This window comes from Sinorhizobium fredii, assembly GCF_002944405.1.
GTDB classification, from domain to species: domain Bacteria; phylum Pseudomonadota; class Alphaproteobacteria; order Rhizobiales; family Rhizobiaceae; genus Sinorhizobium; species Sinorhizobium fredii_C.
The window spans coordinates 2,724,145-2,781,515 of record NZ_CP024307.1 but is presented as its reverse complement, the minus strand read 5'-3'; the positions used below and the strand labels follow the sequence as shown (position 1 = coordinate 2,781,515).

Genomic DNA, 57,371 nt, shown 5'->3' with positions numbered 1-57,371 from the left:
AATGGCAATCCCGTGGGCAATGAAAAGGCCGCCGTCCGGCCAGGCGATGCCGTTGGCGTCGGCGTATTTGCGGGCGATGTTGACCGGCCAGCCGTAGTTATTGGCGATCGCCACAGCGCCGAGCACGAGGGCGCAGCCGACCGCCGACAGGAAATACTCGGCCCAGATCGGGCGACGCGGAAATCCGAAGCGTTTGCGCTGCCTGCGCGAGTGGATGATGCTGGCGACGATCGCGACGCAGGCGATGAGGCCGACGATCCAGCTCGCCGTCGCGCCGATCGAGCCCTCGGTGCCGCCGCCCATCAGGCGGAAGGTGGAATCCATCGGCGCCACGGTGCGGCCGCTCGTCACGAACCAGGTGGCGCCGCGCCAGACGAGCAGCCCGCCGAGCGTGACGATGAAGGACGGCACGTTGAGGAAGGCGATGATCACGCCGTGCAGCGCGCCGATCGCGGCGCCCAGCAACAGGCCGGCGAAGAGGGTGATGATCCACGTGGCCGGATGGTTGAAGCCGAGGAGCTGCGGCAAGAGCTCCGCCTGCAGCACGCCCATGATCATGCCGACGAAGCCGAGAATCGAGCCGACCGAGAGATCGATGTTGCGCGTGACGATGACCAGCACCATGCCGGTCGCCATGACGGCGATCGAGGCTGTCTGCACCGACAGGTTCCAGAGGTTGCGCGACGTCAGGAACAGGCCGCCGGACAGAAAATGGAAGCCGATCCAGATGATCAGCATCGCGCCGACCATGCCGAGCAGGCGCGTATCGATTTCGGTGGCGCGGAAGAAGCGCTTCACCGGGCTTTCCTCCGCGCTGCGGGTGCGGTTGAAATGTGCGGTATGTGTCGTATCGGCCATGGCCGCCGTCCCCCACTTGTTTTCATGCATTTGCCGGTCGTTTGCGCGGCGTGCCGCTATCATAGCACCGTGCGGCCAGACCATTCCGACCTCATGCAAACGCCGCAACGGGTTCCGTTGCGGCGTTTTGAGGTCACTTCAAACGTCCGTCCGTCACTTGCAGGCGGCGACGGAGTCGGCAGCCACGCCCTGGCAGGCGGCATCCTTGGAGATCCAGCCGGCGTCGATGACGACGTTCAGATTGTCCTTGGTAATCGCCATCGGTGCCAGGAAGACGGACTTCATGGCGACGCCCTTCGGTCCGCCGTTGAAGGTCTGAACGCCTTCGATCTCGTCCATCGTTTTGCCGCCGGCGAGTGCTGCGGCGATTTCTGCCGCCTTCTTGCCGAGCTCACGGGCGTCCTTCCAGACGGAGACGGTCTGCGTGCCGAGCGCCACGCGGTTGAGCGCCGCATGGTCGCCGTCCTGGCCCGAGACCGGAACCGAGCCGGCAAGGCCCTGGGCCGAAAGCGCTGCGATCGCGCCACCGGCGGTGCCGTCGTTGGAGGCGACGACCGCATCGACCTTGTTGTCGTTGGCGGTCAGGAACTGCTCCATGTTCTTCTGCGCATTTTCCGGCTTCCAGCCGTCCGTATAGGCTTCGCCGACATTCTTGACCTTGCCGGCGTCGACGGCTTCCTTCAGCACTTCCATCTGGCCGGCGAAGAGGAAGTCGGCGTTCGGATCGGAGGAGGAGCCCTTGATGAAGACGAAATTGCCTTCCGGCTTCGCCTTGAACACTTCGCGGGCCTGCATGCGGCCGACTTCCTTGTTGTCGAAGGTGATGTAGAAGGCCGCCGGGTTCTCGATCAGGCGGTCGTAGCCGACGACCGGAATGCCTTCCGCGGTGGCCTTTTCGATTGCCGGGGCAATGGCATCGGAGTCCTGCGCAAGCACGATCAGCGCGTTGGCGCCCTGGGCGATCAGCGATTCGATGTCGGTGAGCTGCTTGGCGGCAGAGGACTGCGCGTCAGCGGAAATATATTTGTCGCCGGAGGCTTCGAGCGCTGCCTTGATGGCCGCCTCGTCGGTTTTCCAGCGCTCTTCCTGGAAGTTCGACCAGGAAACGCCGACGACGAGGTCCTTGGCGACCGCTGCGGAATGCATGGACGCGATGATGGCAGCCCCTGCCATCAGCTTCAAAATGGATTTCATTCTATCCTCCCAAGTGGCAGCGCCGCGCGCACGAACCTCCCGCACGCATCCCCGACGAGCCGTGAACTGCTGTCGCAAAGAGCGCTGCCACAGGTGCAAGGCTTTTTTCTCGACAGTCGAGAAAATAAATGTCAGAGTTTTAGAAGGCTGTCAACAAGGCCCGTAACGTCTTGTTTCGCCAGTCAACAGGTGCTTTGAGAGGGCATGTGATCGCGCAATCCGCCAAGCCCAGGGACGTGCAATGCTGACCAAAACGAGCACCGAAGTCGTGCGTCAGCAAAACACTGCGCTCGTCCTTTCTGCGCTTCGGCGCAAGGGCGCGCTGTCCCATACGGAGATTGCCGAGCAGACCGGCCTTGCCTCGGCGACGATCTCCGTCATCACCGCCGAACTGGAACGGTCGGGGACGATCGCCAAGACCGAGCAGCATGTTCAAGGGGGCAGGGGGCGGCCGCGCGTTCTCTTTGCGCAGCGGCGGGACTGCGGCTACGTGATCGTCGTGCGGATCTCCTCCGACATCGTTCAATATTCGCTGGCCGACTATGGCGGCGTGCTCCTCGATCGCTTCGAGGAGGCGCGAAGCCATGACGCCGGCGACGCGGTGGCTTTCGGCCAGGTTTTCCTGGCGGCGCTCGAGCGTCTGCTGCAGCGCTCGCGCATTGAGAAAGAGCGGGTGCTTGCCGTTTCGATCAGCAGCAAGGGGCTGGTGGCGGGCGACGGGGCGCGGCTCCTCTGGTCGCCGGTCTTCGGCCGCCAAGAACTCGATTTTTCGAAACTGCTCGGGCCCGATTGGCGGGCCCGGATCATGCTCAGCAACGAGACACTGCTCGTCGCCCAGGCGCTGGCGGCCAAGGCGGAAGAGAAGGGCGACGCCTTCAAGGGGCTGGCGGCCGTCTCGCTCGGCCACAGCATCGGTCTCGGTCTTGCCCGAAGGGGGCGGTCGGGCGAACTCGACGTTTCCGCGCCGAATTTCGGGCACATGCTGCACGCCTCCTCCGCCGGCCTCTGCCGCTGCGGCTCCCATGGCTGCATCGAGGCCGTTGCCGGCTTCTACGGCATTCTGCGCGCCGCCTTCGAGGTGCCGTCCGACACGATTCCCGCGAAATTCGTGCCGCTTGCCGAAATGGACAAGATCGCCACCGGTGCGCGTCAGGGCCAGCGCATGCCCGGCTATGCCTTCCGCCAGGCCGGCATCGCGCTCGGCAACGGCATTTCGCGCATGCTGAGCCTCTACGAGCCGATGCCGATCTACGTCACGGGGCAGGGGACGCGCTATTTCGATCTGCTGCAAAAGGGGGTTGAGGAGGGGCTTGCGCAATCCTTGCAGGTTCGCCTCGATGGCCTGCCGGAGATCACCGTCGTCGGCGACGAGCAGCGGCTCGTCTTCGACGGCCATCTCGGTCGGGCGCTAGGCGCCGTCGACAGCGACATCACGGCCGCCGGGCATTCCTAGGTATTTCAGGCACAGACATTCCAGAGGCGAATTATCATACTAGTACAATTTACGGTTATTTAGCGTCTGCCTGCCAAGCTGTTTCCGGGACGGGAGACGGCCATGTTCTCAGTAATTGCATGCATAAGCGATCGTCACGACTGGCGCCTGGTTGCGGTGGCGGCGATCGTCTGTCTGGCCGGCAGCGCGGCGACGATGCTGCTCTTGCAGCGCGCCGAGCGCAGCGAGGGCCTCCAGCGGCACCTCTGGACCGCAGCCTGCGCCTGTGCCTGCGGCGTCGGGGTCTGGTCGACGCATTTCATCGCTATGCTCGCCTATGATGGTGGCGTGCCTATTGCCTACGACGCCTGGGGTACGTTGTTTTCGGCGCTGGTCGCGGTGGTCGCCTCCGGGCTCGCCTTTGCGACCGCCCTTCTCGGCACGTCCCGCTACGCCTTCCCCGGCGCCGGCATTTTCCTCGGCCTCGGCATCGCCGCCATGCATGTAACGGGCATGCGCGCCGTCGAGACGCAGGCGCGCATCGAATTCGATCCGCAAATGGGTTTCGCCGCCGTCCTCTTCGGGCCGCTGATCGCCGTCTTTGCGCTCCATGCCTTTCAGGCTCTCGGCGGCGTGCGCAAGCTGGTCGTTCCGACGCTGCTGCTCGTGCTGGCGATATGCGTCCTGCACTTCACCTCGATGAGCGGCGTCACCCTGGTGCCCGATCCGAGCGCGGCGGCAGCGGACGCCTTCGATCCCGTCTGGCTCGCCGGCGGTGTCGTCGTGGCTTCGACGACGCTGATCCTCACGGCGCTGGGCGCGCTGTTCATCGATCGGCATTTGACCGACCTGCGCGGCCTCGCCAACGCCTCGCTCGAAGGGATGGTGATCGTCTGCAACGGCAGGATCATCGATGCGAACGAGCGGTTTGTCGGCCTCTGCGGCGCAAAGGTGGCCGATCTCATCGGCAGAAGACCTGAAGAGCTCTTCGCGCCACCTCAGGGGCGCGAAGCGCGCGAGCGCCAGATCGATGACGCTCCCGCGGAGGTCGAACTCCTCCGTGCCGACGGGCGGCTTGTGCCGGTCGAGCACCTCTGCCGGACGATCGAATACCGCGGCCGGCAATCCGACGTGATCTTCGTGCGCGACCTCAGCGCCCGAAAGGAGGCCGAGCGGACCATCGAGCATCTCGCCCACCATGACGCGCTGACGGATCTTTCCAACCGCAGTTCCTTCGAGAGGCGGATGAACCAGGCTCTGGCGGTCGCCGCCGCGAGAAACGAACAGCTCGCGATCTTCTGTCTCGACCTCGACCGGTTCAAGGCCGTCAACGACATATTCGGCCATGGCGAAGGCGATCGGATCCTGCGCAAGGTTGCCGATATCCTGCGTGCCGCTGCGGGCGAGGCCGATTCGATCGCCCGGCTCGGCGGCGACGAATTCGCCATCCTGCAGACCGGCGCCGCGCAGCCGGAAGCGGCGCGGCAATTGTCGGACCGCATCCTCAGGCTCTTCGCCGAGGAGATGGATACCCACCGCGATCCGATGGCCGTCGGCGTCAGCATGGGCGTGGCGATCTACCCCGGCGACGGCGACACGGCAGAGCGGCTCTGCAACAATGCCGATACGGCGCTCTACCGGGCCAAGCAGACGGGCAAGGGCATCGCCTGCTTCTTCGATGCGGAAATGGACGAGGCGGTGCGCTCGCGCCGTCAGATGGAGAGCGACCTCCGGCACGCGATCCTCAGGCATCAGCTGTTCCTCGAATACCAGCCGCTCGTCGATGTCCGTGACGATCGGGTGGTCGGATACGAGGCGCTGCTGCGCTGGAGACATCCGGAGCGCGGGCTCGTCGGGCCGAATGTCTTCATCCCGATCGCCGAGGAAAGCGGTTCGATCATCCAGATCGGCGAATGGGTGCTGGAACAGGCCTGCGCCGAAGCGGTCCGCTGGACGGAGCCGCTGCCGGTCTCCGTCAACATCTCGCCGGTCCAGTTCCTCGTGCCGAGCCTTTTCGACCAGATCGCCGGCATCCTGCGACGCACAGGCCTCGAGCCGCGGCGGCTGGAACTGGAACTCACCGAGGCGGCGCTGCTGCACAACCGGGAAGACGTGCTGGCGGCACTCGTGCGGCTTCGGCTGCTCGGCGTGCGGATCGTCATGGACGATTTCGGTACGGGACATTCGTCGCTCGCCAACCTGCAGACCTTCCCCTTCGACAAGCTGAAGATCGATTGCAGCTTCACGGCGGCGCTCGACAAGGACCCGGCCGCCCATGCGATCATCCGGGCGATCATCGCGCTCGGCCATAGTCTCGACCTGCCGGTCGTGACCGAGGGCGTCGAAACCGAGCGGCAGAAGCAGATCATCGTCGAGGAGGGGTGCCGGCAGGTTCAGGGGTTCCTCACCGGCCGGCCGGGACGTGCGCCGAGTGCCAGAGCGAATGTGTCATCGGACGCTCCGGTGCTCCGGTCGGTCGAGGCGTAGTCTGCCTGTTGCAGTCAAATGGGTTTCGACGGAGACTTTCTTTTCGCCCTCATTCCTGTGCTTGTCACAGGAATCCAGCAACGCCGCGTCTGCGGCGCGGAGGAGTCTTACAGCCAAGGACTTGGGCGGACTGGATTCCAGTGACAAGCACAGGAATGAGGGTGTGGAGGTGAAGCCATGCCGTACCGCAACCGAGGGGCGGCAGACGCTGTCGTGTAGTGCGCCGTCTGACACGGCGTCGCCAAAAAACAAAGGCCAGGAACGCCCGGCCTTTGTCCCTTCAGATTGCCTGAGCTTCAGGCGACGCTGATCTGGCGCTTTTCGGCGACAGAGCGGACGGCCGCATCGGCAAGGGCGAGGGCGGCAAGCCCGTCCTTGCCGGACGGGGTGATTTCCGCGCCTTTCTCGATCGCGGCGATGAAGCTTTCGATCTCGTTCGCATAGGCTTCGGTGTAGCGCGTCATGAAGAAATCGTGCAGCGGCGGGCGCGTATAGCCCTCGCCGGTGGCGATCTCGATCGAGACCGGTCGCTGGTTCTCGGCCGAAACGGCGCCCTTCGAGCCGTGCACCTCGATGCGCTGGTCGTAGCCATAGGTGGCGCGGCGCGAGTTGGAGATGACCGCCTGCTTGCCGGATGCCGTCTGCAGAATGACGGAGACGCTGTCATAGTCGCCCGCTTCGCCGATCGCCCTGTCGACGAGCACGGCGGCGGTCGCCGTCACCGAAACTGGCTCCTCGCCGAGCAGGAAGCGCGCCATGTCGAAATCATGGATGGTCATGTCGCGGAAGATGCCGCCCGAGCGCTTAATGTAATCGACGGGCGGGGCGCCCGGATCGCGCGAGGTGATCGTCACCATTTCGACGTCGCCGATAGTGCCGGCGTCGATCGCCTTGCGCACGGCCATGAAATGCGGGTCGAAGCGGCGGTTGAAGCCGACCATCAGCTTCGCCCCGGTTTCGGAGACCACCTCGAGGCAGGTCTTGACGCGATCGACGTCGAGGTCGACCGGCTTCTCGCAGAAGATCGCCTTTCCGGCCCGGGCGAAGCGCTCGATCAGGTCGGCATGGGTGTCGGTCGGCGTGCAGATGACGACGGCATCGATGTCGGAAGCGGCCTCGATCGCCTCGATGGTGCGAACGTCGCAGCCATAGGCCCCGGCGATTGCCTCCGCCGCTGCCGGAAAGGCATCGGCAACCGCGACAAGGACGGCATCGGGATTGCCGCTGACGGCTTTCGCGTGAACCTTGCCGATCCGTCCGGCGCCCAGAAGACCAAATCTCAATGTCATCTTCGTCTCTCTCAAATTCCGGTTCCAGACCGGGTGGGTGCGCAATGATATTGACGCTCATCGCACAGAGGCGTTGCGGGCGCGATGGCGTCCGCGGGATTAGATCGATGAGAGGGGTAGCGGTCGTTCCTCCCACGCCGTCACGTCCGATCCAGCATCCTGCCTCGTGGCACACGGATCAAATCGGAATGAAACGGCCAACGCTTTCATTTTCAGAATGTTTATTCCATTCGCGGCACTGGCGTCAAGCGGAGACGACGCCTGTCGATCCCGCCGTTCGTCTTCACGGCGCCCTTTTCCAACACCGACAATTGCCAAACAATTTGTCCTTTAGTCGGTATCGATCCGGAGAATTTTGCGATAGACGGAGAGGCAAGGCGCTGAGTGTCGTCAGAGGCAATGTCATGATCAAATTCATCGATCCGGATCATCCGTTCTACCGGCCCCTGTGGATCCGCCTGCTTATCGTTGCCCTCTGTGCGGTGTGGACGGCTGTCGAGTTCTATGGCGGCCAGATGATGTGGGCGACGATCTTCCTCGTCGTGACCGCCTATGCCGGAGCGGCGCTGCTGATCTTCTACAAGCCGAAGCAGGCCGAGGAAAAAGGAACCGGCGGGGGTGAGGAGCCGAAGTAGCGGCTAGCTCACTGCTCGAGCCGTCGCGACGCTTCGTCGATCAACATGTTGGCAAGCTTCATGCGGATGGTGGCGTTCGCCCGGAACTCCGGCGGCAGCCGGTCTGGATGGTTCATGGCGGCAAATCGGCGGCGCTTGGCGGCGAGCGTCAGCCCGGTCTCCCCTTCGCCGAGATCAAGTTCGGCCGCCACATCGGCGAGGCTCGTGCGCCGCAGGTGGTCGGGCATCACCGGCGGTTCTTCGCTGCGTTCGGCCGGCGCGAGGTCCATGTAGGCCCTCTCGACGGCGGCGAACGGGGCGGTCGTCCGCGCCGGCGTCTCGACGACGAATGCCGGCGAACGGCCGAACGGCGATTGCGGGCGTTCGCGCGCCGTGTCTTCCCCGTCCGCCTCCGTGTCGTCCGGTAGCGCCTGCTCGGCCTTCAGGCGCTCGAGTACCGATTGAAACACCGACATGCCGAACATGGCGACTCCCGTGATCTGCCGCGCGCGAGGAGCGCGTGCGAGCCGAACGATCTTGCCGGTCGAGAATTATGCGGGGCTTATCACGTGCGGCTCTGCTTGAGGATCAGGTCGTAGAGCAGTTTCGCGCTCGGGGGGAGCGCCCGGCCCTCGGCGGTGATCAGCCCATAGGGCTTGATGCGGATCGGGAACTCAGTCGACAGGATCCGGATTTCGCCGGCCTGGGTGCCGTTGCCGGCGACGAGCTTCGCCACGTCGAGCGCGACCGGGGCGATGGCGTTGGTGTTGCGGACGATCGACAGGGTGAGGATGATCGAGGATGTGTTGATGACGGTCGAAGGCAGGCGCACGCCGGCCGAGATGAAACTGTCCTCGACGGCGCGGCGCAACAGCGTCCCCGGCGGCTGAAACACCCAGTCATAACCCGGCAGGTCGTCGGCGCCGGCGGAGGCGTGGTCGAGCAGCGGGTGGCCCTGGCGGACAATCAGACAGACCTCCTCGAAGCCGATTTCGACCAGGTTGAAGAGCCGGGGATTGAGGTCGTCCGGGATACGGCCGACGACGAAGTCGTGGCGTGCCGCAAGCAGCTCGCGCGTCAACACGTTGCTGTTGTCGATCTGTACATTGATCTCGATGCCGGGATAGGCCGTCGACACCTGGCGGATTGCAGGCACGGCGAGGTTGAGGGCGGGGCCGGTGACGGAGCCGAGCGACACCGAGCCGCCGCTCCCCGTCTTCAATTCGGTGATTTCGCGCGCGGCTTCGCGCAATTCGAGAAAGATCGTCCGTGCCCGCCGCGCGAGCGCTTCGCCGTAGCGGGTCAATTCGACTCCGCGGGCCACCCGCGCACAGATCGGGGCCTTCACGATCGCCTCGATTTCGGCGAGCATGCGCGAGGCGGCCGGCTGGGAGACGCCGAGCGATTCGGCCGCGGCGCTGATGCGGCGATGGTCGTCGATCGCCAGGACCAGCCGCAGGTGGTTGATCTTCAGTCCCGACCGGAAAAGGCCGGTGTCGAAGGACTCGCCGGCCGGGGTCGCGACGCTCGGCTTGCTGTCGAGGGTCATTGTTCGGCCCCGCTATTCAAGAGATTCATAAATCACACTCTTTAAGAGTCGTATATCAATTTTGATATGTATGCAAAGCGATATTGTATTTGACAGTTATGGCAATTGATTCCAGTTTCCACCCATGTGCGCCAGCGCATGCGGGAGTATGCTAAGACAGGGAGGACCTTCCTTTATCTTGAAACGCCGCCGGGGACGATCTCTCCGGGCAGGCGAATCGCTGCGCATATGACGGGGGCTCCGGCCGCCGGCTTCAACACTCAGGGAGAGATCTGATGAAACTGATTACTTCGCTTCTCGCCGCCGCGGCGATATCCGTCGCAGCCTTCGCTGCGCCGGTATTTGCCCAGGACAAGGGCACGGTCGGCATTTCCATGCCGACGAAGACGTCGACCCGCTGGATTTCCGACGGCGAAACCATGGAGAAGCTATTCAAGGAAGCCGGCTACACGCCGGACCTGCAGTTCGCCGACGACGACATTCCGAACCAGCTCGCGCAGATCGAGAACATGGTGACGAAGGGCGCGAAGGTTCTCGTCATCGCCGCCATCGACGGCACGACGCTCTCCGACATCCTGCAGAAGGCAGCAGACGCCGGCGTCAAGGTCATCGCCTACGACCGGCTGATTCGCGACTCCGGCAACGTCGACTACTACGCCACCTTCGATAACTTCCAGGTCGGCGTGCTGCAGGCCACCTCGCTCGTCCAGGGCCTGAAGCTCGATGAAGCCAAGGAGCCGAAGAACGTCGAACTGTTCGGCGGTTCGCCGGACGACAACAACGCCTTCTTCTTCTATGACGGCGCGATGTCGGTTCTGCAGCCGCTGATCGACAGCGGCAAGATCGTCGTGAAGTCCGGCCAGATGGGCATGGACCAGGTCGGTACGTTGCGTTGGGACGGTGCTGTTGCCCAGTCGCGCATGGAAAACCTGCTCTCGTCCACTTACACCGATGCCAAGGTCGATGGCGTTCTGTCGCCCTATGACGGCCTGTCCATCGGTATCATCTCGGCCCTGAAGGGCGTTGGCTACGGCTCCGGCGACATGCCGATGCCGATCGTCACCGGCCAGGACGCGGAACTGCCGTCGGTCAAGTCGATCCTTGCCGGCGAACAGTACTCCACGGTCTTCAAGGACACCCGCGAACTCGCCAAGGTGACCGTCGGCATGGTCAATGCGATCATGGATGGCAAGGAGCCGGAAGTGAACGACACCAAGACCTATGAAAACGGCGTCAAGGTCGTTCCGTCCTACCTGCTGAAGCCGGTTTCGGTCGACAAGACCAACGCCAAGGACGTTCTCGTCGGCTCCGGCTACTACACGGAAGACCAGATCAACAACTGATCTTGCTCGAGGGGTCTGCGGCTGACCGCGGACCCTTTCGCCTGATGCGACGTGCATCCTTGCAGACGCATAATAGTCGCTGTGATAATTTGAACTGCTCATGGGGACCCCGGATTCTAACCGATCCGGGGGCCGTGCAGCGGGTGGAAGCCAGCAGTCTCTCGCAGATTGCCGCTGGAATGGCTGAATATGGACAATATCATTCTTGAAATGCGGGGCATCACGAAGACGTTCCCTGGCGTCAAGGCGCTGGACAATGTCTCGTTCAAGGTCCGCGAGGGCGAGATTCATGCCCTGGTCGGCGAAAACGGTGCCGGCAAGTCGACCCTGATGAAGGTGCTGAGCGGCGTCTATCCCGCCGGCACATATGAGGGCGAGATCCATTATGACGGCGAGGAGCGCCGCTTCAGCACGATCGCCGACAGCGAAGAACTCGGCATCATCATCATCCATCAGGAGCTGGCGCTCGTTCCGCTGCTGTCGATCGCCGAGAATATCTTCCTCGGCAACGAGATCGCCAACAAGGGCGTCATCCATTGGCCGCAGACCTTCTCCCGGACGCAGGAACTGCTCAAGAAGGTCGGCCTCACAGAATCGCCGGCGACGCTGATCACCGATATCGGCGTCGGAAAGCAGCAGCTGGTGGAGATCGCCAAGGCGCTCTCCAAGAAGGTCCGGCTGCTGATCCTCGACGAACCGACCGCATCCCTCAACGAAACCGATTCCGACGCGCTTCTGAAGCTGCTCATGGAGTTTCGCAACCAGGGCATGACGTCGATCATCATCTCGCACAAGCTGAACGAGATCAAAAAGGTCGCCGATCAGATCACCATCCTGCGCGACGGCGGTACGGTGGAGACGCTCGACTGTCACAAGGAAGACATCAGCGAGGACCGGATCATCAAGGGGATGGTCGGGCGGGCGATGGAAGACCGCTATCCGCCGCGCGAACCGAAGATCGGCGACACGCTGCTCGAGGTGAAGAACTGGAACGTTTACCACCAGCACCACCGCGACCGGCAGTTCCTGCACGATGTCAGCTTCAAGGTGCGCGCCGGCGAGGTCGTCGGCATCGCCGGCCTGATGGGCGCCGGCCGCACCGAGACGGCGATGAGCATCTTCGGCAAGTCCTGGGGCCACAAGATCACCGGCGAGGTGACGATGCGCGGCCAGCCGGTGGATGTCAGCACGATTCCGCGGGCGATCAAGGCGGGCCTTGCCTATGTAACCGAGGACCGCAAGCAGCTGGGGCTCGTGTTGATCAACAACATCAAGGAGAACACCACGCTTGCCAATCTGAGCGCGGTGGCCGCCAACGGCATCATCGACGAGCGCCAGGAGAGGAAAGTCGCCTCCGACTACCGCTCGAAGCTCCGGATCCGTTCGCACTCGATCTACCAGGAGGCGGTGAACCTTTCGGGCGGCAACCAGCAGAAAGTCGTGCTGTCCAAGTGGCTGTTCACCAACCCCGAAGTCCTCATACTCGACGAGCCGACCCGCGGTATCGACATCGGCGCGAAATATGAGATCTACACCATCATCAACCAGCTCGCAGCCGAGGGCAAAGGCATCCTGATGATCTCGTCGGAAATGCCGGAACTGCTCGGAACCTGCGATCGCATCTATGTCATGAACGAGGGCCGCATCGTGGCGGAGCTTTCCAAGGAGGAAGCAAGTCAGGAATCCATCATGCGCGCCATCATGCGTTCAGGGGAGAAACACTAATGGTCGCCGATACGAGCACCCACACCACCAAACCGTCGATCGGGGACTACCTCAGGAACAACATCCGCGAATACGGCCTTCTGGTCGCGCTCGTGATCATCATGCTGTTCTTCCAGTTCGTCACCAGCGGCGTCCTCTTCAAGCCGGTCAACATCACCAACCTGGTGCTGCAGAACTCCTTCATCGTCATCATGGCGCTGGGCATGCTGCTGATCATCGTGGCGGGTCACATCGACCTGTCGGTCGGCTCGATCGTCGCCTTCGTCGGGGCGATTTCGGCGATCATGCTGGTCAAATGGGGTCTGCCGGCCATCGTCGTCGTTCCCGCCTGTCTCGTCGTCGGCGGCATCATGGGGGCGGCCCAGGGCTACTGGGTGGCCTACCAGAAGATCCCGTCCTTCATCGTCACGCTCGCCGGCATGCTGGTTTTCCGCGGCATGACCTATGTCGTGCTCGGCGGACGTCCGATCGGTCCGTTCCCGAAGGACTTCCAGATCCTTTCGACCGGCTTCGTTCCTGATTTTCTCTACTTCCTCAACCCGAGCCCGGAGATCGTCAAGAACATGGTGGCCCTCGTGGCGGTGCTGGCTCTCGTCGGCTACGCGATCTATGCCGGCCTGCGCAACCGCCGGATCAACGAGCAGCACGGCACCGAAAACGAGCCCTTCGTGTTCTTCGCCGTTCAGATGGCGGTCATCGGTGTCGTGGCCCTGTTCATCGGCTTCCAGCTTTCGACCTATCGCGGCCTGCCGAACGTCCTCATCGTCATGGGCGTGCTGATCGCCGCCTATACCTTCATCACGACGCGCTCGACGATCGGCCGCCGGGTCTATGCCATGGGCGGCAACGAGAAGGCCACCAAGCTCTCCGGCATCAACACCGAGCGGCTGACCTTCTATGCCTTCGTCAACATGGGCGTGCTGGCGGCGCTTGCCGGCATGATCATCACGGCACGGCTGAATTCGGCGACCCCGAAGGCCGGCGTCGGCTTCGAGCTCGACGTCATCGCGGCCTGCTTCATCGGCGGCGCCTCGGCCTCGGGCGGCGTCGGCAAGATCACCGGCGCGGTGATCGGCGCTTTCATCATGGGCGTGATGAACAACGGCATGTCGATTATGGGTATCGGCATCGACTACCAGCAGCTGATCAAGGGCCTCGTGCTGCTCGCAGCCGTATTCTTCGACGTCTACAACAAGAACAAGGGCAAGGGCTGATCGGGGATCCGGGCAGCTCTCACTGACCACATCATGAACGGGCGGCCGATCATGGCCGTCATAGCTGGGTGGCGCGAGCCACTCTCGAGGCGGAGCATTGCCGTTCGCATTGACAGCAATGCCCGAAGCCAACTCGATCAGGAAGGATAGAGACGTGCTGATTTCCCAAGTCAGGAAGCAAGACGGATCGATTGCAGTCGCAGTGCGGGAGCCGGGCGAAACGGCACGCCTCGTCAAGGACGCGGAAAGCGTCTACGCATTGGCGATGAAGGCGGCGAATGGCGGCAAGAGCCTCCAGGCGGTTATCGATGCCAAGGGCCTCGGAGAGACGATCGACCTCGAGGCGGCCTATGCCGAGGGTCGGATGCTGCCGCCGATCACCCATCCCGATCCGGCGCACCTGCATCTGACCGGCACCGGGCTGACGCATCTCGGCTCCGCCGCGACGCGCGATGCGATGCATAAGAAAACCACCGAGGCGGCCGAAGAGACGCTCACCGACTCGATGAAGATGTTCCGCATGGGGCTCGAAGGCGGCAAGCCGAGGGCTGGCGAAAAGGGCGTGCAGCCGGAGTGGTTCTACAAGGGCAACGGCACCGCCGCGGTCGCCCCCGGCCAGCCGCTCACCTCCCCCTCCTTTGCCGAGGACGGCGGCGAAGAGCCGGAAATGGCCGGCATCTATGTCATCTCCGACAAGGGCATGCCCTATCGTCTCGGTTTCGCGGTCGCCAACGAGTTCTCCGACCATAAGACCGAACGGGTCAATTACCTGTGGCTGGCGCATTCGAAGCTCAGGCAGGCAAGCTTCGGCCCGGAAATCCGCATCGGTGCGGCGCCGGACGACATCCGCGGCACGTCGCGTATCCTGCGCGGCGGCAAGGTCCTGTGGGAAAAGCCGTTCCTCTCGGGCGAAACCAACATGTCGCACAGCTTCGCCAATCTTGAATATCACCACTTCAAATACGGTCTCTTCCGCGAGCCGGGCGATGTGCATGTGCACATGTTCGGGACCGCGACGCTTTCCTTCGGTGACGGCATACGCACCGAGCCAGGAGACGTCTTCGAGATCGAGGCCAAGGACTTTGGCCTTGCGCTGCGTAATCCGCTGGCGATCGCCGAAGAAGAAGACATCGCCATACATCAGCTCTGATATATCTGCTAAAGCAGTGTCGGGCCGCGACGGGCGGCCCCTTGCGACAAGAAGACAAGGAGGCTGAAGCCCATGACACTTCACCAGAATCTCATTGCCGGCGAATGGGTCGGCAGCGACGGCGTCGCCAATGTCAATCCCTCGAACACCAACGACGTCATCGGCGAATATGCCCGTGCCACCGCCGACGATGCTTCAGCCGCGATCGCCGCGGCCAAGGCGGCGTTTCCGGCCTGGTCGCGCTCCGGCATCCTCGAGCGCCACGCTATCTTGAGAAAGACCGCTGACGAAATCCTCGCCCGCAAGGACGAACTTGGCCGGCTGCTGTCGCGCGAGGAAGGCAAGACGCTCGCCGAAGGCATTGGCGAGACGGTGCGGGCCGGTCAGATCTTCGACTTCTTCGCCGGCGAAGCCTTACGTCTCGCCGGCGAGACGCTGCCCTCGGTGCGTCCGAACATCGGCGTCGAAATCACCCGCGAGGCAGTCGGCGTCGTCGGCATCATCACGCCGTGGAACTTCCCGATCGCCATTCCGGCCTGGAAGATCGCCCCGGCACTTTGCTACGGCAACACCATCGTCTTCAAGCCAGCCGAACTCGTCCCGGGCTGCGCTCACGCGATCGTCGACATCCTGCATCGCGCCGGCCTGCCGAAGGGCGTGCTGAACCTCGTCATGGGCAAGGGCTCGGTCGTCGGACAGGCGATGCTCGAAAGCCCGGATGTCCAGGCGATCACCTTCACCGGATCCGTGGGCACCGGCAAGCGCGTCGCCATGGCCTCGGTCGAGCACAATCGCAAGTTCCAGCTGGAGATGGGCGGCAAGAACCCGTTTGTCGTCCTCGACGACGCCGATCTTCCGGTCGCCGTCGAGGCGGCGGTCAACTCCGCCTTCTTCTCGACCGGCCAGCGCTGCACCGCCTCGTCGCGGATCATCGTCACCGAGGGCATCCACGACAAGTTCGTCGCGGCAATGGGTGAGCGCATGCAGGGCCTCGTCGTCGACGACGCGCTGAAGGCCGGCACCCATATCGGCCCGGTCGTCGACCAGAGCCAGCTGAACCAGGACACCGACTATATCGCCATCGGCAGACAAGAAGGCGCGAAGCTCGCCTTCGGCGGCGAGGTCATTTCGCGCGACACGCCCGGCTTCTATCTGCAGCCGGCGCTATTCACCGAGGCGACGAATGCGATGCGGATCTCGCGTGAAGAAATCTTCGGGCCGGTCGCCGCGGTCATCCGCGTCAAGGATTACGACGAGGCGCTCGCCGTCGCCAACGACACGCCGTTCGGGCTCTCCTCCGGGATTGCCACGACCAGCCTCAAGCATGCGACGCATTTCAAGCGCAATGCCGAGGCCGGCATGGTGATGGTCAACCTGCCGACCGCCGGCGTCGATTTCCACGTGCCGTTCGGCGGCCGCAAGGGCTCCTCCTATGGCCCGCGCGAACAGGGCAAATACGCCGCCGAATTCTACACAACCGTCAAGACAGCCTACACGCTGGCTTAAGCCCAAGAGCGGGATGAGGAGGCAAGTGCCATCCTCATCCCGCTGCAAAGCCATCGTTCTCCAGCCCGCACCCATGGGCCCGAAGGAAGGAAGAAATGAAGAAGAAAGCTGAGTGGCCGCGCAAGCTGCGTTCGCAGGACTGGTTCGGCGGTACGGGCAAGAATGCCATCATGCACCGCTCCTGGATGAAGAACCAGGGGCTGCCTGCCGACACCTTCGACGGCCGGCCGATCATCGGCATCTGCAACACCTGGTCGGAACTCACGCCCTGCAACGCGCATCTGCGCGACCTTGCGGAGCGGGTGAAGCGCGGTGTCTACGAGGCCGGCGGCTTTCCGGTGGAATTCCCGGTCTTCTCGACTGGCGAAAGCACGCTTCGCCCGACGGCGATGATGTTCCGCAACCTCGCGGCAATGGACGTCGAAGAGGCGATCCGCGGCAATCCGGTCGATGGCGTCGTGCTGCTCGGCGGCTGCGACAAGACGACCCCCAGCCTGCTGATGGGCGCGGCTAGCGTCGATATTCCGGCGATCGTCGTCTCCGGCGGCCCGATGCTGAACGGCAAGTGGCGCGGCAAGGACGTTGGTTCCGGCACGGCGATCTGGCAGTTCTCGGAAATGGTCAAATCCGGCGAAATGAGCCTCGAAGAATTCATGGATGCCGAGCAGGGCATGGCTCGTTCTGCGGGAAGCTGTATGACCATGGGCACGGCCTCGACGATGGCGTCGATGGCCGAAGCGCTCGGCATGACGCTCTCCGGCAATGCCGCGATCCCGGCCGTCGACGCCCGCCGCCGGGTGATTTCGCAGCTCACCGGCCGCCGCATCGTCGAGATGGTCAAGGAAGACCTGAGGCCCTCCGACATCCTCACCAAGCAAGCCTTCGAGAACGCCATCCGCGTCAACGGCGCGGTCGGCGGCTCTACCAATGCGGTGCTGCATCTGCTGGCGCTTGCCGGCCGCATCGGCGTCGATCTTTCGCTCGACGACTGGGACAGGCTCGGTCGCGACGTGCCGACCATCGTCAACCTGCAGCCCTCCGGCAAGTACCTGATGGAAGAGTTCTATTATGCCGGCGGCCTGCCGGTGGTCATCAAGGCGGTCGCCGAGATGGGGCTGCTCCACAACGACGCCATCACTGTCAGCGGCGACACGATCTGGAACGACGTCAAGGGCGTAACGAACTACAACGAAGACGTGATCCTGCCCCGGGAAAAGGCACTGACGAAATCCGGCGGCATTGCGGTGCTGCGCGGCAATCTGGCGCCCCGCGGCGCCGTCCTGAAGCCCTCGGCCGCCTCGCCGCATCTGATGCAGCACAAGGGCCGCGCTGTCGTCTTCGAAAGCATCGAGGACTACCACGCCCGCATCAACCGCGAGGACCTCGACATCGACGAGACCTGCGTCATGGTGCTGAAATATTGCGGTCCGAAGGGCTACCCCGGCATGGCCGAGGTCGGCAATATGGGCCTGCCGCCCAAGGTCCTGAAGAAGGGCATCACCGACATGATCCGCATTTCCGATGCGCGCATGTCGGGCACGGCCTACGGCACCGTCATTCTCCACACGGCACCGGAAGCGGCCGAGGGCGGGCCGCTGGCGCTCGTTCAGAACGGCGACCTGATCGAGGTCGACATCCCGAACCGCACGATGCACCTGCATGTCTCCGACGAGGAGCTCGCCCGCCGCCGTGCGGCCTGGGTGTCGCCGGTCAAGCCGCTCACCGGCGGCTATGGCGGCCTCTATATCAAGACCGTCATGCAGGCCGATAGCGGTGCCGATCTCGACTTCCTCGTCGGGCCGCGCGGCGATCGCATCCCGATGGACCGCGACAGCCACTGACGGGGCTGAACAGCGACCACCGTTTCGGCTTCGGGTGCCGTAGTTGCCCCTCACCCGAACCCTCTCCCCGCCTGCGGGGAGAGGGTTCGTAGGGGCCGTTGTCGCTGTTCCTGCGGACTATTGGGCAAGCGTTCGCCGCGAGTCTCCTTCGCCCCGCTTGTGGGGAGAAGGTGGCCAGTAGGCCGGATGAGGGGCCGCCGCCGGCGGTGATTCCCTGATTTTCGGCTTACTGACTCTGGCGTTGGCTCTGCTCGCCGTGGCTTTGCGTCTGCCCTTGCCGTTCCACCGTTACGGTGACTTTCAACGTCTCGCTGGCGACGCCATGCACCAGCCCGGATATCGGCGCGGCATCGCGGTAGCAGAGGCCGGTGGCGACTCGGACATAGCGTTCGTCGGGGCAGATCTTGTTTGCCGGATCGAAGCCGACCCAGCCGAGACCGGGCAGGTGCACATCGGCCCAGGCATGGCTCGCGGTCTGCTCGGGATGGCCTTCGGTCAGCAGATAGCCCGAGACGTAGCGGGCCGGCAGGCCAAGCGTTCGGGCGGCCGAGACGAGGATGTGGGCGTGGTCCTGGCAGACGCCCTTGCCGCGCTCGAGCGCCTCCTCGGCGGTGGTACCGGCATGGGTCTCGCCGGGCTCGTAGGCGACCGCCTCGTGAATCGTCCCCATCAGCGCGTGCATGCGCTCGAGATCCGTTGCGCCCTCGGCCGATTTCGCCAGCTCGCGGACCAGCTTGCCCGCCTCGCTGAGCGGTGTTTCGCGGGCATAGAGCCAGAGCGGCACATAGGACTGGTGCGCTCCGAAGACGCCGGCCCGGTCTTCCGTATCCACTTCACCGCTCGCCTCGATCCGCAAGGTCGTCCGATCCGCGTCGACGTTGACGAGATGCGTGCGGTTGCCGAAATGGTCATCGTAGCTGACCTCGACCACCGCGCCTTCGACGAGCGTGCGCCAGTTCAACACCCTCTGGCCGGGCTGCGTCGTCGGCGTCAGCCGCAGCCGCTGCAGCGCATAGGGCACCGGTTCGTCGTAATGGTATTCGGTCGTGTGGCTGATTTTCAGGTGCATTCCACTCTCCCGGACCTCATTGGTAAAACCGGTAGCCGTCGGTTATTTCCTGGCCGAGACGGTTGTTGTGGCTGATGAACTCTTCCAGATATTCGTGCAGGCCCCGGTCCATGATGTCGCTGATCGACTGGCTGCGGAGCGAAGCGAGCGTTTCCTCGGCGGTCTCGTGAGCGGCATGCCTCTCGCCATATTCGCGCGACAGATAACCGAGATTGCTGACGATCTTTTCGTAGCAATAGGCGAGCGAGCGCGGCATGCGGCCGTTCGAGATCAGGAAATCGGCGATATTGGCCGGCCTCAGTTCCGCATCATAGACCCAGCCATAGGCGCGGTGCGCCGAGACGGAGCGTAGGATCGATTCCCACTGGACGTTGTCCACCGACGATCCGACGGCGGAGACCGCCGGCAGCAGCACGTAGTACTTCACGTCGAGGATGCGCGCGGTGTTGTCGGCCCGCTCGATGAAGGTGCCGATGCGCGAGAAGTTGAAGATCTCGTTGCGGAGCATCGTGCCGTGGAAGGCGCCGCGGATGAGGCCGGCGCGGCGTTTGATGGCGTCGATGATCTCCGGCATGTCGGCCGGCCGCGCCTTCTTGGCGAGCATCGCCTTCAGCTCGATCCAGCATTCGTTGGTGGCTTCCCAGGTCTCGCGGGTCAGCGCCGTGCGGACCATGCGGGCGTTGTGGCGGCCCGCCTCGATGCAGGACATGACGCTTGACGGATTGGCCCGGTCGCGCAGCAGGAAATCGATGGCGTCGCTGCTGGTCAGCGTGTCGTGCACCTCGTCATAGAGCTCGCGCACGCCGGCGCTCTGCAGCACGCCGTCCCAGTCGCCCTCGCTCGATTCGCTGCGGGTCAGCGACATGCGCAGGCCCGCGTCGATCAGCCGGGCGCTGTTCTCGGCGCGCTCGATATAGCGGAACATCCAGTAGAGGCCGTTCGCAGTTCTTCCCAGCATGGCCTCAGTCCTCCAGTACCCAGGTGTCCTTGGTGCCGCCGCCCTGGCTGGAATTCACCACCAGCGAGCCCTCCTTCAGGGCGACACGCGTCAGCCCGCCGGGAATGATTTGCACCTTGTCGGAAACGAGCACATAGGGACGCAAGTCGACGTGCCGGGGCGCGATGCCCTTGTTGACGAGGATCGGCACGGTCGAGAGCGACAATGTCGGCTGGGCGATGTAGTTGCCGGGGCGCTCCTTGAGCTTCTCGGCGAAGGCGGCACGCTCCTTCTTGGTCGCCGTCGGGCCGACGAGCATGCCGTAGCCGCCGGAGCCGTGCACTTCCTTGACGACGAGCTCTTCCAGATGTTCGAGCACGTATTTGAGGCTCTGCGGTTCCGAGCAGCGCCAGGTGGGGACGTTTTCGAGCAACGGCTTGCGGCCGGTATAGAACTCGACGATTTCCGGCATGTAGGAATAGATCGCCTTGTCGTCGGAAATGCCGGTGCCCGGCGCATTGGCGATGGTGATGTTGCCGGCGCGATAGACGTCCATGATGCCGGGAATGCCGAGCGCGGAATCCGGTCGGAAGGTCAAGGGGTCGAGAAAATCGTCGTCGACGCGCCGGTAGAGCACGTCGATCGCCTCGTAACCGCGCGTCGTGCGCATCTTCACCTTGCCGTCGATGACCCTGAGGTCCGACCCTTCCACCAGTTCGACGCCCATCATGTCGGCGAGGAAGGCGTGCTCGTAGAAGGCGGAATTGTAGATGCCGGGGGTAAGCACGGCGACGCGCGGCTTGCCGGCGCAGCCGGCGGGCGCCAGTGACGACAGGCTCTGGCGCAGCAGATAGGGATAGTTCTCCACCGGCCGCACGCGGTTCTGGTGGAAGAGCTCCGGGAACATCTGCATCATGGTTTCCCGGTTTTCCAGCATGTAGCTGACACCGGAAGGCGTGCGGGCGTTGTCTTCGAGCACGTAGAACTGGTCTTCGCCGGTGCGCACGATGTCGGTGCCGACGATGTGGGTATAGACGCCTCCCGGCGGCCGGAAGCCGATCATCTGCGGCAGGAAGGCATCGTTCTTCTCGATCAGTTCGCGCGGGAGCCGGCCGGCGCGGATGATTTCCTGCTTGTGGTAAATGTCGTCCAGAAAGGCGTTAAGCGCAATGACGCGCTGTTCGATGCCCTGGGCGAGGCGTCGCCATTCACGTCCGGATATGATGCGGGGAATGAGATCGAAGGGGATGAGCTTTTCGGATGAATCGGCGTGTCCGTAGACTGCGAAAGTAATGCCCGTCTTGCGGAAGATGTTCTCGGCTTCTCTCGATTTCGCTATGAGCCGGTTTCTGTCCTGGCTGGCATACCATTGATGATAGGTCGAATATGGCTGGCGCGGACTGCTGTCCGCATTGATCATTTCGTCAAATGCCAAAGGCGTAGATCCCCTTATTTTTGTCCATTTGAGTACAACGGTTGCCGCAATGCAAGAAGCGTGCACAGTCGCGCGCGAAGAATTTTCGGCTTGCGCCGGTCCGTAAATTGAAGGCGCTTTCGTCTCTCCGGCTTGCGATTTATGCGTGCCGGATTTCTCCTGCTGATTTGGAAATGGGCAGATGCCTGATTATTTGGCGCCCCACCGCAGGTTGCGGTCTCGGTGGAAGCCTTGTTTGCCGATCTTGTTCATCGATGCGGCAGGAATAAGATATCGGCGCTGGTCAGGTGGTGACGGCAAGGCGGTGACGGCATGGACGCAATATACGAGATCGCCGAACGGCCGGCGCAACGGGTTACCGGCCGCCTCTGGGACGGCACATTCATCGAAGCGGCCGACGGCGCCATCCACCGGCTGATCGCCGAGACGCAGGAGCATCGACGCCGCACGCATCCGCGCGATCACGCCGCCCTTATAGGCCTCTCCTGGAATGTCCGGCCGGAGGGCTTCACCTATCTGATCGGCTATGCCGGAGAAGATCGCGAGACCTTTGCAGCGCCCGACTACATGGACCTGCCGGCCATGCGCTTTGCGACGACGATGCACCACCCTGAAGGAGGAGATGTTTTCGTTCAGTACCGCAAGATGTTCGAGTGGATTGCGGCTGCGGGCCACGTCGTCGATCAGACCCATCTACACTACCGCGAAGAATACGCGCCCGGCTTCGTCTCCCCGTCTGCCTCCTCTCTGCGACTGATGGTTCCAATTCGCTGATCGCAACCATCAGAAAAATTGCTTTGACCAGGGGCGGCACGCGGTCTATCGCCGCGGCGACGGTCTCGCTCATCGAGGTCCGCCTCGATCGGGAAAAACACCTATGATGCTTGCCCGCCTGGCCCCGGCCATTTTCGTGCTGCTCTGGTCGACGGGCTGGGTGGTGGCGAAATATGCTGCATTTTTCGCCGATCCGCTGACCTTCCTGGCGCTGCGCTACAGCGTGGCGATCCTGCTCTTCGTCGGCTTCTGCGCCGCGACCGGCGCGCGCTGGCCCCGCTCCTGGAGCCTGATCGGCCACGCGATTGTGTCGGGGATCTTCCTGCACGGCCTCTATCTTGGCGCCGTATGGTGGGCGATCGGGCAGGGGGTGCCCGCGGCCATATCCGGCATCATCGCCGGGCTGCAGCCGTTGATGACGGCGGCGGTCGCGCCGTTCCTGATCGGCGAGAATCTCAGCCGGCAGCAGCGGCTCGGTTTGGTGCTCGGCTTTTGCGGCATCGCACTTGCCGTCTTGCCGAAGACGCTGGCGCTCGACACCGCCTCGACGCCCATTCATTTCCTGCCGGTGGCCGTCAACGTCCTCGGCATGGCGGCGGTGACCTATGGCACGCTCTACCAGAAGCGATATCTGCAAAACGGTGACATTCGGTCGATCGCCGCCCTGCAATATGTCGGCGCCCTGGTCGTCACCGTGCCGTTGGCCCTGATGCTCGAGGATCTGCGCGTCACCTGGAACCTCGAGCTCGTCGCAGCGCTTGCATGGTCGGTCCTCGGCCTGTCGATGGGGGCGATCGCGCTCCTGCTCTATCTCATCCGCCGCGGCCAGGTCTCGCGCGCCGCATCGCTCATCTATCTGGTGCCGCCGCTCGCGGCGGTCCAGGCGGCGCTCTTCTTCGGCGAAGCCCTGACCTGGCCGATGATCGTCGGAACCATCATCGCGGTGACGGGCGTCTATCTCACCAACCGCAAGACCGATAGCGCGGCGCCGGCAGGCGAACGCGCAATCAATGTTGCGGCAGGCTCAGCGAAATAGAGCAGCGCAGCGTATGCGAGAGCTCAGACGAGCGCGGATTCGGGGCCTTGCTGTTTCCCGAGAACGTTGCGCACCACGATGAAACGCTTGGTGGTCTCGACGCAGGTCGCGCCAAGGTGGAGGTCAGGCCCGCGGCCGGAGACATGCAGTAGGAAATATCTGCAGCGACCCTCGCGTCCTTTCGCAGGCGCAAGGGTCACTGTTATCGCAGGCGGCTCAGCCCTGGCGGCCGCCGCCATTGTCTGCGCGGCGCATGCCTTGACCGCGCCCGCGGCGATTGCCGGGCTGCCCGTCGCCCTGGCGCCGGCCGTCATGCTTCGGGCCGGGGCGGCCATGGTGCTTGCGGTTTTCGTGATTGCGGTTGCCCTCCGGCCGGCCGTCGTGGTGGCCTTGGCCGGCGGCCCGGTGATCGCGGCGCTCGCTCTTCTGCGGACGATCGTCGCGCAGCAGTTCGTCGCCTGCAAACCCGCTTGTTGCCGGCTCCCGCGCGGGACGCTGCGGGCGCTGAGCTCCGTCGCGGCGCTGGCCGCCGCCGCTGCCGCGATGTTGACCACCGCCATTGCCGCGCTGCTGGTCGTTGCCGCGACCGCCGCGACCCTTGGAGGGACGAGCCTGGTCGGCCGGCGCCTCGCCGCTGGCGACGGCGATCTGGATGCCCATCAGCTTTTCGATGTCGCGCAGCAGGCGGATTTCGTCCGGTGAGCAGAAGGCGATCGCAATGCCGTCGCGGCCATTACGGGCGGTGCGGCCGATGCGATGCACATAGGCGTCCGGCACTTCCGGCAGATCGTAGTTGTAAACATGGGTCACACCCGGAATGTCGATGCCGCGTGCGGCGACGTCGGTCGCGACGAGCACGCGGATTTCGCCGTCGCGGAACGCCTTCAGCGCGCGCTCGCGCTGGCCCTGGCTCTTATTGCCGTGGATCGAGGCGGCCTTGAAGCCGACATGGTCGAGATGCTTCATCAGCTTCTCGGCACCGTGCTTCGTGCGGCTGAAGACCAGTGACAGACCATCGGGATTGTCGGTCAGCGATTTCTTGAGGATCGTCGTCTTCAGGTCCTTGCCGGGGACAAAATGGACATATTGCTCGACCTTGTCGGCGGCCTTGCCGGGCGGCGTTACCTCGACCTTGAGCGGATCGGTCAGATACTCGCCGGCGAGTTCGGCAATCTGCTTCGGCATGGTCGCGGAGAAGAGCAGCGTCTGGCGGTTCTTCGGCACCAGCTTCGAGATCTTGCGCAGATCGTGGATGAATCCGAGGTCGAGCATCTGATCGGCCTCGTCGAGCACGAGGTAGCGCCCTTGCGTCAGCGTCACGGCCTTGCGGGCGACGAGGTCGAGCAGGCGGCCGGGCGTTGCGACGAGAATGTCGACGCCCCGGGCGAGCTGTTCGGTCTGCTTGTTGATCGAGACGCCGCCGACAACGACGCCGATCTTCAGCGGGCTCTTTCTCACGAAAAGCTTAAGGTTGGTGGCGATCTGATTGACCAGTTCGCGGGTGGGGGCCAGCACGAGCGCGCGGATGTTGCGCGGGTCGGCGCGCCCGCCATCGGCGAGAAGCTTCTCGATCATCGGCAGACCGAAGGCGGCGGTCTTGCCGGTGCCCGTCTGGGCAAGACCGATGAGATCATGACCCTTGAGAACAAGCGGGATGGCCTGCATCTGGATGGGCGTCGGCTTTTCGAAGGCATTGGCGGAGAGGGTCGCCAGGATCTGCTGCGATAGGCCGAGGTCTTTGAAAGTGGACAATGGATATACCTTTCGGGGCGCCAAACGCATGCGCCGGAATCGCCTCTTGCAATTCCGGTGTCGTCTGGCGTCAAGAACCCCGCGTGAATTGGGAACTTGTGGTTTAGAGAAAATCGTCAAGCGCCTGTGCTGCCGCCGGTTGCGGCGATGTCTCGCGCTATTCCTTCTTCACGGCTCGAAGTGTTTGCCGAGGGCGCGCTCACGCGGCGGCCGGAAGGTGACGCGCTGTCCATGTCGTTGTTTTGGCCCGAAAAGTCAAGCGGCATCTTTTGCATGTGCGAGATTGGCCCGCCGCAGCAGCCTTCTCGAAGGCCGGCGTTCAGGAAAGTTCGTCATGGCCAGGATCGGCCAAGCATCATGGATGAAAGCTTGCAGAACAGGCGCCGGAGCGTACAATTCTGCGGCTCGGCCCCCGGCATCTCGGCTAGGCCGGGTGCGCATATTGCAGGAATTGCGTGGTCCAGTTCGGCAGGAGCGGGAGCGATACGGGCCGGCGCCGAAACCCGGTTTCGATGCTCAGCTGCGTTCGCAACCAAGCCGTGTGAAGCTGGACAAAAATTGGACGCTCGGCGATTCGGGAACCTGACGCGGCTTCAGCCGTTCCATCCCTTTAGTCTTCGCCGACCTATCTGCCAATCGAGATACAGGAGAGGAACCAGTGCGGAACCGGATTTGGATACTGGCAGCCGATGGCAACGCCGCGCGCATCGTCAAGGACGTCAACTTGCTGAAGGACGGGCATCAGCAGCCGGAGGTGGAATCCTACGAGATCGAGGCGAGGCGCGCTCAGGACATCATGGCCGACAAGCCGGGCCGCAGCCATTCGTCGGTCGGACACGGCCGCTCGGCCATGGAATACAGCAGCGATCCGGTTCGCGAGGAACAGCACCGCTTCGCCGTCGAGATTGCCGGGAAGCTCGACCACTATGCGCTGGAAAACGCCTTCGAGAACCTGGTGATCTGCGCCGCGCCGAAGACCTTGGGCGACCTCAGGAAGCTGCTCTCCCATCAGGTCAAGGAAAAGACCGTCGCCGAGATCGACCGGAATTGCGTGGCGGTGCCGACCGAGCAACTGATCGCCACGGTCAAGTCGGTGGTCTTTCCCGGCTAGATCGCTTCAGGGCTTATCGCCGCGCAGCATTTCGCGTTTGCCGGCGAAGCCCGGAAGGCGCTCGACCACGAAGCCGGCCGCAGCGAGATTGCGGCGGACGAAACCTGCCGCCGCATAGGTGGCGAAGGTGCCGCCTTTGACGGTTTTGTCGAAAACCGCCTGCATGAGTTCCTGCGACCACATGTCGGGGTTCCGCGACGGGGCGAAGCCGTCGAGAAACCAGGCGTCGAAACTTTCCCGCGTTTGGGCAACGCCCTGGAGCGCCATGCCGCAGACGACGGTGAGACGCACGCCGTCGAAGTCGATGTCGATCCGGCCGGCCGGCGCATCCGGCCAAGGGGCGACAAGCGCGCGGCGCTCGGCGTCGATCTCCCGCCAATGGGCGAGTGCCCGGTCGATTTCGCCGGCGCGCATCGGGAAGCGCTCGAAGGAGACGAAGTGTAGCCGGCCATCGGGGACCTGTGCCTCTTTCCATTGCCGCCAGGTCTCGCAGAAGTTCAGGCCGGTGCCGAAGCCGAGCTCGCCGATCGTAAAGGTCCCGCCTGCGCTCCAGCGCGCGGGCAGCCTGTTGCCCGAAAGAAAGACATGGCCGCATTCCAGCCGGCCGTCAGTGCGGCAGTAAAAGTGATCGCCAAATTCCACCGAATAGGGCATATCGCCCGCATGCCATTCAAGGCTCTGGCTTGCGGTCGGCGGGTTCTGGCGGAGATCGGTCTCTGTCATGGCGATGGCGATAGACTTGCGGCGGGGTAAGGTCAATCGATGAGCGAAGTTTTGATCGTTGGTGGCGGTATCATGGGGCTCTGGGCGGCGCTCATGGCCGGCCGTGCCGGCATCGAGACGCGCCTCCTCGAGCGGAAGGGGATCGGTGCAGGCGCAAGCGGCGGCCTGCTCGGAGCGCTGATGCCGCACATGCCGGACCGCTGGAACGCGAAGAAACAGTTCCAGTTCGATGCGCTTGTTTCGCTGGAGGGCGAGATTGCCCGGCTCGAGGGCGAGACGGGTCTATCGGCGGGCTATCGCCGCTCGGGCCGGATCATGCCGCTCGGCAGACAGCATCTGCGCGATATCGCGCTCGGCCACCAGCAGGACGCGGAGCGGCACTGGGTCGCTGGCGACCAGCGGTATCATTGGTACGTCCGCGACGCCGATACCGGCGGCTGGCCGGCAGCGAACGCCGCACCCTTCGGCCTCGTCCAGGACACGCTTGCCGCACGCGTGGCGCCGCGCAGGCTGCTGGCGACCTTGCGGGCGGCACTCGATGCATTTCCTCATGTCCAGATCGAAGAGGGCGCCGACGTTTTGTCGATCGACCCGCTGCACGCTCGGCTAGCACTCTTCGAGGGCCGCGAGGTCGCGTTCGGGCATTGCATCCTCGCCGCCGGTGTCGCGAGTTTTCCGCTGGTCGATCGGTTGGCGGAGCGGCCGCAGGCGGCGAGCGGCGGCCCCGTCAAGGGGCAAGCGGCGCTGCTCCGCGCCGATATTGATCCGGCCGCGCCGATCATCTTCACCGACGGGCTCTACATCGTTCCGCATGAGGACGGCCTTGTGGCCGTCGGCAGCACCAGCGAGAACCGATTCGCCGAGCCCTTCTCGACGGACGCGCAACTGGATGCGCTGATCGAACGCGCCGTTGCACTCACCCCGCTGCTGCGCGATGCACCGGTGATCGAACGCTGGGCCGGTCTGCGCCCCAAGGCCACGGGCCGGGAGCCGATGGTCGGCCGCCATCCGGAATATGAAAGGCTGTCGGTGCTGACGGGCGGCTTCAAGGTCAGTTTTGGACTGGCACATGTTCTGGCGGGCTTCGTCATCGACGAGATTGCCGGGCGCAGGACCGCCGAACTGCCGCAATCCTTCCGGTGCGAAACCCATATCGCGGCGTTGCAGTAGCCCCCATTCCACTTCGTCAATCTGTCACGCAAATCACCTAAGAGGCGGCTATCGAACCGAATTTCGGAGCCTTGCAATGCGGTACGCCATTTGTTTTACGCCGCCGATGGGCGACCCGCTGTCCGCGGCGGCGGCAAGCTGGCTTGGCCGCAGCGTCTATTCGGGCGAACCCGTCGAGCCGCCGTCGATCGCCGGCCTTCGCATTTCCGAGATCGCCTTCCACACGGCCGTTCCGCGCCGCTTCGGCTTCCACGCGATGATCATGGCGCCCTTCCGCCTCGCGGAAGGCGCCGATGAAGCGCAGCTGCTGAGAAGTCTGATGCACTTCACCAGCGCCGAGACGCCGTTCGCGATCGAGCGGCTGGAGGTGGCGCGCCTCGGGCAATGCCTGGGGCTGACGCCGACGGTGCCGAGCCGTGCGATGCATATGCTCGCCGCGCGGGTCCTGCAGGCATTCGACCGCTTTCGGGCGCCGCTCGGCGAGGACGAAATCGAACGTTCCGATCCCGACCGGTTGACTGCCCCGCAATTTACGAATCTGCATCGGTGGGGCGATCCCTTCGTGATGGAAGAGTACCGCTTCCATATGAAGCTCACTGGTCCTTTGGGTGCTGAAGCCGGACGAGGCCTCGAGGCGCCGTTGCGCGAAGTCTTCGAACCGCATCTGACGAAGCCGCTTGCGGTCGAAAGCCTCGCCTTGTTCGTCGAAGCGGAGAAGGGCGCGCCGATGCGGGTCCATTCCCAGCATCCGCTCGGCAAGATTTCCGTCCGTCCAAGGAGCGAAAGGACGGTTCGGTCCTCGGCGCAGCCTCAGTTATCGGGTAAGTCAACGGGTGACGCCGGCGGCGCTTCGCCGCTGCTGGCCAATTCCGTTTCGGCAATCCGCTAACCTCCTTTCGCGCCGTCATTTTCATCTCGACAATCCGTTGCGCGGTGCTACCGTCTCGGAAAATCGAAGGTGATTTCATGGCCGAGACTTCCTATCCGCGCGACCTTGTTGGCTATGGACGCACGCCGCCGCAGCCGCATTGGCCGGGCGATGCGCGCATCGCCGTGCAGTTCGTCCTCAATTACGAGGAGGGCGGCGAAAGCTGCATTCTCGATGGCGATCCGGCATCCGAGTGCCTGCTGTCGGAGATCGTCGGCGCGCAGCCCTGGGCGGGTCAGCGCAACCTCAACATGGAATCAATCTACGAATACGGCGCGCGTGCCGGTTTCTGGCGCCTGTGGCGGATGTTCACGAGCCGTGGCGTGACGCTAACGGTCTATGGCGTGACGCTTGCCATGGCCCGCAACCTGGAGGCGGTTGCGGCGATGAAGGAGGCCGGCTGGGAGATCGCCAGCCACGGGCTGCGCTGGCTCGAATACAGGGATTTTCCGGAGGAGGTGGAGCGCGAGCATATTCGCGAGGTCGTGCGGCTCCATACGGAGCTGACGGGCGAGCGGCCGCTTGGCATCTACCAGGGCAAGCCTTCGGTCAACACGCTGAGGCTCGTGCTGGAGGAGGGCGGCTTCCTCTATTCCTGCGATTCCTATGCGGACGAACTTCCTTATTGGGTCCCGGGGCTGACACCCGACAAGCCGCATCTCATCATCCCCTACACGCTCGACGCCAACGACATGCGCTTTGCCACCAATCAGGGCTTCAATTCGGGAGACCAGTTCTTCACCTATCTCAAGGACACGTTCGACGTGCTTTATGAGGAGGGCAAGGAAGGCAGCCCGAAGATGATGAATGTCGGCCTGCATTGTCGTCTCGTCGGCCGGCCGGGCCGAGCGGCGGCGCTCGGCCGCTTCATCGATTACGTCCTGTCGCACGATCAGGTGTGGGTGCCGCGGCGCATCGATATCGCCCGCCACTGGTATGAACACCACAGACCGGAGGGAATGCGTTGATGTCGGAACGCGAGGATTTCGTCCGCCGTTTCGGCGGTATCTTCGAGCATTCCCCCTGGGTGGCGGAGCGTGCGTTCGACCATGCCGCCTCGTCGGGATTGACGGCCGGAAACGTCCATTCGGCCCTCTGCAACGCTTTTCGCGCGGCATCGCCCGCAGAACGTCTGGCGGTCCTGCGCGCCCATCCCGATCTAGCCGGTAAGCTCGCCGTTGCCGGCAAGCTCACGGCGGAATCGACGTCCGAACAGGCATCGGCGGGCCTCGACCGGCTCTCGCCGAAAGAGCATGCGCAGTTCACGAAGCTCAACGCCGCCTATACCAAGAAATTCGGCTTTCCCTTCATTATCGCGGTGAAGGGTTTGACGAAGGCGGAGATTCTCGCCGCCTTCGAGCAGCGGATTGACAATTCCGCGGAAGAGGAATTTGAAACCGCCTGCGCGCAGGTGGAGCGGATCGCCCGGCTGCGTCTCAGTTCCATGCTTCCGGGAGATGACAATGCCTGACAAGACCGTTCCGCCTACCGGCGCCGCACCGCGCCCGGGCCTCCATGGCCGGAGAGTTGGGACCCGGGCCTGATGTCGCATCTGCTTTCGATCGAGCCCCTGACGAAGGAGGCGTTCGCCCCGTTCGGCAGCGTCATCGAGGCCGACCCCGCGTCGGCGCGGCTGATCAATGGCGGCAATACAGAGCGGTTTCATGCGCTTGCCGAGGCCGACGTGATCGGGGAGGGCGCCCGGGTGATCATCAGCATCTTTCGCGGCCAGCCGCGGAGCTTTCCCTACAGCATCACCATGATGGAACGCCACCCGTTCGGCAGCCAGAGTTTTTCGCCACTTCAAGATCGGCCCTGGCTCGCGGTTGCCGCCGAGGATGAGGGCGGGCGCCCGGGCAGGCCGCGGGTTTTCCTGGCAGGGGGCCGGCAGGGGGTCAATTATGGCCGCAACGTCTGGCATCATCCGCTGATGACGGTCGATACCGTCAGCGATTTCCTCGTTGTCGATCGCGGCGGACCGGGCAACAATCTCGAGGAGTTCTTCTACGAGGAACCTTTCTTTATCCCAGATCTGCCTTCGAAGGGAACAGTCCGATGAAGAAGAGCGGCCGGCTGACAACCCATGTTCTCGACACGGCGCTCGGCAAGCCGGCAGAGAACCTGCGCATCGATCTCTATCGGCTGGAAGGCGAGGAGCGGCAATCGATCTGCACGGTCCGCACGAACAGCGACGGTCGCGTCGACGCGCCGCTTGCGGAGGGCGAAGCCTTCAAGGCGGGGCAGTACGAACTTGTGTTTCACGCCGGCGATTATCTGCGCGCGGCCGGAGTGGCGCTTGTCGAGCCGGCCTTTCTCGACCTCATCCCGTTGCGGTTCGGCATCGCCGACGCCGCCAGCCACTACCACGTGCCGCTGCTGCTCTCGCCCTACGGCTATTCGACCTATCGCGGCAGCTGAGCCGGACGAGAAGGATGTGGGCGCACGGCGCCCGCATCTGGCGCCTCACATCGCGTAGTCGGCGATGACGTCGCGAGCCACGTCGTTGATGTTGCGCTTGCCGCAGAGCGCCATGGTGATGTCCATCTCCTTGCGGATGATGTCGAGCGCCAGGGTCACGCCGTCCTTGCCCATCGCCCCGAGGCCATAGAGGAACGGGCGGCCGATGAAGGTGCCCTTGGCTCCAAGCGCGACTGCCTTCAGCACGTCCTGTCCGGAGCGGATGCCGCCGTCGAGATGAACCTCGATCTGGTCGCCGACGGCATCGATGATCTTCGGCAGCATGCTGATCGAGGACGGCGCCCCGTCGAGCTGGCGGCCGCCGTGATTCGAGACGATGATTGCGTCGGCGCCGGTTTTCGCCGCCATTTTCGCGTCTTCCGGATCGAGGATGCCCTTCAGGATGAGCGGACCGCCCCAGCGGTCCTTGATCCATTCGACGTCCTTCCAGGAAAGCTGCGGGTCGAACTGCTCGGCGGTCCAGGCATGGAGCGAGGAGAGGTCGGTGACGCTCTTGGCATGGCCGACGATGTTGCGGAAGGTGCGTCGGTTCGTGCCGAGCATCTTCATGCACCAGCCCGGGCGCGTCGCCATCATCCAGAGATGTTTCGGAGTCATGCGGGGCGGCGCCGAGAGGCCGTTGCGGAGATCCTTGTGCCGCTGGCCGAGTATCTGCAGGTCGAGCGTCAGGACGAGGGCCGAGCATTTGGCCGCCTTGGCGCGGTCGATGAGGTTGAGCACAAATTCGCGCTCGCGCATCACATAGAGCTGAAACCAGAAGGGTTTCGTCGTCACCGAGGCGACGTCCTCAATCGAGCAGATGCTCATCGTCGACAGCGTGAAGGGAACGCCATAGGCCTCTGCCGCCTGCGCCGCCAGCATCTCGCCGTCGGCGTGCTGCATGCCCGTCAAACCCGTCGGTGCAAGCGCCACCGGCATCGAGACTTTCTGGCCGATCATCGTCGTTTCGAGCGACCTGTTGGTCATGTCGACCAGCACCCGTTGACGCAGCTTGATCTTGGCGAAATCCTCTTCGTTGGCGCGATAGGTGCCCTCCGTCCAGGCGCCGCTGTCGGCATAGTCGAAGAAGAGCTTCGGAACCCGCCGCCTGGCAAGCGCCTTGAGGTCGCTGATGTCGAGGATTTGCGTCATGGATGGCCCTCATCGAATGGAGATGACGGACGCCTTAACATCTTTTCGGAAGGGTTGTAATAGTCGCCTGAGGCAAGTGGTCAAAAAAATTGACCTCTTGCCTCAGGTGGTGCCGAGCGTGGATTTCGCCGGCTTGCCTGCCACATAGGTCTCGACGATCGAGCGATCGTCGCCCATCGTCTGCAGGAGGAAGAGCTCGTCGGCGAGCGAATTGACCACTTCGGCCCTGAGCGCCATGGCCGGTGTGGCCGCCATGTCGAGGACCGCAAGGTCGGCATCGCTGCCCGGCTCCAGCGTGCCGATGCGATCGGCAAGCGAAAGCGCCTCGGCATTGCCCCGGGTCATCATGTAGAAGCTGTCGAAGGGGTTCAGCCGTTCGCCTTGGAGCTGGACGATCTTGTAGGCCTCGTCGAGCGTCTTCAGCATCGAATAGCTGGTGCCGCCGCCGATATCGGAGGCGACCGAGACGCGCACCGGTTTCGCCCGCCGCGTCAGGGCGTGGAGCGGAAACAGGCCGGAACCGAGAAAGAGGTTGGATGTCGGGCAGAAGACGGCGACAGAACCGGTCTCGCTCATCGCATCGGCTTCGCGCTCGGAGAGATGGATGCAATGACCGAAAAGGCTCTTGCGCCCGAGCAGGCCGTAGCGGGCGTAGACGTCGGTATAATCCTTGGCTTCGGGATAGAGCTCGCAGGTAAAGGCGATTTCGTCGCGGTTTTCGGAGAGATGCGTCTGTACGTGCAGGTCAGGAAACTCGCGGACGAGCGATTTCGCCGCATCCATCTGCTCCGGCGTCGAGGTGATGGCGAAGCGCGGGGTGATGGCGACGTGATTGCGGCCCCTGCCGTGCCAGTCGGCGATCACCGCCCGCGTCTCGTCATAGCTCATCTCAGGCGTGTCGAGCAGGCCCTGCGGCGCGTTGCGGTCCATCATCACCTTGCCGGCGACCATGCAGGTGCCGCGCCTCAGGCTCTCGGCGAAGAAGGCGTCGACGGACGCCTTGTGCACCGAACAATAGGCCGTTGCCGTCGTCGTGCCGTGGCGGACCATCTCGTCGAAGAAGTGCCGGGCGATCCGCTCCGCATGCGCGGTTTCGACGAAGCGGCATTCCTCCGGAAACGTGTAGGTGTTCAGCCATTCGAGCAGGTTGGCGGCGTAGGAGGCCATGACCTGCATCTGCGGGAAGTGCAGATGCGTGTCTATGAAGCCCGGCACGATGAGGTGCGGCCGGTGATCGATCTCCTCCACCCCTTCCGGCGCTGCCGTCTTTACAGTCGCGTAGGGGCCGCAAGCCTTGATGACGCCATCCTCGACAAGGAGCGCGCCGTCGCCTTCATAGGCATAGCCGGCGCTGTCGTCGATGCTCTCCGGCGCGCGGTTGAAGCTCAATGTGCGGCCGCGGATCAGGATGGATGTCATTCTGCCTCCCCGACGGCGCTCTCGAACCAGGCCGTCAGCAGCCTGCGTTCGTCCGCCGTCATATCGGTTATGTTGCCGGGCGGCATGGCGTGGCTGCGCCCGGCCTGGATATAGATTTCCCGCGCCAAAGCGGCAATCTCGGCGTCGCTCTCGAGCGTGACCCCCTTCGGGGCCCGGCCAATGCCTTCGTAAACAGGCTCGGCCGCATGGCACATGCTACAGCGGGTGGCGATCGTGTCCTTGACGGCCGGGAAATGCGCGTTTTCGGCAAAGCGCTTGAACGCTGGTGCGGCCTCGGCCCGCTCTTGTCCGGTCAGCACCTTCGGCACCGTCGACAGCCACATGATCAGGATGAAGAGGATCGCTGTCGCGAGCCAGGTCCAGGTCGGCTTGCCCTTGCGCGCATGCGTGGTGTTGAACCAGTGGCGGATCGTCACGCCCATCAGGAACACCAGGGCCGCAATGATCCAGTTGAACGCCGTCGCGAAGGCAAGCGGATAGTGGTTTGACAACATGAAGAAAATCACGGGCAAGGTCAGGTAGTTGTTGTGCAGCGAACGCTGCTTGGCCTGGGCGCCGAGCCTCGGATCGGGCGTGCGGCCGGCGATCAGGTCGGCGACGACGATCTTCTGGTTGGGGATAATGATGAAGAAGACGTTGGCGGACATGATCGTCGCCGTGAAGGCGCCGAGATGCAGGAAGGCAGCGCGGCCTGTGAAGACCTGCGTGTAGCCCCAGGCCATGGCGACCAGCACCAGGTAGAGAAGGGCCATCAGGCCCCAGGTATTCTTGCCGATCGGCGATTTGCAGAGGAGATCGTAGAAGACCCAGCCGACACCGAGCGATGCAAGCGAGATCAGGATTGCCGTCGTCGCCGAGATGTCCAGCACATGCCGGTCGATCAGGAACAGATCGGCGCCGCCGTAATAGACGAGGCAGAGCATCGCGAAGCCGGAGAGCCAGGTGGCGTAGGACTCCCATTTGAACCAGGTGAGATGTTCCGGCATCGTGGCGGGCGCCACCAGATATTTCTGGATGTGGTAGAAGCCGCCGCCATGCACCTGCCATTCCTCGCCATAGGCGCCGGGCGGCAGGTGGTTGCGTTTCACCAAGCCGAGGTCGAGCGCGATGAAGTAGAAGGACGAGCCGATCCAGGCAATGGCCGTCACCACATGCAGCCAGCGGACGGCAAAGGCCAGCCATTCCCAGGCAATGGCGAATTCATACATTCAGATACCCTTTCTCTCCGGTGTCGCAGCTTGCGAGAAAAAACGGGAGCGGGGAAGGGGTGACGTGATCACTCGGTGGTATTTCACCGCCAATGCCAGCGCGCTTGAAACCAATCTTTTCCAAAAGGTTAGAGCGGCGTTCTCCGAAACCGATTCATCGCTGGCCTGCCAGCTCGCCTGGATTTAGCTTGCCAAGGATCCAGTCGCGGAAGGCGCGGATCTTGAAGGCATTGCGGCGGGCATAGGAATAGACCAGCCAATAGTCGTGACCCTCGCTGCAGCGCAGCTTGAAAGGCTGGTAGAGCCGGCCGAGCGCCACGTCGTCGCTATAGAATTCCGGCATCAGAATGGCGACGCCCTGGCCGGCGACCGCTGCCCGCGCCTCGAAGGCTTGGGAGCCGAGCCGGATTGCCGGCCTGCCGGCCAAATCCGGGTCGTCGACGCCGGCGGCGCGGAACCATGCCGGCCACCATGGATCCCCAGGGCCGATGATGGGGAGCTTCAGAAGGTCTCGCGGCGTGCGCACGCCGCCGATCGTCGCCGCAAGCGCGGGGCTGAGCATCGGGGCAAATTCCACCCGCATCAGCCGATGGCTGACAAGGCCCGGCCAATCGCCCGTTCCGGAGCGGATCGCCACGTCGACCGATTCCTTGTTGAAATCGATGATTGCGTCGTTCGCCGCCAGACGTACGGCGATATTCGGGTGTGCAAGTTGGAACGTGCCGATCTCTCGGGCAAGCCATTGCGAGGCAAAGGTCGCCGTCGAGTTGATGAGCAGCGCCGTTTCCGTGTCGCGGCGCGCCGAGGCGACCGCGTCCTGCAGCAGTTCGAATGCTTCGGTCACCTTCGGCGACAGCCGCTGGCCGACTTCCGTCAGCGTCACCTGGCGCGGCTTCCTGAGGAACAGCGGCTCTCCGACGCTCTCTTCGATGAGCTTGATCTGGTAGCTAACCGCCGTCTGGGTCATGCCGAGCTCCTCCCCGGCCCTGGTGAAGCTGCCAAGCCGTGCGGCTGCCTCGAAGACCCTCAGCGCATTCAGCGGAAACTGCTTCGACATCTTCATGGATAAGTTCTCTTGATGCATGCAGGCAGATGTTCGATTGGAGTTCGAGCATCTTTGGCGGCATGCTGCAAGTCAAGTTCACAGCTTTCGAAAGGGTGCTCAGATGTCCTGCGATGTATTGGAATATGCTGAAAGAAAGCCAGTTCGCTCAGTGCGTGGAGCAATCCGGACAGTCGCCTCTGCCTTTCGTCGGATGAGAGGCCGGAGCTTGAAACTCGACCTCGAAACGACGTCCGATTACATGAAGAGAGACTTGGGTGTCATGGATTGGGACGTGCCGCGGCGGGAGGATGAAAGGCTCCGGTAGGTCGACAAATGCCCCTCATCCCGCTGCCGCGACCTTCTCCCCGCAGGCGGGGCGAAGGGACTCGCGGCACCTCCCAAGTCCGTCAGAACGGGGAGAGGGTTAGGGGCCTCCACGGTTGCTGAAAATCGTTGAGCCAAACTTGCCCCTGAACAGCTCAAATCCCTCTCAATCTCTCCACCGCCATCAAGACACGCTCCGGCGTCGCCGGCGCATCGAGCCTCGGACATTCGCGATAGTCGGCGACGCTGGCGACCGCCATCGACAGTGCTTCCAGCACCGAGATCGGCAGCATCAAGGGCGGCTCGCCAACCGCCTTGGAGCGGCCGATGGTCTTTTCCGCATTTTCCGACCATTCGGCGAGGCGCACGTTGAAGACCTTCGGCCGGTCCGAGGCGAGCGGGATCTTGTAGGTCGACGGGGCATGGGTCTTCAGCCGCCCCTTCTCGTCCCACCAGAGTTCCTCCGTCGTCAGCCAGCCCATGCCCTGCACGAAGCCGCCCTCAACCTGGCCGATGTCAATCGCCGGATTGAGCGAGCGGCCGACGTCGTGCAGCACGTCGACCCGGTCGACGAGGTATTCCCCGGTCAATGTGTCGATCGATACTTCCGAGACGGCCGCCCCATAGGCGAAGTAGTAGAAGGGCGTGCCGCGTCCGGCGGCGCGGTCCCAGTGAATCTTCGGCGTTTTGTAGAAGCCGGCGGCCGATAGTTGCACACGGGCAATGTAGGCCTGGCCGATGAATTCGGCGAAGGGCACGCGTTCTTCGCCGATCTTCACGTGGTTCTGCACGAAGCTGACATAGTCGGCGGTCGTCTGCCAGCGCTCGGCGGCGAAGGCGACGAGGCGCTCCTTGATCTGGCGGGCGGCGTCGAAGGCAGCCATGCCATTCAGATCGGAGCCCGAGGAGGCAGCGGTTGCGGAGGTGTTCGGCACCTTGCCGGTCGTCGTCGCGGTGATCTTCACCCGGTCGATATCGATCTGGAAACTGTCGGCGAGAACCTGCGCCACCTTGGTGTTGAGGCCCTGGCCCATTTCGGTGCCGCCGTGATTGAGATGGACCGAGCCATCCGTGTAGATGTGAACGAGCGCGCCGGCCTGGTTCAGATGGGTCAGGGTGAAGGAAATGCCGAACTTGACCGGCGTCAGGGCGATGCCCTTGCGGATCACCCGGCTCGATTTGTTGAAGTCGATGATCGCGGCACGCCGGCCCTGATAGTCGGCGCTCGCCTCCAGTTCCTCGACGATCTGCCGGATGATGTTGTCTTCGACCTTCTGATGGTAGGGCGTGACGTTGCGTCCCGAATCCTTGTCGCCATAGAAGTTCAGCTTGCGGATTTCGAGCGGGTCCTTGCCGAGCGCATAGGCAACCTCCTCGATGATCCGCTCGCAGCCGACCATGCCTTGCGGCCCGCCGAAACCGCGAAAGGCGGTATTGGAAACCGTATTGGTTTTCAAGGGTTGCGAGGTCAGTTTCACGTGTGGATAGAAGTAGGCGTTGTCGGCATGGAAGAGGGCTCGGTCGGTCACCGGCCCGGAAAGATCGGCGGAGAAACCGCAGCGCGCCGCATACGTCGCCTGCACTGCCAGGATGGTCCCGGCATCATCGAAGCCGACGTCGTAATCGACGAGAAAGTCATGACGCTTGCCGGTCGCCACCATGTCGTCGTCGCGGTCGGGCCGGAACTTGACGGCACGACGCAGCTTGCGCGCGGCGACGGCGGCGAGTGCGGCGAACTGGTTGCCCTGCGTCTCCTTGCCGCCGAAGCCGCCGCCCATACGGCGGACGTTGACGGTGATGGCGTTTGAGGGGACGCCGAGCACCTGCGCGACCATATGCTGGATTTCGCTCGGATGCTGGGTCGATACCCAGACGGTCATGTCGTCATCCTCGCCCGGAATGGCGAGCGCGATGTGCCCCTCCAGGTAGAAATGCTCCTGGCCGCCGATGCGCATCTTGCCCTTGAGCCGGCGTGGCGCGCGCTCCAGTTCGCCCTCCGCGTCGCCGCGCTGAAGAGTCAATGGCGGGGTGACCAGCTCTCCGCCTCCGGCGATTGCGTCGGCCACATCGATCCTGTGGGGCAGGTCGCGATAGGTGATCTTCGCCAGCCGCGCCGCGCGGCGGGCAATGTCGCGCGTCTCGGCAATCACCGCGAATGCCGGCTGTCCATGAAACTGCACGCGGTCGTCGGCGAGCACCGGCTCGTCGTGGAGATGCGTGGAACTGATGTCGTTCGAATGCGGCATGTCCTTTGCGGTCAGCACCGAGACGACGCCGGGCAGGGCGGCAACCGCGGAGAGGTCCATTTCGAGGATTTCCGCATGGGCCCGGTCGGTGAGGCCAAGTGCGCCGTGCAAGGTGCCGGCGGGCTCCGGCATGTCGTCGATATAGTCGGCGGTCCCGGCGACGTGCTTGTGGGCGCTGTCGTGGCGCAGTTCGCTGTGCATCGGGCCGGCGATGGTGGTGCGTTCTTCGAAGGCGGATTTATCCATCGCTTAGCGCCCCCAACTGAGGGAGTTGCTGCCCCTCATCCGGCCTGCCGGCCACCTTCTCCCCGCGAGCGGGGCGAAGGCACTTACAGCGCCACTTTCCTTCCTGCCACTTCCCGAGCGAAGCGGGGCGCTGCCTCCATCCCCTCTCCCCGCGCGCGGGGAGAGGGGATGGGTGAGGGGCAATTTGACGACGCAGACTTCGAGGCCACCGCTCATGCCACATCCTCGAAACGCTCAAGCTGCGCCTTTTCGCCGACGCTCTCCAGAAAGAAGCGCATCAGCAGGTTCTTTGCCGCCAGCATGCGATAGGCGCTGCTGGCGCGCCAGTCGGTTATCGGTTGATAATCCGTTTCGAAGGCCGCCTGGGCTGCGCGTACCGTATCCTCTGTCCAGGGCTGGCCGATCAGCGCGGCCTCGACGGCCTTCGGCCGCTTCGGGGTGGCCGCCATGCCGCCAAAGGCGATGCGGGCGGCTTTCACCCGTCCGCCGTCGAGCGCGATGCGGAACGCGCCGAGCAGGGCGGAGATGTCCTCGTCGCGGCGCTTGGTCACCTTGTAGGCCGCGAAGCGGTCTCCCGCCGGCAGGGCCGGGACGAAGATGCTCTCGACGAATTCGCCGGGCCTGCGATCCTGCTTGCCATAGGCAATGAAGAAATCCTCGAGCGGCAGCGAGCGCGTGCCGTCCTTCGAGCGCAGACTGACCGTTGCGCCGAGAGCGATCAGCGGTGGCGGGCTGTCGCCGATCGGCGAGCCATTGGCGATGTTGCCGCCGATCGTTCCCATGTTGCGCACCTGCTCGCCGCCGATACGGTCGAGGAGCTGTCCGAAGCTTGGAAAGGCCAAGGAAAGGGCTTCGAAGGCGGATGAATAAGTGACGCCGGCGCCAATGGTCAGGCCGGCTCCGGAGCTATCGATCCGCTGCAGTTCGGCGATGCCCCTGATGAACACCGCCGGGCTGATCGGGCGCATCTGCTTCGTCACCCAGAGCCCGACATCGGTCGAGCCCGCGACAATCGTCGCCGTCGGGTACTCGGCGAGCGCCGTTGCGAGGCCGGCCGTATCCGCCGGCAAGACAAGGCAGTTCTCGCCATTACGGATGACGATCGTTTCCGTCGGCTGAAACGCCTTTAGCCGGGCCGCTACGGTCTCCCGTGTCCGGGTGATCGGATCGAAAATCGCCGAGGGGCGCTCTTTGGCGGCGGCTTCCGCCGCCCGCACGATCGGCTCATAGCCGGTGCAGCGACAGAGATTGCCTTGCAGCGCCTTTTCGATCGCCGCACGGCTCGGATTGTCGTTCGTCAGCCACAGGCCATAGAGTGACATGACGATGCCGGGCGTGCAGAAGCCGCATTGCGATCCGTGATAATCCACCATCGCCTGCTGCACCGGATGCAGCGCCCCGTCGCTTGCCGCCAGATGCTCGACGGTGACGACATGCGTGGCGTTGAGCGAGCCGATGAACCGGATGCAGGCATTGACAGTTTCATAGACGAGGCTTTCACGCCCTTGGGGGTCGCCGGCAAGCCGGCCAACGAGCACGGTGCAGGCGCCGCAATCGCCCTCGGCGCAGCCTTCCTTGGTGCCGGTGAGGCGGCGTTGAAGCCTGAGGAAGTCGAGCAATGTGTCTGTCGGCGCAACGTCCGAGAGTGCGATTTCCGTATCGTTCAGGATGAAGCGGATGCTGTCGGATGCCTGTGCCATCACGTCCTTCTCGATCCGTTATTGCGCCGTCCAGCCGCCGTCCATCGAGACATGGGTGCCGGTGATCTGCGCCGCGTCGTCGCTTGCAAGGTAAAGCGCCAGTGAGGCCACCTGCTCGACGGTTATGAATTTCTTGGTCGGCTGGCCCTTGAGCATAACCTCGTTGATCACCTGTTCCTCGGTGATGCCGCGTGTCCTCGCCTGGTCCGGTATCTGCTTTTCGACGAGCGGCGTCAGCACATAGCCGGGGCAGATCGAGTTCACGGTAATGCCGTTTTCCGCCACCTCGAGCGCCACGGTCTTAGTAAGACCCATGATACCATGCTTGGCCGCCACATAGGCGGACTTGAAGGGCGAGGCGACGAGGCCGTGTGCCGAGGCGATGTTGACGATGCGCCCCCAGCCCTTCTCTTTCATGGAGGGAATCGCCGCTCGGATGGTGTGGAAGGAGGAGGAGAGGTTGATGGCGATGATCCGGTCCCATTGCTCGACGGGAAAATCCTCGATCTTCTCGACGAATTGCACGCCGGCATTGTTGACGAGGATGTCGGTGCCACCGAAGCGCGCGGTGGCGGTCGCCATCAGGTCGGCGATCTCGGCCGGTTTCGTCATGTCTGCCGGGTGATGGAGGACGGTGCCGGCGCCGAGGCCGGCGACCTCGTCCGTCACCGTCCTGATCTCGTCCGCCGAACCGAAACCGTTCAGCACGATGTTGGCCCCGGTCTTCGCGAAGGCCTTGGCGATGGCCAAGCCGATGCCGCTCGTCGAACCCGTTATGACCGCTGTCTTCGTCATTCTCGATCTCTCCCTCGGCGCTGCAAACCGCCCTCGTTTCTGCAATCGAACGATGCGCCGTACTGTCACCCGCGCGCGCGCATTTTTGCGATGCAACAGCCGCAGCCTACGCGCAAAAGCGCAGCGGTGACAATTGTGTTTTTCCGTCCGGCGACGCAGAGTTCGTGTCGGGTTCGCAAGGGTGGTCGAGTTGCGTTTTGTTTTCGTTTGACATTCGTTTCAGCGTCGTATTGAAGTCTTTCGAAGGCCTCCCCTAGAGGAAGGGCGGTGTCTGTGCGTGCCGAGGAGGGGCATATGGGCGGATATATTCTCGCGATCGATCAGGGTACGACGTCCACGCGCGCGATCGTTTTCGACGGCAAGCAGCAGGTCGCGGGCGTCGGCCAGAAGGAATTCAAGCAGCACTTCCCGAAATCGGGCTGGGTCGAGCACGACCCGGAAGAAATCTGGGAGACCGTTCTTTTCACCATCCGGCAGGCGATCGAGAAGGCTGGCATTGCCGCCAGCGATATTGCGGCGATCGGAATCACCAACCAGCGCGAAACGGTCGTCGTGTGGGATCGCGAGAGCGGCAAGCCGATTCACAATGCCATCGTCTGGCAGGATCGCCGCACTGCCTCCTTCTGCGACAAGCTGAAGAAGCAGGGCCTCGAAAGGACCTTCACCAAGAAGACGGGACTGCTGCTCGACCCGTATTTTTCCGGTACGAAGCTCAACTGGCTGCTGACCAATGTGAAGGGAGCGCAGGCGCGCGCCGCCAAGGGCGAGCTCTGCTTCGGCACCATCGACACCTTCCTCATCTGGCGGCTCACCGGCGGCAAATCCTTTGCGACCGACGCCACCAATGCGTCGCGGACGCTGATCTACAATATCGTCGACAATGGCTGGGACGCCGAACTCACCGACATCCTCCGCATCCCGCGGACGATGCTGCCGGAGGTGAAGGATTGCGCGGCCGAGTTCGGCGTTACCGATCCTTCCCTCTTCGGTGCGGCGATTCCTATCCTCGGGGTGGCCGGCGACCAGCAGGCGGCGACGATCGGCCAGGCCTGCTTCAAGCCGGGCATGCTGAAATCCACCTACGGCACCGGCTGCTTCGCGCTGCTCAATACCGGCAAGGACATCGTCCGCTCGAAGAACCGACTGCTCACCACCATCGCCTATCGCCTCGATGGCAAGACGACCTACGCGCTCGAAGGCTCGATCTTCGTCGCGGGCGCTGCCGTCCAATGGCTGCGCGACGGGCTCAAGGTCATCAAGGCGGCGCCCGACACCGGCACGCTGGCCGAAAGCGCCGATCCGACGCAGGAGGTCTATCTGGTGCCGGCCTTCACCGGGCTCGGCGCTCCGCACTGGGACCCGGATGCCCGCGGCGCGATCTACGGGATGACGCGCAATACCGGACCCGCCGAATTCGCCCGGGCGGCGCTCGAGTCGGTCTGCTACCAGACGCGCGATCTGCTCGACGCCATGCACCGGGACTGGCGCAGCAACGGCAAGGACACGGTGCTGCGGGTCGACGGCGGCATGGTCGCCTCGGACTGGACGATGCAGAGGCTCTCCGATCTGCTCGACGCGCCGGTCGACCGGCCGGTCATCCTCGAGACGACCGCGCTCGGCGTTGCCTGGCTCGCCGGCAGCCGCGCCGGCGTCTGGCCCACCCAGGAGGAGTTCGCCAAATCGTGGGCCCGCGACCGGCGCTTCGAGCCGAAGATGGACGGGACGACCCGCAAGGGCAAGCTGAAGGGCTGGCGCAGCGCGGTGAAGCGGACGCTGATGGCGGCGTAGGCAGCTCACGCCGAGAATTGCTCCTCACCTTAGCCCTCTCCCCGCAGGCGGGGCGAGGGGACATGAGTTCGAGCGTTCCCCTTACTCCATAGAAATTGCCGCATGCGGGAGCAGGGACGGGACGGGTGCGGCAGCTCCCTTCGCCCCGCTTGCGGGGAGAAGGTCGCGGCAGCGGGATGGGGCAAAATTCCTGCCTTAAGAAACAGTGTGTTTCCAAATCCCGCATTTGTGGCCGTGCCGGGCGCCGATTATCTCTGGGCGATCGACAACGGGACGTCATCATGGAACTCGGGCTTTATACCTTCGCCGACGTGGACCCCAATGCTACCGACAAGGGTGCCGAGGGGCGCCGGCGCCTTGCCAATCTCATCGAAGAGATCGAGCTTGCCGACCAGGTCGGCCTCGACGTCTTCGGCCTTGGCGAGCATCACCGGCCCGACTACGCCGCCTCCGCGCCGGCGGTGATCCTCGCCGCCGCGGCGGCGCGCACCAGCCGTATCCGGCTGACGAGCGCCGTGACGGTGCTGAGCTCCGACGATCCGGTGCGCGTCTTCCAACAATTCGCGACCCTCGATCTTCTTTCCAATGGCCGCGCCGAGGTCATGGCCGGGCGCGGCTCCTTCATCGAGTCCTTCCCGCTCTTCGGCCAGTCTCTCGACGACTACGACCAGCTCTTTGCCGAAAAGCTCGATCTCCTGCTGGCGATCCGTGACAGCGAGAAGGTCACCTGGTCGGGCGAATTGCGGCCGCCGATCGACGGTCGCGGCGTCTATCCGCGGCCGTTGCAGGACCAGCTGCCGCTCTGGATCGCCGTCGGCGGCACGCCGCAATCGGTGGCCCGCGCCGGCGCGCTCGGCTTGCCGATGGCGCTGGCGATCATCGGCGGCGAGCCGCGGCGGTTCGCGCCGCTCTTCGACCTCTACCGCGAGGCGGCGCGCCGCGCCGGCCAGGACGCATCGAAGCTGAAGACGAGCATCAACGTGCACGGTTTCATCGCCGACACGACGGATGAGGCGGCCGACCAGTTCTACGGGCCGCAGGCGGAGGTGATGAACCGCATCGGCCGCGAACGCGGCTGGGGGCCGACGAACCGTGCCCATTTCGACCAGGCGCGCAGCCCGGCCGGCAATCTTTTCCTGGGCGACCCGGAGACGGTGGCGCAAAAGATCGTCGCGCATCAAAAGCTCTTCCGCAACGATCGCTTCCTCTTGCAGATGGCGATCGGCCCGATGCCGCACGACCAGATCATGCGCGGCATCGAGCTCTACGGCACCAAGGTCGCGCCGCGGGTTCGCGAGATGATGGCGGAAGGTAGCGGACCGGCCGGCACTGGTATCCGCCGCGTCGCCACGCTACATGTGGCCGCGAAAGCGAGATACGATGACCCTCAACAATGACGAAGATCTCGAGCGGCTGAAAGAAATCGGCCGTATCTGCGCCAATGCGCTGCAGGCGATGGGCGAGGCGCTCGCGCCCGGCATCACCACGGCTGAACTCGACGCGATCGGCCGCAAGGTGCTCGAGGAAGCGGGCGCGCGCTCGGCGCCGGAGCTCTGCTACAAGTTTCCCGGCGCGACCTGCATCAGCGTCAACGAGGAAATCGCCCATGGCATTCCGGGCAGCCGGGTGATCCGCGCCGGCGATCTGGTCAACATCGACGTTTCCGCCGAGAAGGATGGCCTCTTTGCCGATACCGGCGCCTCCTTCCCCGTGCCGCCCGTCACATCGGCCATCGACCGGCTCTGCCGCGACGGCAAACGGGCCATGTGGTTGGGCTTGAAGCAGGTGCGGCCGGATCAGTCTCTGGCAGCGATCGGCAATGCCATCGGCGAATTCGCCCGCAAGAACCGCTATTCGCTGGTCACCAACCTGGCGAGCCACGGCATCGGCCGGTCGCTGCACGAGGAGCCGGCCGAGATCGCCACCTGGCCGGATCCGTCCGAACGTCGGCGGATGAAAGAGGGCATGGTCTTCACGGTCGAGCCGTTTCTGTCTATGGGCGCCCATTGGGCCGAGGGCGGCGACGACGACTGGACGCTCTACAGCGAGCCGCGTGCGCCAACGGTGCAGTACGAGCACACGGTCGTCGTGACGCGTGGCGGGCCGCTGGTCGTCACGCTGCCAGGCTGACCAGCTGATGCGGCAGCGCGGTAGCGCCAGGCTGCGATCGTTCGATTCCGTCAATCGAAGCTTCAATTATAATGATTTGTCGCCTTCTTGCTGCAATGCAATAAGGAGGCATGAGCACGCTTCACAGATTGCCGGATCGCGATGAGAAGCACGTCGGCACGACCGGCGGAATCGATCCGCGTCGCATGGTTGAGGCAGAGGCGCTGCCGACTTCTGCGCCCCATGCGCTCGCAGGCGGCAGCCTCGCCGCGACGGCGATCGCGGGCGCCATCGCCATGGCCGTTGCCATGGGCTTCGGCCGTTTCTCCTATACGCCGATCCTGCCGGCGATGATGACGGATGCGGGGCTCTCGCCGGCGGATGCCGGGCTGATCGCCTCGGCCAATTTCGTCGGCTATCTCGCCGGCGCCGTGCTGGCCGCCTATGGCTGGGCGCATGGCCACGAGCGGCGGATCGGCCTTGCTGCACTGGCCGCGACGACCCTGTTGCTGGCGGCGATGGGGCTCACCTCATCCGTTCTCGTCTATTCAGCCATCCGTTTCCTTGCCGGCCTTGCGAGCGCCTTCGCAATGATCTTCGTGTCCGGGATCGTGCTGGGGCAGGGGCTGCTGGCCAAGTCGGAACATGTGCCGTCGGTGCATTTCGGCGGCGTCGGCTTCGGCATCGCGCTTTCCTCGCTCTGCGTCTGGGCGGCACCGCTCGCGGGGGTCGCGGGCCTTTCCGCCTCGCAAGGAGATTGGTTCACCGGCGCGCTTGTCGCACTGGCAGGGACTGTCCTCGTTGCCGCTCTGCTGACGGGCGGAGAGCATGTGGGGAATGGTGCCGGACGGGAGGCGCCGCTCAGCTGGACCCGGCCGCTTGCAGCCATGACGCTCACTTACGGCTTCTTCGGATTCGGCTATGTGATTACCGCCACCTTCCTCGTCGCCATGGCCCGGGACCCGAGCGGCGGCCACAGCGTCGAATTCCTCGCCTGGCTGATTACCGGCATCAGCGCTGCGCTGTCGATCTCTCTGTGGCGCTTCGCCGTGCCGCGCCTCGGGCTTGCTGGCGTCTATGCCGCGGGCCTCCTGGTCGAGGCCGCCGGCCTGGTGCTGACCATATCCTTGCCTTCGCCCTACGCGCCGCTCGTCGGCGGCCTGATGCTCGGCGCCACCTTCATGATGGTCACCGCCTACGGCCTGCAGATCGGCCGCCAGCTTGCACCCGAAAGCCCGCGCCGGGCCCTCGCCTTCATGACCGCCGCCTTCGGCATCGGCCAGATCGTCGGTCCGCTCGTCGCCGGCTGGCTGGCGGAACGGACCGGGAGCTTCGCGCTGCCGACACTGGTGGCTGCCGTGGTGCTGTTCGGCTGCGGCGTGGTGGTGGTCGTTGAACTGCCGAGGATCAGGGCGGCATTGGGTCGGTGAAGCCCACGAATTCCGCGCGCCCGAGGCGGAACTATTCCCGGCGGAGCTTCATGAAATAACAGTAACATTCGCAATGTGGAATTGTTGCGACGGGCAATTTGCCCTAGTTTCGGCCGCATCAGGAGGCAAGTCGTTGTCCTCCAAATAGCGAGAGTGCCGTCCCTTGTTCCAATCCTTCTTCCCCAAGCCGAAGCAGTTCTTCATATCCGTCATTGTCTGGTCGCTGATTGCCGTTGCCTTCTGGTACGGCTGGGGTGAAAGGCTCGGCGCGGTCGTTGGTTTGCCGCCCGCACCGGCCGATGCCCCGCCGATCGTCGGCATCTCGGCCTTCTGGTCGCCTGCCTTCCTCTGGTTCTACATCTACTTTGGATTGGTGGTGGCGATTTTCGCCGCCTTTTGGCAGGTTTACGCTCCCCATCGCTGGCAGAGCTGGTCTATCTGGGGATCGGCTCTCATTCTCTTTGTCACCTATTTCCAAGTGCAGGTGAGCGTGGCAATCAACAACTGGTACGGACCCTTCTGGGACCTGATCCAGGCGGCGGTCTCCAAGGCGGCAGTTGTCACGGCGGAACAGTTCTACGCTCAGATCGGGACGTTCCTCGGAATCGCCATGGTCGCCGTGGCAGTCGCGGTGATGACGCGCTATTTCGTCAGCCATTACATCTTCCGTTGGCGTACGGCCATGAACGAATACTACATGACCAACTGGGGCAAGCTGCGTCACATCGAGGGGGCCTCGCAGCGCGTACAGGAAGATACGATGCGCTTCTCCTCGACGGTCGAGGGCCTTGGCGTTAGCCTTATCGACAGTGTCATGACCTTGATCGCCTTCACACCTGTCCTGATCCGGCTTTCCGAGAACGTCACCGAACTGCCAATCGTCGGCAGCATTCCCTATCCTTTGGTCACGGCAGCCGTCCTATGGTCGCTTTTCGGTACGGTGTTCCTTGCCCTGGTTGGGATCAAGTTGCCGGGACTGGAATTCCGCAACCAGCGTGTGGAAGCCGCCTATCGCAAGGAGCTAGTTTACGGCGAGGATCACATCGATCGCGCCCAACCGGAAACGGTTGTCGAGCTTTTCAGCAACGTTCGCAGGAACTATTTCCGGCTCTATTTCCACTATCTGTACTTCAACATTGCACGCATTTTCTATCTGCAGATCAACAATATCTTCTCGCTGCTTATCCTCGCGCCCTCGATTATTGCGGGCAAGATTTCCCTCGGCGCGCTGAATCAGATTTCCGGTGCGTTCGGCCAAGTGAGCTCGTCCTTCCAATACCTCGTCAACTCCTGGCCGACGATCGTTGAGCTGCTTTCGATCTACAAGCGTCTCCGCGCCTTCGAATCCGTGCTCGATGAAGCGCCGCTGCCTGATATCGACCGCCAATTCATTGAGGCCGGCGGCAAGGAAGAACTTGCCCTGTAGCTCGCGCTGATCAGAAGGCGGAGCGATCCGCCTTCTCTTCTGCCGCCTCGATCTGCGGCAGAGCCTCCGCATAGCTGACGCAGGCGACGTCCGGCTTGCGGCAGGTCTCCGTCAGGAAGCGATCAAGCGCCCGCCAATAGGCGCCGCCGTTCATCTCGACGAAGTGAAAGCCGAGCTGCAGCGGAACGCGCCCGCCGTCATATTCCTTGCGGAATGCCTCTCGGTATGCCGCAAGCGTCCGCTCCTCGAAACGGGTGCTGTCCCTTCGGTTTTCGACGCCCATCGAGTGGCGGATGAAGAGATTGTAGTCCATGCCGATGACCGGCCGGTGCGAAGGGCCTTCCGGGATGAGCGGGAGACCGAAGCGCGGCATACCGGCCTCGGTCCTGGGCCAGCCTGGCCCCTTGGTGACGAGGCTCGCGTCATAGCTGAACTTGAAGGCCTTGAGCGCCGGCAGGAGGCCGTCGCTCACCGAGAGATAAGGCGCGCGGAATCCCTTGGCACCGTTGCGGGCGAAATGCGCCCAACCTTCCGGCTCGGCCTCCGGCCTGCTGGCCTTCTTCCAGGCGTCGACGAGTGCCGTGCGGAAGGCCGCGAATTCGCTCTCCCAGTCCGCCTCGCTCCAGCCCTTGCCGTCGAAATGACCGCAGGCGTGGCTGCCGATGTCGTGACCTTCGAGATGGGCCTGCCAGATATGGCCGGCGCGAACGGCGATCTCCTCGCGGCTCTGGGCGAAGCCGACATTGGATCGGCCGGCTTTCTGTCCCGGCGCCCTGTAGCTCTCCCTGCCGTCCGCCTTTGTCATCAGGAAGGTGCAGGAGAGGAAATAGGTGAAGTGCGCCCGGTTGCGCCTTGCCATGGTGAGGCTCTTTTCCCACAGCGCATTGTCGTGCGCGCCGTCGAAGGAGACGATCACGAGTTGCTTTTCCTTGGCGGGCAGGGGCGCCGAAGGCGGATCGGCGAACGCTACTGTGGGAAGGAGACAGAGCGAGAGCGCGAGGATCTTGCGTGGCATGGGACGGCTTCTTGGGAGAATCAGCAGATATGACGAGTTGTATTCGCCGTCCCTTCTTCAACAATGCGGCAATCCTTAGGTCCCGCCGGAAATTCTCTGGGGATTAAGCTATGCGATGGTAAATAAAGGGATAAAGCGGGATGCGGGAGGTTCGATGCAGGCTATGGCTTGCATCGCGCTCCGAATTGTTGATCGATGCGTTCACAATCCGGATTCCCCCCGGTTCGATGCAATCTAGCGTGGGTGACTTATGACTCTACTGCTCCTGGGTATCGTGATTTTTCTGGGCATGCATCTCGTTCGCGTGGTTGCGCCCGGCCTTCGCGCCGGCGTCATCGAGAGCCGCGGCAAGGGTACATGGATGGGGCTTTTTACGGCCGTCAGCCTCGTCGGTCTCTGTCTCATCATCTATGGCTTCGGCCAGGCACGCGGCGAGACGGGGATGCTCTATGATCCGCCGGTATTCCTGCGCCACATCGCCCTCCTGCTGATGCTCTTCGCCTTTGTCTTCCTTGCCGCGGGTTCCCTGCCGGCCGGTCGCATCGCCGTCGCGGTCAAGCATCCGCAGATCCTCTCGATCAAGATCTGGGCCCTGGCGCACCTGCTCTCGAACGGCGAGACCTCTTCTGTCCTGCTCTTCGCCTCGTTTCTCGCCTGGGCGGTGATCGTGCGCATCTCGCTGAAGCGACGCGAGCGCGCGGGCGAATCCGTGCTGCCGGTGTTCAAGTCGACGCGCAACGACGCGCTGGCGGTGCTCATCGGCCTCGCCGCCTATGTGCTCTTCGTCTGGAAGCTGCACGATTGGCTGATCGGCGTCCCTCCCATCGTTATGGGCTAAATGACATCATGGGCTAAATGACATGGGCCCCCTTACAAGCGACGCAAAATCGGGTAGAAGGCGCAAAATCCACAGAGAGCACGCGCGTCCGGCGGGACGCGCAACGGATGCTCGAACAGTTTGAGATTGCGCGTTTCCCTTCCGAACATCGGCGTCGAATGTCGGGACTACGCGCCAGCGTGCAGGAAGGCCGGGGCAACAGATGGCAAACCAGGACGACAGCTTTATCCGCGAGGTGAACGAAGAACTCCGCTCGGATCAGATGAAAGCCATCTGGACGCGCTTCGGCGGCATCATCATCGGGATCGCGGCACTCATCGTCCTCGGCACCGTCGGCAAGGTCGGCTACGACTATTGGCAGGAGAGTTCCTCGTCGCAATCGGGAGACGCCTTCCTCGTAGCGCTTGATCTTGCCAAAGAAAACAAGTCGGAGGAGGCGCTTGCCGCCCTCACCAAGCTGGAGCAGGAGGGCTACGGCTCCTATCCGGTTCTCGCACGATTGCGCGCGGCGACGCTGCAGGCCCAGAAGGGCGAAACCGATGCGGCCGTTGCGGCGTTCTCCGAGATCGGCAAGGACACCCGCATTCCCGCGGCTCTCCGCGATGCGGCGCGGCTGCGCGCCGCCTACCTGCTCATCGATGCCGGCACCTATGATCAGGTCTCGGCCCAGGTCGAACAGCTGGCGGTGCCGCAGAACGCCATGCGCCATTCGGCGCGCGAGGCGCTCGGCCTTGCGGCCTACAAGGCGGGCGATTACGCCAAGGCGAAGGGCTGGTTCCAGCAGATCGCCGACGATACCGAAAGCCCGCGCGGCGTCGTCAACCGGGCGCAGATGCTGCTCGACGTGATTGCGGCGAGCGGCAAAGCTTGAGGCTTCTGATATGAGTTTCACCGTCGCCATCGTCGGGCGCCCCAATGTCGGCAAGTCGACCTTGTTCAACCGTCTGGTCGGCAAGAAGCTGGCGCTCGTCGACGACACGCCCGGGGTCACACGCGACCGGCGACCCGGCGACGCAAAACTCGTCGACCTGAAATTCCGCATTATCGATACGGCCGGTCTCGAGCAATCGGCGCCCGACAGCCTGCAGGGGCGGATGTGGGCGCAAACCGAACAGGCGATCGACGAGGCGGATCTGTCGCTGTTCGTCATCGACGCCAAGGCCGGCCTGACGCCGGCCGATGAAACGCTTGCCGAGATGCTGCGCCGGCGCGGCAAGCCGGTCATCGTCGTCGCCAACAAGTCGGAGGCACGCGGATCCGACGGCGGCTTCTACGACGCCTTCACGCTCGGCCTCGGCGAACCGTGCCCAATCTCGGCCGAGCACGGCCAGGGCATGCTCGACCTGCGGGACGCGATCGTCGCCGCCCTCGGTGAGGATAGGGTCTTCCCGCCGGCGGAGGACGTCGCCGAGACCGATGTCGATATTCGCCCGACGGGGGCAGGCGAGGACGAAGAGGCGGAGCCCGCCTATGACGAAACCAAGCCCCTGCGAGTCGCGATCGTCGGCCGGCCGAATGCCGGCAAGTCGACACTGATCAACCGCTTTCTCGGCGAAGACCGGCTGCTGACCGGCCCCGAGGCCGGCATCACCCGCGATTCCATCTCGGTCGAATGGGACTGGCGCGGCCGCACGATCAAGATGTTCGACACGGCCGGCATGCGCCGCAAGGCGAAGGTCCAGGAAAAGCTCGAGAAGCTTTCGGTCGCCGATGCGCTGCGCGCCATCCGTTTTGCCGAGACGGTCGTCATCGTCTTCGACGCTACCATTCCCTTCGAGAAGCAGGACCTGCAGATCGTCGATCTGGTGCTGCGCGAGGGGCGTGCGGCCGTGCTCGCCTTCAACAAATGGGACCTGGTCGAGAACTGGCAGGCGGTGCTTGCAGATCTGCGCGAAAAGACCGAACGGCTGCTGCCGCAGGCCCGCGGCATCCGCGCCGTGCCGATCTCCGGCCATACGGGCTACGGTCTCGACAGGCTGATGCAGGCGATCATCGAGACGGACAAGGTCTGGAACCGGCGCATCTCGACGGCGCGCCTCAACCGTTGGCTGGAATCGCAGCAGGTGCAGCACCCGCCGCCGGCCGTCTCCGGCCGTCGCCTGAAGCTCAAATACATGACCCAGGTGAAGGCCCGCCCGCCGGGCTTCATGATCTCCTGCACGCGCCCGGAAGCGGTGCCGGAATCCTATGTCCGCTATCTGATCAACGGCCTGCGCAACGATTTCGACATGCCGGGCGTGCCGATCCGCGTCCATTTCCGGGCTGCGGATAATCCTTACGAATCGAAGGCTCGCAAGAGGCGGTGATTGAAGGAAGCATCGCCGCTCTACAATCAAGGCCTCATTCCTGTGCTTGTCACAGGAATCCAGCAGCGCCGCGTCTGCGGCGCGGGAGTCCATCCAAAGGTTATTTGGCTCATCGGTAGAAAGGCTCGGTGACATCCCGTCGATCGGTGAAAAGCCACCTACCAAACAGTCGGCAACTTCTCCCGCTCCACCAGCGCCCCGTGATGGCCGATCACCGCTGCGGCTATGCGTGCGGCGAAGGCGGCGGCATCTGCCGGGGTGTCGCCGGCGGCGAGGTGCGCGAGGAAGGAACCGTTGAAACTGTCCCCGGCGCTGGTGGTGTCGACGATGCGGGCAACGGGTGCTGCCGGGATGTGCTGGCGCGCTCCCTCGCCGAACTGCAGGGTGACGCCGTTGGCGCCGTCCTTGACGGCGATGTCGGCGACGCCGAGCGCACGGTATCGTTCGATCGTGCTGCCGACGGATGCATCGCCGAAATGCGTTGCCTCGTCGTCGAAACTCGGCAGCAGCAGCGTCGCCGCCCGCGCGCCCGCCTCGATGGTTACGCGCATCCGTGCCACGTCGTCCCAGAGGCGTGGGCGGATATTCGGATCGAACACCACGCGCTTGCCGGTCGCCTTCGCCCGCCGCAGTTCCGACAGCAAGGTTTCGACCGCATCGGCAGCAAGGATTGCAAGCGTGATCCCGGAGAAGAAGACCACGTCCGCCGAGCCGATCGCCTTTCGCAGCCGATCCGGGTCGTCGGCAAGCAGCTTCGCGGCGGAAGTTGAGCGCCAGTAGGAGAAGCTGCGCTCCCCCTCCTTCAGATGGATCATGTAGAGGCCCGGCATGCGGCCCTCGATCCGGGCGATATGCGCCGTGCCGACCCTGGTCCCCTCGATGAATGACAGCATCTCGTCAGAGACGACATCGGTGCCGACGGCGGTCAGATACTCGACGGTCCATCCGGCCGGTGCGAACAGACGCGCGTAATAGGCGGTGTTGAAGGTGTCGCCCGCATAGCCCTTGCGCAGCATGCCGCCTTCCGCCTGCATCAGTTCGACCATGCATTCGCCGATTGAAAGCATGCTGCCCGCCATCCGCTCTTCCTCCCGCCATCGATGTCGCCGCCAATGGGTTAGCGATCTGTCGGCTTCGCAGCAAGCGAATGTTGCGCGCGCCGTTTACTCGGTGAAATCGCGGCGATACATCTTTCGTGCAGCAGCAGGAACAGCGGGGTGTGCGGATGGCGGTCGGAACGAGGTCTGGCGACGATTGGTGGCGCGGCGCGGTGGTCTATCAGGTCTATCCGCGTTCCTTCCAGGACACGGATGGCGACGGCATCGGTGATCTTCGCGGCGTGACCCGGCGGCTTTCTCATATCGCCTCGCTCGGCGTCGACGCCATCTGGCTGTCGCCCTTCTTCAGGTCGCCGCAGGCGGACATGGGCTACGACGTCTCGGACTATTGCGACGTCGACCCGATGTTCGGCTCGCTTGCCGATTTCGACGCCATGATGGCGGAGGCGCACCGGCTGGGACTGAAAGTGATCATCGACCAGGTGATCTCGCACACGTCCGACCGGCATCCCTGGTTCGTCGAGAGCCGCTCGAGCCGTAGCAATGCCAAGGCGGACTGGTTCGTCTGGGCCGATCCGAAGCCGGACGGCACGGCGCCGAACAATTGGCTTTCGATCTTCGGCGGCCCGGCCTGGGAATGGGACGGGGTGCGCAGGCAATACTACATGCACAACTTCCTGACGTCGCAGCCGGACCTCAATTTCCATCATCCCGAGGTCCAGGAGGCGCTGCTCGATACGGTGCGCTTCTGGCTGGACCGCGGCGTTGACGGCTTCCGGCTCGACACGGTCAATTATTACTTCCATGACCGGCATTTGCGGGACAACCCGCCGCTCGTTCCGGATCCCGATGCGACGAGCAGCGACGCGCCGGAGGTCAATCCCTACGGCATGCAGGATCATCTCTACGACAAGACCCAGCCGGAGAATATCGCCTTCCTGCAGCGGCTGCGGGCCTTGCTCGACAGATATGGCGGCCGCACGACGGTGGGCGAGGTCGGCGATGGCGCCCGGTCGCTGAAGACGGTTGCCGCCTATACGAGCGGTGGCGACAAGCTGCACATGTGCTACACCTTCGACCTGCTCGGCCCGGAACTCTCGGCCCGCCATATCCGGCGCTGCGTCGAGAATTTCCAGGCGATCGTCACCGATGGCTGGGTCTGCTGGGCCTTCTCCAACCACGACGTCATGCGTCATGTCAGCCGCTTTGTGCTCCGCGAGGCGGACCGCGAACGGGTGGCGAAGCTCGCTATTGCGCTGCTTGCCAGCCTGCGCGGCTCGATCTGCCTCTACCAGGGCGAAGAACTGGGCCTGCCGGAGGCGGAACTCACTTACGAGGAATTGCGCGACCCCTATGGCATCCGCTTCTGGCCGGCCTTCAAGGGTCGCGACGGCTGCCGGACGCCGATGGTCTGGGAAAGGGATGAGGCGAATGCCGGCTTTTCCGCCGGTTTTCCCTGGCTGCCGGTGCGCGAGGAACAGCGCGCCTTGGCGGTGGATGCACAGGAGGGCGTCGCGGGGTCGGTGCTCGAACATTATCGCACTACGCTCGCTTTCCGTCGCGCCCACGCGCCCCTCCTAGACGGCGACATGGCGTTCCTTGCGACCAACCAGGATGTGCTGGCCTTCACCAGGGAGAAGAACGGCGAGAGGTTGCTTTTGGTCTTCAACCTGACGGGCGAGCCGCAAACGGTTCAGCTCGCCGTCGACATGGATGTCGCTGAAGTGCTGCCAATGCCGGGATTTGCGCCCGAGTTAGCTGAGAACGCGATCGCGCTTGCCGGTTACGACGTCTTCTGCGGCAGGCTGGGGTGAGCGGAGACGCGTTCGTTACCCTCCGTCATCCTCGGGCTTGACCCGAGGATCCCACGCACAGACATCACCGAAACTATCGAGCGTCGCCGGTCAGTTTGCGTGAATTCGAGATCGCGTCGTGGTCAATGTGCCACGGGCGGCCTTGTGAATGGATCCTCGGGTCAAGCCCGAGGATGACAAGTGTGGAGAGGGCGGCATTCCGTCAGCAGGTCATCGTGTCAGTAGTCTCAGCCAATCAGCGCAAACTTGTCCACATCCACCAGCCCGCGGTCCGAAATCTTGAGGTGCGGTATCACCGGCAGCGGCAGGAAGGCGAGTTGCAGGAAAGGCTCCTCCAGCGTCGCGCCAAGCGCGAAGGCGGCCTGGCGCAGGTGGTGGAGGATGTCGCGCACCCGCTCATAGGGCTCGAGGCTCATCAGTCCGGCAATCGGCAAGGCGATCTCGCCGGTCACCCGGCCGTCTTCGACGACGACGAAACCGCCCCTGATCTCGGCGAGGCGATTGGCGGCAAGTGCCATGTCTTCGTCTCCGACGCCGACGACGCAGATATTGTGGCTGTCATGGCCGACGGTGGAGGCGATCGCGCCCTTCTTCAGGCCGAAGCCCTGAACGAAGCCGTTGGCATGGTTGCCGTTGATGCCGTGGCGCTCGATGACGGCGACCTTGATGATGTCGCGGCCGAGATCGGGCCCTGTCTGGTTGCCCTCGGCCGGCAGCCGAAAGCGTCGATGCTCGGTGATGATCTTTCCCGGCAGCACGCCGATCACCGAGGTCTCGCCCTCGCTGTAGGGCATGGCGAAATCCGCCGCCTTGACCTCTCGCGCCTTGACGCTGTCGAGCCCCACCGGCTCGACCGGCTTGCGGCGGGCAAAGAGCGCGCCGGTCACGCGTTTCCCGGCGGAGAAGACCATCTCGGCCCTGCAGGTCTCCAGGCTGTCGACGACCACGAGATCGGCCCGCCAGCCGGGCGCTACCAGGCCGCGGTCGCTGAGACCGAAGGCACGCGCCGCCGAGATCGAGGCGGCGCGATAGACCGCCAGCGGCTCGACGCCCGCCGCGATCGCCGTGCGGATCATGTGGTCGAGATGGCCCTGCTCGGCGATGTCGAGCGGATTGCGATCGTCGGTGCAGAGCGCCAGATAGGGCGACAGCCGTTCGGTGATGATCGGCATCAGGGCATGCAGGTCTTTCGACACCGAGCCTTCGCGAACGAGGATATGCATGCCCTTGCGGATCTTTTCGAGCGCTTCCTCGGCGCTCGTGCACTCGTGGTCGGTGCGGATTCCGGTTGCGAGGTAACCATTCAGTTCTTTGCCGCGCAACAGCGGCGCATGGCCGTCGATGTGGCCGCCCTGGAAGGCCGCGAGCTTGGCGAGGCAGACCGGGTCCTTGTGGATGACGCCGGGGAAATTCATGAACTCGGCAAGGCCGATCACCTTGGGGTGATGGCGGAAGGGCGTGAGCCGCTCGATCGGCAGATCGGCACCGGCCGTCTCCAGATGCGTTGCCGGCACGCAGGACGAAAGCTGGACGCGGATGTCCATGATCGTTTCCATCGCCGAGTCCAGGAAGAACTGGATGCCCTCGGTGCCGAGCACGTTGGCGATCTCGTGCGGGTCGCAGATCGCCGTGGTGACGCCGAGCGGCAGGACGCAACGGTCGAATTCGTGCGGGGTGACCAGCGAGGACTCGATGTGCAGATGCGTGTCGATGAAGCCCGGGACGATGATGCGACCGGAGATGTCGATTTCCTCGCAGCCCTCGTAGTCGCCGCAGGTTCCGACGATCCGGTCGCCGGAGATGGCAATGTCGGAAGCGACGAGTTCGCCGGTGGCGA

At 63.8% G+C, this 57,371-nt stretch carries 47 protein-coding genes (2 of these 47 only partly in view); 27 read left to right on the top strand and 20 right to left on the bottom strand.

Annotation, left to right across the window (positions count from 1 at the left end; all coding sequences use genetic code 11):
• Both NXT3_RS13645 and xylF read right to left on the bottom strand, forming a co-directional pair.
• Positions 1–858, bottom strand: partial view of a sugar ABC transporter permease gene (locus NXT3_RS13645; protein WP_097525190.1) — the 5' portion only. It extends 456 nt beyond the left edge of the window; 858 of the gene's 1,314 nt are visible here — the first part of the coding sequence; its start codon is at positions 856–858; the stop codon falls past the left edge of the window.
• Positions 859–1,011: 153 nt separating this feature from the next.
• The gene (gene xylF, locus NXT3_RS13640; protein ID WP_037414744.1) at positions 1,012–2,052 is read right to left on the bottom strand and encodes a D-xylose ABC transporter substrate-binding protein; all 1,041 of its coding nucleotides are present in this window, start codon (positions 2,050–2,052) and stop codon (positions 1,012–1,014) included.
• A gap of 241 nt (positions 2,053–2,293) precedes the next feature.
• On the opposite strand from xylF, the gene NXT3_RS13635 reads away from it, so the two are divergent.
• Positions 2,294–3,505, top strand: a complete 1,212-nt coding sequence (locus tag NXT3_RS13635) for an ROK family transcriptional regulator (RefSeq protein ID WP_104839519.1) — start codon at positions 2,294–2,296, stop codon at positions 3,503–3,505.
• A 102-nt stretch (positions 3,506–3,607) separates the two neighbouring features.
• Positions 3,608–5,971, top strand: coding sequence for a bifunctional diguanylate cyclase/phosphodiesterase (locus NXT3_RS13630; RefSeq protein ID WP_097525192.1), 2,364 nt, complete (start codon positions 3,608–3,610; stop codon positions 5,969–5,971).
• Between the two features lie 296 nt (positions 5,972–6,267).
• On the opposite strand, the gene iolG is transcribed toward NXT3_RS13630, so the two are convergent.
• On the bottom strand, positions 6,268–7,260 hold the full coding sequence (gene iolG / locus NXT3_RS13625) for an inositol 2-dehydrogenase (protein WP_097525193.1): 993 nt from the start codon (positions 7,258–7,260) through the stop codon (positions 6,268–6,270).
• A 404-nt stretch (positions 7,261–7,664) separates the two neighbouring features.
• Here iolG and NXT3_RS13620 point away from each other — a divergent pair, with 404 nt between their 5' ends.
• The gene (locus tag NXT3_RS13620; protein WP_097525194.1) at positions 7,665–7,895 is read left to right on the top strand and encodes a hypothetical protein; all 231 of its coding nucleotides are present in this window, start codon (positions 7,665–7,667) and stop codon (positions 7,893–7,895) included.
• 8 nt (positions 7,896–7,903) lie between these two features.
• Here the strand turns inward: NXT3_RS13620 and NXT3_RS13615 are convergent, their stop codons facing one another.
• Complete coding sequence (locus NXT3_RS13615; protein WP_097525195.1) at positions 7,904–8,359, bottom strand: hypothetical protein; 456 nt, start codon at positions 8,357–8,359, stop codon at positions 7,904–7,906.
• Between the two features lie 80 nt (positions 8,360–8,439).
• Positions 8,440–9,423, bottom strand: coding sequence for a LysR family transcriptional regulator (locus NXT3_RS13610; protein WP_037414756.1), 984 nt, complete (start codon positions 9,421–9,423; stop codon positions 8,440–8,442).
• A 275-nt stretch (positions 9,424–9,698) separates the two neighbouring features.
• On the opposite strand from NXT3_RS13610, the gene chvE reads away from it, so the two are divergent.
• The 6 genes from chvE to araD all read left to right on the top strand — a co-directional run bounded on the left by chvE (position 9,699) and on the right by araD (position 18,202).
• Positions 9,699–10,766 carry a multiple monosaccharide ABC transporter substrate-binding protein gene (gene chvE, locus NXT3_RS13605; protein WP_097525196.1) on the top strand — a complete coding sequence of 356 codons (1,068 nt, stop codon included), beginning with the start codon at positions 9,699–9,701 and terminating at the stop codon, positions 10,764–10,766.
• A gap of 189 nt (positions 10,767–10,955) precedes the next feature.
• Positions 10,956–12,491 carry a multiple monosaccharide ABC transporter ATP-binding protein gene (gene mmsA, locus NXT3_RS13600; RefSeq protein ID WP_037414762.1) on the top strand — a complete coding sequence of 512 codons (1,536 nt, stop codon included), beginning with the start codon at positions 10,956–10,958 and terminating at the stop codon, positions 12,489–12,491.
• Positions 12,491–13,705: a multiple monosaccharide ABC transporter permease gene (gene mmsB, locus NXT3_RS13595; protein WP_037414764.1), complete on the top strand. Its 1,215-nt coding sequence runs from the start codon at positions 12,491–12,493 to the stop codon at positions 13,703–13,705. Before mmsA ends, mmsB begins: the two co-directional genes overlap by 1 nt.
• Positions 13,706–13,859: 154 nt before the next feature.
• On the top strand, positions 13,860–14,855 hold the full coding sequence (araD1, locus tag NXT3_RS13590) for an AraD1 family protein (protein ID WP_097538579.1): 996 nt from the start codon (positions 13,860–13,862) through the stop codon (positions 14,853–14,855).
• Positions 14,856–14,927: 72 nt separating this feature from the next.
• Positions 14,928–16,361, top strand: coding sequence for an aldehyde dehydrogenase family protein (locus NXT3_RS13585; protein ID WP_097525197.1), 1,434 nt, complete (start codon positions 14,928–14,930; stop codon positions 16,359–16,361).
• Positions 16,362–16,456: 95 nt separating this feature from the next.
• On the top strand, positions 16,457–18,202 hold the full coding sequence (gene araD / locus NXT3_RS13580) for an L-arabinonate dehydratase (RefSeq protein ID WP_037414769.1): 1,746 nt from the start codon (positions 16,457–16,459) through the stop codon (positions 18,200–18,202).
• Between the two features lie 226 nt (positions 18,203–18,428).
• Here the strand turns inward: araD and NXT3_RS13575 are convergent, their stop codons facing one another.
• From NXT3_RS13575 to NXT3_RS13565, 3 genes are read right to left on the bottom strand one after another with little or no spacing between them, the layout of a single operon-like run.
• A complete protein-coding gene (locus tag NXT3_RS13575) occupies positions 18,429–19,271 on the bottom strand; it encodes a transglutaminase family protein (RefSeq protein WP_037414772.1) in 843 nt (280 codons plus the stop codon).
• Positions 19,272–19,287: 16 nt separating this feature from the next.
• Positions 19,288–20,229 (bottom strand): alpha-E domain-containing protein, encoded by a 942-nt coding sequence (locus NXT3_RS13570; protein ID WP_097525198.1) that lies wholly within the window; start codon positions 20,227–20,229, stop codon positions 19,288–19,290.
• Between the two features lie 4 nt (positions 20,230–20,233).
• A complete protein-coding gene (locus NXT3_RS13565) occupies positions 20,234–21,628 on the bottom strand; it encodes a circularly permuted type 2 ATP-grasp protein (RefSeq protein WP_179864728.1) in 1,395 nt (464 codons plus the stop codon).
• A gap of 327 nt (positions 21,629–21,955) precedes the next feature.
• Here NXT3_RS13565 and NXT3_RS13560 point away from each other — a divergent pair, with 327 nt between their 5' ends.
• Both NXT3_RS13560 and NXT3_RS13555 read left to right on the top strand, forming a co-directional pair.
• Positions 21,956–22,417: a GyrI-like domain-containing protein gene (locus tag NXT3_RS13560; protein WP_104839518.1), complete on the top strand. Its 462-nt coding sequence runs from the start codon at positions 21,956–21,958 to the stop codon at positions 22,415–22,417.
• A 106-nt stretch (positions 22,418–22,523) separates the two neighbouring features.
• On the top strand, positions 22,524–23,453 hold the full coding sequence (locus tag NXT3_RS13555) for a DMT family transporter (RefSeq protein ID WP_234828118.1): 930 nt from the start codon (positions 22,524–22,526) through the stop codon (positions 23,451–23,453).
• Between the two features lie 216 nt (positions 23,454–23,669).
• Here NXT3_RS13555 and NXT3_RS13545 read toward each other — a convergent pair whose 3' ends face one another.
• Positions 23,670–25,205, bottom strand: coding sequence for a DEAD/DEAH box helicase (locus tag NXT3_RS13545; protein ID WP_199773288.1), 1,536 nt, complete (start codon positions 25,203–25,205; stop codon positions 23,670–23,672).
• A 658-nt stretch (positions 25,206–25,863) separates the two neighbouring features.
• Here NXT3_RS13545 and NXT3_RS13540 point away from each other — a divergent pair.
• On the top strand, positions 25,864–26,316 hold the full coding sequence (locus NXT3_RS13540; RefSeq protein WP_037387508.1) for a host attachment protein: 453 nt from the start codon (positions 25,864–25,866) through the stop codon (positions 26,314–26,316).
• A gap of 6 nt (positions 26,317–26,322) precedes the next feature.
• Here NXT3_RS13540 and mnmD read toward each other — a convergent pair whose 3' ends face one another.
• The gene (gene mnmD, locus NXT3_RS13535) at positions 26,323–27,039 is read right to left on the bottom strand and encodes a tRNA (5-methylaminomethyl-2-thiouridine)(34)-methyltransferase MnmC2 (RefSeq protein ID WP_104839515.1); all 717 of its coding nucleotides are present in this window, start codon (positions 27,037–27,039) and stop codon (positions 26,323–26,325) included.
• Positions 27,040–27,078: 39 nt separating this feature from the next.
• Here mnmD and NXT3_RS13530 point away from each other — a divergent pair, with 39 nt between their 5' ends.
• From NXT3_RS13530 to uraH, 6 genes are all read left to right on the top strand, one after another.
• The gene (locus NXT3_RS13530; protein WP_104839514.1) at positions 27,079–28,209 is read left to right on the top strand and encodes an NAD(P)/FAD-dependent oxidoreductase; all 1,131 of its coding nucleotides are present in this window, start codon (positions 27,079–27,081) and stop codon (positions 28,207–28,209) included.
• 76 nt (positions 28,210–28,285) lie between these two features.
• Entirely contained in the window at positions 28,286–29,098 is an 813-nt protein-coding gene (locus tag NXT3_RS13525) for a DUF1045 domain-containing protein (protein WP_199773287.1), read from the top strand.
• A 77-nt stretch (positions 29,099–29,175) separates the two neighbouring features.
• A complete protein-coding gene (puuE, locus tag NXT3_RS13520) occupies positions 29,176–30,105 on the top strand; it encodes an allantoinase PuuE (protein WP_037414786.1) in 930 nt (309 codons plus the stop codon).
• Positions 30,105–30,608, top strand: a complete 504-nt coding sequence (gene uraD / locus NXT3_RS13515; RefSeq protein ID WP_037414789.1) for a 2-oxo-4-hydroxy-4-carboxy-5-ureidoimidazoline decarboxylase — start codon at positions 30,105–30,107, stop codon at positions 30,606–30,608. The genes puuE and uraD overlap by 1 nt, the downstream gene beginning before the upstream one ends.
• A gap of 72 nt (positions 30,609–30,680) precedes the next feature.
• Entirely contained in the window at positions 30,681–31,196 is a 516-nt protein-coding gene (locus NXT3_RS13510; RefSeq protein ID WP_097525206.1) for an ureidoglycolate lyase, read from the top strand.
• Positions 31,193–31,555: a hydroxyisourate hydrolase gene (uraH, locus tag NXT3_RS13505; RefSeq protein ID WP_037414794.1), complete on the top strand. Its 363-nt coding sequence runs from the start codon at positions 31,193–31,195 to the stop codon at positions 31,553–31,555. The genes NXT3_RS13510 and uraH overlap by 4 nt, the downstream gene beginning before the upstream one ends.
• A 45-nt stretch (positions 31,556–31,600) precedes the next feature.
• Here the strand turns inward: uraH and NXT3_RS13500 are convergent, their stop codons facing one another.
• The 7 genes from NXT3_RS13500 to NXT3_RS13465 all read right to left on the bottom strand — a co-directional run bounded on the left by NXT3_RS13500 (position 31,601) and on the right by NXT3_RS13465 (position 41,750).
• Entirely contained in the window at positions 31,601–32,746 is a 1,146-nt protein-coding gene (locus tag NXT3_RS13500; RefSeq protein ID WP_037414797.1) for an alpha-hydroxy acid oxidase, read from the bottom strand.
• A gap of 102 nt (positions 32,747–32,848) precedes the next feature.
• Positions 32,849–34,165, bottom strand: coding sequence for a guanine deaminase (gene guaD, locus NXT3_RS13495; RefSeq protein WP_097525207.1), 1,317 nt, complete (start codon positions 34,163–34,165; stop codon positions 32,849–32,851).
• Positions 34,162–35,394 carry a urate hydroxylase PuuD gene (gene puuD, locus NXT3_RS13490; RefSeq protein WP_097525208.1) on the bottom strand — a complete coding sequence of 411 codons (1,233 nt, stop codon included), beginning with the start codon at positions 35,392–35,394 and terminating at the stop codon, positions 34,162–34,164. The genes guaD and puuD overlap by 4 nt, the downstream gene beginning before the upstream one ends.
• Before the next feature lie 154 nt (positions 35,395–35,548).
• Positions 35,549–36,457 (bottom strand): LysR substrate-binding domain-containing protein, encoded by a 909-nt coding sequence (locus tag NXT3_RS13485; protein WP_179864716.1) that lies wholly within the window; start codon positions 36,455–36,457, stop codon positions 35,549–35,551.
• Between the two features lie 461 nt (positions 36,458–36,918).
• Entirely contained in the window at positions 36,919–39,255 is a 2,337-nt protein-coding gene (xdhB, locus tag NXT3_RS13475) for a xanthine dehydrogenase molybdopterin binding subunit (RefSeq protein ID WP_104839512.1), read from the bottom strand.
• A 212-nt stretch (positions 39,256–39,467) separates the two neighbouring features.
• Entirely contained in the window at positions 39,468–40,955 is a 1,488-nt protein-coding gene (gene xdhA / locus NXT3_RS13470; RefSeq protein ID WP_104839511.1) for a xanthine dehydrogenase small subunit, read from the bottom strand.
• Between the two features lie 18 nt (positions 40,956–40,973).
• Entirely contained in the window at positions 40,974–41,750 is a 777-nt protein-coding gene (locus NXT3_RS13465; RefSeq protein WP_097537992.1) for a 3-hydroxybutyrate dehydrogenase, read from the bottom strand.
• Between the two features lie 294 nt (positions 41,751–42,044).
• Between NXT3_RS13465 and glpK the strand changes: the two genes are divergently transcribed.
• The 5 genes from glpK (at position 42,045) to sbmA (ending at position 48,503) form a co-directional block, all read left to right on the top strand.
• A complete protein-coding gene (gene glpK / locus NXT3_RS13460; RefSeq protein ID WP_097525213.1) occupies positions 42,045–43,538 on the top strand; it encodes a glycerol kinase GlpK in 1,494 nt (497 codons plus the stop codon).
• A gap of 281 nt (positions 43,539–43,819) precedes the next feature.
• On the top strand, positions 43,820–44,935 hold the full coding sequence (locus NXT3_RS13455; protein ID WP_337442161.1) for an LLM class flavin-dependent oxidoreductase: 1,116 nt from the start codon (positions 43,820–43,822) through the stop codon (positions 44,933–44,935).
• The gene (gene map, locus NXT3_RS13450; protein WP_104839510.1) at positions 44,919–45,668 is read left to right on the top strand and encodes a type I methionyl aminopeptidase; all 750 of its coding nucleotides are present in this window, start codon (positions 44,919–44,921) and stop codon (positions 45,666–45,668) included. Before NXT3_RS13455 ends, map begins: the two co-directional genes overlap by 17 nt.
• Positions 45,669–45,853: 185 nt before the next feature.
• Complete coding sequence (locus NXT3_RS13445; RefSeq protein WP_423827925.1) at positions 45,854–47,077, top strand: MFS transporter; 1,224 nt, start codon at positions 45,854–45,856, stop codon at positions 47,075–47,077.
• Positions 47,078–47,240: 163 nt separating this feature from the next.
• The gene (gene sbmA, locus NXT3_RS13440) at positions 47,241–48,503 is read left to right on the top strand and encodes a peptide antibiotic transporter SbmA (protein WP_037414832.1); all 1,263 of its coding nucleotides are present in this window, start codon (positions 47,241–47,243) and stop codon (positions 48,501–48,503) included.
• A 10-nt stretch (positions 48,504–48,513) separates the two neighbouring features.
• On the opposite strand, the gene NXT3_RS13435 is transcribed toward sbmA, so the two are convergent.
• Positions 48,514–49,518: a polysaccharide deacetylase family protein gene (locus NXT3_RS13435; RefSeq protein WP_104839509.1), complete on the bottom strand. Its 1,005-nt coding sequence runs from the start codon at positions 49,516–49,518 to the stop codon at positions 48,514–48,516.
• A gap of 250 nt (positions 49,519–49,768) precedes the next feature.
• Here NXT3_RS13435 and NXT3_RS13430 point away from each other — a divergent pair, with 250 nt between their 5' ends.
• From NXT3_RS13430 to der, 3 genes are all read left to right on the top strand, one after another.
• Positions 49,769–50,356, top strand: coding sequence for an NnrU family protein (locus NXT3_RS13430; protein WP_104839508.1), 588 nt, complete (start codon positions 49,769–49,771; stop codon positions 50,354–50,356).
• A gap of 202 nt (positions 50,357–50,558) precedes the next feature.
• Positions 50,559–51,227 carry a tetratricopeptide repeat protein gene (locus NXT3_RS13425; RefSeq protein ID WP_104839507.1) on the top strand — a complete coding sequence of 223 codons (669 nt, stop codon included), beginning with the start codon at positions 50,559–50,561 and terminating at the stop codon, positions 51,225–51,227.
• 10 nt (positions 51,228–51,237) lie between these two features.
• Positions 51,238–52,662 (top strand): ribosome biogenesis GTPase Der, encoded by a 1,425-nt coding sequence (gene der / locus NXT3_RS13420; RefSeq protein WP_097537997.1) that lies wholly within the window; start codon positions 51,238–51,240, stop codon positions 52,660–52,662.
• 158 nt (positions 52,663–52,820) lie between these two features.
• On the opposite strand, the gene NXT3_RS13415 is transcribed toward der, so the two are convergent.
• Complete coding sequence (locus tag NXT3_RS13415) at positions 52,821–53,741, bottom strand: sugar kinase (RefSeq protein ID WP_104839506.1); 921 nt, start codon at positions 53,739–53,741, stop codon at positions 52,821–52,823.
• A gap of 146 nt (positions 53,742–53,887) precedes the next feature.
• Here NXT3_RS13415 and NXT3_RS13410 point away from each other — a divergent pair, with 146 nt between their 5' ends.
• On the top strand, positions 53,888–55,534 hold the full coding sequence (locus tag NXT3_RS13410; RefSeq protein ID WP_104839505.1) for a beta-galactosidase BglA: 1,647 nt from the start codon (positions 53,888–53,890) through the stop codon (positions 55,532–55,534).
• Between the two features lie 227 nt (positions 55,535–55,761).
• Here the strand turns inward: NXT3_RS13410 and ade are convergent, their stop codons facing one another.
• Positions 55,762–57,371, bottom strand: partial view of an adenine deaminase gene (gene ade, locus NXT3_RS13405; protein WP_104839504.1) — the 3' portion only. It continues 88 nt past the right edge of the window; the window shows 1,610 of its 1,698 coding nt (coding positions 89–1,698); the start codon falls outside the window, past its right edge — the gene reads right to left on this strand; the stop codon is at positions 55,762–55,764.

What these genes read in the sequence shown, in the direction of transcription:
- xylF (WP_037414744.1), bottom strand. Translation starts at nt 2,052, where the DNA reads ATGAAATCCATTTTGAAGCTGATGGCAGGGGCTGCCATCATCGCGTCC.
- NXT3_RS13635 (WP_104839519.1), top strand. Translation starts at nt 2,294, where the DNA reads ATGCTGACCAAAACGAGCACCGAAGTCGTGCGTCAGCAAAACACTGCG.
- NXT3_RS13630 (WP_097525192.1), top strand. Translation starts at nt 3,608, where the DNA reads ATGTTCTCAGTAATTGCATGCATAAGCGATCGTCACGACTGGCGCCTG.
- iolG (WP_097525193.1), bottom strand. Translation starts at nt 7,260, where the DNA reads ATGACATTGAGATTTGGTCTTCTGGGCGCCGGACGGATCGGCAAGGTT.
- NXT3_RS13620 (WP_097525194.1), top strand. Translation starts at nt 7,665, where the DNA reads ATGATCAAATTCATCGATCCGGATCATCCGTTCTACCGGCCCCTGTGG.
- NXT3_RS13615 (WP_097525195.1), bottom strand. Translation starts at nt 8,359, where the DNA reads ATGTTCGGCATGTCGGTGTTTCAATCGGTACTCGAGCGCCTGAAGGCC.
- NXT3_RS13610 (WP_037414756.1), bottom strand. Translation starts at nt 9,423, where the DNA reads ATGACCCTCGACAGCAAGCCGAGCGTCGCGACCCCGGCCGGCGAGTCC.
- chvE (WP_097525196.1), top strand. Translation starts at nt 9,699, where the DNA reads ATGAAACTGATTACTTCGCTTCTCGCCGCCGCGGCGATATCCGTCGCA.
- mmsA (WP_037414762.1), top strand. Translation starts at nt 10,956, where the DNA reads ATGGACAATATCATTCTTGAAATGCGGGGCATCACGAAGACGTTCCCT.
- mmsB (WP_037414764.1), top strand. Translation starts at nt 12,491, where the DNA reads ATGGTCGCCGATACGAGCACCCACACCACCAAACCGTCGATCGGGGAC.
- NXT3_RS13585 (WP_097525197.1), top strand. Translation starts at nt 14,928, where the DNA reads ATGACACTTCACCAGAATCTCATTGCCGGCGAATGGGTCGGCAGCGAC.
- araD (WP_037414769.1), top strand. Translation starts at nt 16,457, where the DNA reads ATGAAGAAGAAAGCTGAGTGGCCGCGCAAGCTGCGTTCGCAGGACTGG.
- NXT3_RS13575 (WP_037414772.1), bottom strand. Translation starts at nt 19,271, where the DNA reads ATGCACCTGAAAATCAGCCACACGACCGAATACCATTACGACGAACCG.
- NXT3_RS13570 (WP_097525198.1), bottom strand. Translation starts at nt 20,229, where the DNA reads ATGCTGGGAAGAACTGCGAACGGCCTCTACTGGATGTTCCGCTATATC.
- NXT3_RS13565 (WP_179864728.1), bottom strand. Translation starts at nt 21,628, where the DNA reads ATGATCAATGCGGACAGCAGTCCGCGCCAGCCATATTCGACCTATCAT.
- NXT3_RS13560 (WP_104839518.1), top strand. Translation starts at nt 21,956, where the DNA reads ATGGACGCAATATACGAGATCGCCGAACGGCCGGCGCAACGGGTTACC.
- NXT3_RS13555 (WP_234828118.1), top strand. Translation starts at nt 22,524, where the DNA reads ATGCTTGCCCGCCTGGCCCCGGCCATTTTCGTGCTGCTCTGGTCGACG.
- mnmD (WP_104839515.1), bottom strand. Translation starts at nt 27,039, where the DNA reads ATGACAGAGACCGATCTCCGCCAGAACCCGCCGACCGCAAGCCAGAGC.
- NXT3_RS13530 (WP_104839514.1), top strand. Translation starts at nt 27,079, where the DNA reads ATGAGCGAAGTTTTGATCGTTGGTGGCGGTATCATGGGGCTCTGGGCG.
- NXT3_RS13525 (WP_199773287.1), top strand. Translation starts at nt 28,286, where the DNA reads ATGCGGTACGCCATTTGTTTTACGCCGCCGATGGGCGACCCGCTGTCC.
- puuE (WP_037414786.1), top strand. Translation starts at nt 29,176, where the DNA reads ATGGCCGAGACTTCCTATCCGCGCGACCTTGTTGGCTATGGACGCACG.
- uraD (WP_037414789.1), top strand. Translation starts at nt 30,105, where the DNA reads ATGTCGGAACGCGAGGATTTCGTCCGCCGTTTCGGCGGTATCTTCGAG.
- NXT3_RS13510 (WP_097525206.1), top strand. Translation starts at nt 30,681, where the DNA reads ATGTCGCATCTGCTTTCGATCGAGCCCCTGACGAAGGAGGCGTTCGCC.
- uraH (WP_037414794.1), top strand. Translation starts at nt 31,193, where the DNA reads ATGAAGAAGAGCGGCCGGCTGACAACCCATGTTCTCGACACGGCGCTC.
- NXT3_RS13500 (WP_037414797.1), bottom strand. Translation starts at nt 32,746, where the DNA reads ATGACGCAAATCCTCGACATCAGCGACCTCAAGGCGCTTGCCAGGCGG.
- guaD (WP_097525207.1), bottom strand. Translation starts at nt 34,165, where the DNA reads ATGACATCCATCCTGATCCGCGGCCGCACATTGAGCTTCAACCGCGCG.
- puuD (WP_097525208.1), bottom strand. Translation starts at nt 35,394, where the DNA reads ATGTATGAATTCGCCATTGCCTGGGAATGGCTGGCCTTTGCCGTCCGC.
- NXT3_RS13485 (WP_179864716.1), bottom strand. Translation starts at nt 36,457, where the DNA reads ATGAAGATGTCGAAGCAGTTTCCGCTGAATGCGCTGAGGGTCTTCGAG.
- xdhB (WP_104839512.1), bottom strand. Translation starts at nt 39,255, where the DNA reads ATGGATAAATCCGCCTTCGAAGAACGCACCACCATCGCCGGCCCGATG.
- xdhA (WP_104839511.1), bottom strand. Translation starts at nt 40,955, where the DNA reads ATGGCACAGGCATCCGACAGCATCCGCTTCATCCTGAACGATACGGAA.
- NXT3_RS13465 (WP_097537992.1), bottom strand. Translation starts at nt 41,750, where the DNA reads ATGACGAAGACAGCGGTCATAACGGGTTCGACGAGCGGCATCGGCTTG.
- glpK (WP_097525213.1), top strand. Translation starts at nt 42,045, where the DNA reads ATGGGCGGATATATTCTCGCGATCGATCAGGGTACGACGTCCACGCGC.
- NXT3_RS13455 (WP_337442161.1), top strand. Translation starts at nt 43,820, where the DNA reads ATGGAACTCGGGCTTTATACCTTCGCCGACGTGGACCCCAATGCTACC.
- map (WP_104839510.1), top strand. Translation starts at nt 44,919, where the DNA reads ATGACCCTCAACAATGACGAAGATCTCGAGCGGCTGAAAGAAATCGGC.
- NXT3_RS13445 (WP_423827925.1), top strand. Translation starts at nt 45,854, where the DNA reads ATGGTTGAGGCAGAGGCGCTGCCGACTTCTGCGCCCCATGCGCTCGCA.
- NXT3_RS13435 (WP_104839509.1), bottom strand. Translation starts at nt 49,518, where the DNA reads ATGCCACGCAAGATCCTCGCGCTCTCGCTCTGTCTCCTTCCCACAGTA.
- NXT3_RS13430 (WP_104839508.1), top strand. Translation starts at nt 49,769, where the DNA reads ATGACTCTACTGCTCCTGGGTATCGTGATTTTTCTGGGCATGCATCTC.
- NXT3_RS13425 (WP_104839507.1), top strand. Translation starts at nt 50,559, where the DNA reads ATGGCAAACCAGGACGACAGCTTTATCCGCGAGGTGAACGAAGAACTC.
- der (WP_097537997.1), top strand. Translation starts at nt 51,238, where the DNA reads ATGAGTTTCACCGTCGCCATCGTCGGGCGCCCCAATGTCGGCAAGTCG.
- NXT3_RS13415 (WP_104839506.1), bottom strand. Translation starts at nt 53,741, where the DNA reads ATGGCGGGCAGCATGCTTTCAATCGGCGAATGCATGGTCGAACTGATG.
- NXT3_RS13410 (WP_104839505.1), top strand. Translation starts at nt 53,888, where the DNA reads ATGGCGGTCGGAACGAGGTCTGGCGACGATTGGTGGCGCGGCGCGGTG.